54 protein-coding genes (1 of these 54 running past the window's edge) are annotated in these 57,056 nt (G+C 71.0%); 42 read left to right on the plus strand and 12 right to left on the minus strand.

Translation table 11 applies throughout. The features are described 5' to 3' along the window. Positions 1 to 66: 66 nt before the first annotated feature. From ACIRVK_RS18510 to ACIRVK_RS18575, 14 genes are all read left to right on the plus strand, one after another. A complete protein-coding gene (locus tag ACIRVK_RS18510) occupies positions 67 to 2,016 on the plus strand; it encodes a peptidoglycan D,D-transpeptidase FtsI family protein (protein WP_404248365.1) in 1,950 nt (649 codons plus the stop codon). Between the two features lie 161 nt (positions 2,017 to 2,177). Beyond that, complete coding sequence (locus ACIRVK_RS18515) at positions 2,178 to 3,698, plus strand: UDP-N-acetylmuramoyl-L-alanyl-D-glutamate--2,6-diaminopimelate ligase (RefSeq protein WP_404248193.1); 1,521 nt, start codon at positions 2,178 to 2,180, stop codon at positions 3,696 to 3,698. A gap of 4 nt (positions 3,699 to 3,702) precedes the next feature. Beyond that, entirely contained in the window at positions 3,703 to 5,118 is a 1,416-nt protein-coding gene (gene murF, locus ACIRVK_RS18520; RefSeq protein ID WP_404248195.1) for a UDP-N-acetylmuramoyl-tripeptide--D-alanyl-D-alanine ligase, read from the plus strand. Continuing rightward, a complete protein-coding gene (gene mraY, locus ACIRVK_RS18525) occupies positions 5,115 to 6,188 on the plus strand; it encodes a phospho-N-acetylmuramoyl-pentapeptide-transferase (protein ID WP_404248197.1) in 1,074 nt (357 codons plus the stop codon). The genes murF and mraY overlap by 4 nt, the downstream gene beginning before the upstream one ends. Then, positions 6,170 to 7,603, plus strand: coding sequence for a UDP-N-acetylmuramoyl-L-alanine--D-glutamate ligase (murD, locus tag ACIRVK_RS18530; RefSeq protein WP_404248199.1), 1,434 nt, complete (start codon positions 6,170 to 6,172; stop codon positions 7,601 to 7,603). Before mraY ends, murD begins: the two co-directional genes overlap by 19 nt. A gap of 21 nt (positions 7,604 to 7,624) precedes the next feature. Beyond that, complete coding sequence (gene ftsW, locus ACIRVK_RS18535; protein WP_404248201.1) at positions 7,625 to 8,983, plus strand: putative lipid II flippase FtsW; 1,359 nt, start codon at positions 7,625 to 7,627, stop codon at positions 8,981 to 8,983. Between the two features lie 6 nt (positions 8,984 to 8,989). Further along, positions 8,990 to 10,087, plus strand: coding sequence for an undecaprenyldiphospho-muramoylpentapeptide beta-N-acetylglucosaminyltransferase (murG, locus tag ACIRVK_RS18540; RefSeq protein WP_404248203.1), 1,098 nt, complete (start codon positions 8,990 to 8,992; stop codon positions 10,085 to 10,087). Positions 10,088 to 10,120: 33 nt separating this feature from the next. After that, entirely contained in the window at positions 10,121 to 10,924 is an 804-nt protein-coding gene (locus tag ACIRVK_RS18545; protein WP_404248205.1) for a cell division protein FtsQ/DivIB, read from the plus strand. A 278-nt stretch (positions 10,925 to 11,202) separates the two neighbouring features. Then, the gene (gene ftsZ, locus ACIRVK_RS18550) at positions 11,203 to 12,405 is read left to right on the plus strand and encodes a cell division protein FtsZ (RefSeq protein WP_404248207.1); all 1,203 of its coding nucleotides are present in this window, start codon (positions 11,203 to 11,205) and stop codon (positions 12,403 to 12,405) included. A gap of 10 nt (positions 12,406 to 12,415) precedes the next feature. Beyond that, entirely contained in the window at positions 12,416 to 13,144 is a 729-nt protein-coding gene (gene pgeF / locus ACIRVK_RS18555; RefSeq protein WP_404248209.1) for a peptidoglycan editing factor PgeF, read from the plus strand. 5 nt (positions 13,145 to 13,149) lie between these two features. Then, positions 13,150 to 13,869 carry a YggS family pyridoxal phosphate-dependent enzyme gene (locus tag ACIRVK_RS18560; RefSeq protein WP_404248211.1) on the plus strand — a complete coding sequence of 240 codons (720 nt, stop codon included), beginning with the start codon at positions 13,150 to 13,152 and terminating at the stop codon, positions 13,867 to 13,869. 129 nt (positions 13,870 to 13,998) lie between these two features. Further along, positions 13,999 to 14,640, plus strand: coding sequence for a cell division protein SepF (locus tag ACIRVK_RS18565; protein ID WP_133042841.1), 642 nt, complete (start codon positions 13,999 to 14,001; stop codon positions 14,638 to 14,640). Between the two features lie 71 nt (positions 14,641 to 14,711). Continuing rightward, a complete protein-coding gene (locus tag ACIRVK_RS18570) occupies positions 14,712 to 14,996 on the plus strand; it encodes a YggT family protein (protein WP_058925847.1) in 285 nt (94 codons plus the stop codon). A 53-nt stretch (positions 14,997 to 15,049) separates the two neighbouring features. Continuing rightward, positions 15,050 to 16,267, plus strand: a complete 1,218-nt coding sequence (locus tag ACIRVK_RS18575; RefSeq protein WP_404248213.1) for a DivIVA domain-containing protein — start codon at positions 15,050 to 15,052, stop codon at positions 16,265 to 16,267. 164 nt (positions 16,268 to 16,431) lie between these two features. On the opposite strand, the gene ileS is transcribed toward ACIRVK_RS18575, so the two are convergent. Then, complete coding sequence (ileS, locus tag ACIRVK_RS18580) at positions 16,432 to 19,569, minus strand: isoleucine--tRNA ligase (protein ID WP_404248215.1); 3,138 nt, start codon at positions 19,567 to 19,569, stop codon at positions 16,432 to 16,434. Between the two features lie 603 nt (positions 19,570 to 20,172). On the opposite strand from ileS, the gene ACIRVK_RS18585 reads away from it, so the two are divergent. The 6 genes from ACIRVK_RS18585 to ACIRVK_RS18610 all read left to right on the plus strand — a co-directional run bounded on the left by ACIRVK_RS18585 (position 20,173) and on the right by ACIRVK_RS18610 (position 25,934). Next, positions 20,173 to 21,351, plus strand: coding sequence for a TraR/DksA family transcriptional regulator (locus ACIRVK_RS18585; RefSeq protein WP_404248217.1), 1,179 nt, complete (start codon positions 20,173 to 20,175; stop codon positions 21,349 to 21,351). A 61-nt stretch (positions 21,352 to 21,412) separates the two neighbouring features. After that, positions 21,413 to 21,985 carry a signal peptidase II gene (gene lspA / locus ACIRVK_RS18590; protein ID WP_404248219.1) on the plus strand — a complete coding sequence of 191 codons (573 nt, stop codon included), beginning with the start codon at positions 21,413 to 21,415 and terminating at the stop codon, positions 21,983 to 21,985. Positions 21,986 to 22,060: 75 nt separating this feature from the next. After that, positions 22,061 to 23,005, plus strand: a complete 945-nt coding sequence (locus tag ACIRVK_RS18595; RefSeq protein WP_404248221.1) for an RluA family pseudouridine synthase — start codon at positions 22,061 to 22,063, stop codon at positions 23,003 to 23,005. After that, entirely contained in the window at positions 23,002 to 23,472 is a 471-nt protein-coding gene (locus ACIRVK_RS18600; protein WP_404248223.1) for a GNAT family N-acetyltransferase, read from the plus strand. Before ACIRVK_RS18595 ends, ACIRVK_RS18600 begins: the two co-directional genes overlap by 4 nt. A gap of 87 nt (positions 23,473 to 23,559) precedes the next feature. Continuing rightward, positions 23,560 to 25,146: a Na+/H+ antiporter gene (locus ACIRVK_RS18605; protein WP_404248225.1), complete on the plus strand. Its 1,587-nt coding sequence runs from the start codon at positions 23,560 to 23,562 to the stop codon at positions 25,144 to 25,146. 47 nt (positions 25,147 to 25,193) lie between these two features. Next, the gene (locus tag ACIRVK_RS18610; RefSeq protein WP_404248227.1) at positions 25,194 to 25,934 is read left to right on the plus strand and encodes an SDR family NAD(P)-dependent oxidoreductase; all 741 of its coding nucleotides are present in this window, start codon (positions 25,194 to 25,196) and stop codon (positions 25,932 to 25,934) included. Between the two features lie 26 nt (positions 25,935 to 25,960). Here the strand turns inward: ACIRVK_RS18610 and ACIRVK_RS18615 are convergent, their stop codons facing one another. Then, positions 25,961 to 27,091, minus strand: coding sequence for a mechanosensitive ion channel family protein (locus tag ACIRVK_RS18615; RefSeq protein ID WP_404248229.1), 1,131 nt, complete (start codon positions 27,089 to 27,091; stop codon positions 25,961 to 25,963). Positions 27,092 to 27,198: 107 nt separating this feature from the next. Between ACIRVK_RS18615 and ACIRVK_RS18620 the strand changes: the two genes are divergently transcribed. Continuing rightward, on the plus strand, positions 27,199 to 27,768 hold the full coding sequence (locus ACIRVK_RS18620) for a dienelactone hydrolase family protein (RefSeq protein ID WP_404248231.1): 570 nt from the start codon (positions 27,199 to 27,201) through the stop codon (positions 27,766 to 27,768). Here the strand turns inward: ACIRVK_RS18620 and ACIRVK_RS18625 are convergent, their stop codons facing one another. From ACIRVK_RS18625 to ACIRVK_RS18640, 4 genes are all read right to left on the minus strand, one after another. Further along, positions 27,769 to 29,439: an alkaline phosphatase D family protein gene (locus ACIRVK_RS18625; RefSeq protein ID WP_404248233.1), complete on the minus strand. Its 1,671-nt coding sequence runs from the start codon at positions 29,437 to 29,439 to the stop codon at positions 27,769 to 27,771. 94 nt (positions 29,440 to 29,533) lie between these two features. Then, positions 29,534 to 30,352 (minus strand): thioredoxin domain-containing protein, encoded by an 819-nt coding sequence (locus ACIRVK_RS18630; RefSeq protein ID WP_404248235.1) that lies wholly within the window; start codon positions 30,350 to 30,352, stop codon positions 29,534 to 29,536. 83 nt (positions 30,353 to 30,435) lie between these two features. Continuing rightward, a complete protein-coding gene (locus ACIRVK_RS18635) occupies positions 30,436 to 31,128 on the minus strand; it encodes a hypothetical protein (protein ID WP_404248237.1) in 693 nt (230 codons plus the stop codon). Positions 31,129 to 31,195: 67 nt separating this feature from the next. Further along, positions 31,196 to 32,521, minus strand: coding sequence for a DUF2252 domain-containing protein (locus ACIRVK_RS18640; protein WP_404248239.1), 1,326 nt, complete (start codon positions 32,519 to 32,521; stop codon positions 31,196 to 31,198). A gap of 207 nt (positions 32,522 to 32,728) precedes the next feature. Between ACIRVK_RS18640 and dnaE the strand changes: the two genes are divergently transcribed. Next, positions 32,729 to 36,268 (plus strand): DNA polymerase III subunit alpha, encoded by a 3,540-nt coding sequence (gene dnaE / locus ACIRVK_RS18645; protein ID WP_404248241.1) that lies wholly within the window; start codon positions 32,729 to 32,731, stop codon positions 36,266 to 36,268. A gap of 86 nt (positions 36,269 to 36,354) precedes the next feature. Here dnaE and ACIRVK_RS18650 read toward each other — a convergent pair whose 3' ends face one another. Continuing rightward, positions 36,355 to 36,519, minus strand: a complete 165-nt coding sequence (locus ACIRVK_RS18650) for a hypothetical protein (protein ID WP_404248243.1) — start codon at positions 36,517 to 36,519, stop codon at positions 36,355 to 36,357. 236 nt (positions 36,520 to 36,755) lie between these two features. On the opposite strand from ACIRVK_RS18650, the gene ACIRVK_RS18655 reads away from it, so the two are divergent. From ACIRVK_RS18655 to ACIRVK_RS18670, 4 genes are all read left to right on the plus strand, one after another. Further along, the gene (locus tag ACIRVK_RS18655; protein WP_404248245.1) at positions 36,756 to 37,967 is read left to right on the plus strand and encodes an NYN domain-containing protein; all 1,212 of its coding nucleotides are present in this window, start codon (positions 36,756 to 36,758) and stop codon (positions 37,965 to 37,967) included. 122 nt (positions 37,968 to 38,089) lie between these two features. Then, positions 38,090 to 39,064 carry an ABC transporter ATP-binding protein gene (locus ACIRVK_RS18660; protein WP_404248367.1) on the plus strand — a complete coding sequence of 325 codons (975 nt, stop codon included), beginning with the start codon at positions 38,090 to 38,092 and terminating at the stop codon, positions 39,062 to 39,064. A gap of 97 nt (positions 39,065 to 39,161) precedes the next feature. After that, positions 39,162 to 39,980: an ABC transporter permease gene (locus tag ACIRVK_RS18665; protein WP_404248247.1), complete on the plus strand. Its 819-nt coding sequence runs from the start codon at positions 39,162 to 39,164 to the stop codon at positions 39,978 to 39,980. Positions 39,981 to 40,014: 34 nt separating this feature from the next. After that, complete coding sequence (locus tag ACIRVK_RS18670; protein WP_404248249.1) at positions 40,015 to 40,710, plus strand: AAA family ATPase; 696 nt, start codon at positions 40,015 to 40,017, stop codon at positions 40,708 to 40,710. A 190-nt stretch (positions 40,711 to 40,900) separates the two neighbouring features. Here the strand turns inward: ACIRVK_RS18670 and ybaK are convergent, their stop codons facing one another. From ybaK to ACIRVK_RS18690, 4 genes are all read right to left on the minus strand, one after another. Beyond that, positions 40,901 to 41,404, minus strand: a complete 504-nt coding sequence (gene ybaK, locus ACIRVK_RS18675) for a Cys-tRNA(Pro) deacylase (protein ID WP_404248251.1) — start codon at positions 41,402 to 41,404, stop codon at positions 40,901 to 40,903. A 19-nt stretch (positions 41,405 to 41,423) separates the two neighbouring features. Further along, entirely contained in the window at positions 41,424 to 42,164 is a 741-nt protein-coding gene (locus ACIRVK_RS18680) for an LON peptidase substrate-binding domain-containing protein (RefSeq protein ID WP_404248253.1), read from the minus strand. A gap of 11 nt (positions 42,165 to 42,175) precedes the next feature. Next, complete coding sequence (locus ACIRVK_RS18685) at positions 42,176 to 43,234, minus strand: hypothetical protein (RefSeq protein WP_404248255.1); 1,059 nt, start codon at positions 43,232 to 43,234, stop codon at positions 42,176 to 42,178. 129 nt (positions 43,235 to 43,363) lie between these two features. Further along, positions 43,364 to 44,941: an oxidoreductase gene (locus tag ACIRVK_RS18690; protein WP_404248257.1), complete on the minus strand. Its 1,578-nt coding sequence runs from the start codon at positions 44,939 to 44,941 to the stop codon at positions 43,364 to 43,366. A gap of 175 nt (positions 44,942 to 45,116) precedes the next feature. On the opposite strand from ACIRVK_RS18690, the gene hisD reads away from it, so the two are divergent. From hisD to hisF, 8 genes are read left to right on the plus strand one after another with little or no spacing between them, the layout of a single operon-like run. Beyond that, positions 45,117 to 46,439, plus strand: coding sequence for a histidinol dehydrogenase (gene hisD / locus ACIRVK_RS18695; protein ID WP_404248259.1), 1,323 nt, complete (start codon positions 45,117 to 45,119; stop codon positions 46,437 to 46,439). Further along, entirely contained in the window at positions 46,436 to 47,545 is a 1,110-nt protein-coding gene (locus tag ACIRVK_RS18700) for a histidinol-phosphate transaminase (RefSeq protein WP_404248261.1), read from the plus strand. The genes hisD and ACIRVK_RS18700 overlap by 4 nt, the downstream gene beginning before the upstream one ends. Beyond that, positions 47,542 to 48,135 carry an imidazoleglycerol-phosphate dehydratase HisB gene (hisB, locus tag ACIRVK_RS18705; RefSeq protein WP_404248263.1) on the plus strand — a complete coding sequence of 198 codons (594 nt, stop codon included), beginning with the start codon at positions 47,542 to 47,544 and terminating at the stop codon, positions 48,133 to 48,135. The genes ACIRVK_RS18700 and hisB overlap by 4 nt, the downstream gene beginning before the upstream one ends. After that, entirely contained in the window at positions 48,132 to 48,296 is a 165-nt protein-coding gene (locus ACIRVK_RS18710; RefSeq protein ID WP_404248265.1) for a hypothetical protein, read from the plus strand. The genes hisB and ACIRVK_RS18710 overlap by 4 nt, the downstream gene beginning before the upstream one ends. Then, the gene (gene hisH, locus ACIRVK_RS18715) at positions 48,293 to 48,937 is read left to right on the plus strand and encodes an imidazole glycerol phosphate synthase subunit HisH (protein ID WP_404248267.1); all 645 of its coding nucleotides are present in this window, start codon (positions 48,293 to 48,295) and stop codon (positions 48,935 to 48,937) included. The genes ACIRVK_RS18710 and hisH overlap by 4 nt, the downstream gene beginning before the upstream one ends. Positions 48,938 to 48,941: 4 nt before the next feature. Continuing rightward, complete coding sequence (gene priA / locus ACIRVK_RS18720; protein ID WP_404248269.1) at positions 48,942 to 49,664, plus strand: bifunctional 1-(5-phosphoribosyl)-5-((5-phosphoribosylamino)methylideneamino)imidazole-4-carboxamide isomerase/phosphoribosylanthranilate isomerase PriA; 723 nt, start codon at positions 48,942 to 48,944, stop codon at positions 49,662 to 49,664. A 16-nt stretch (positions 49,665 to 49,680) separates the two neighbouring features. Next, positions 49,681 to 50,085 (plus strand): RidA family protein, encoded by a 405-nt coding sequence (locus ACIRVK_RS18725; RefSeq protein ID WP_404248271.1) that lies wholly within the window; start codon positions 49,681 to 49,683, stop codon positions 50,083 to 50,085. Next, entirely contained in the window at positions 50,082 to 50,837 is a 756-nt protein-coding gene (hisF, locus tag ACIRVK_RS18730) for an imidazole glycerol phosphate synthase subunit HisF (RefSeq protein WP_404248273.1), read from the plus strand. The genes ACIRVK_RS18725 and hisF overlap by 4 nt, the downstream gene beginning before the upstream one ends. Positions 50,838 to 50,858: 21 nt before the next feature. On the opposite strand, the gene ACIRVK_RS18735 is transcribed toward hisF, so the two are convergent. After that, positions 50,859 to 51,494, minus strand: coding sequence for a TIGR03085 family metal-binding protein (locus ACIRVK_RS18735; protein WP_404248275.1), 636 nt, complete (start codon positions 51,492 to 51,494; stop codon positions 50,859 to 50,861). Positions 51,495 to 51,635: 141 nt separating this feature from the next. Here ACIRVK_RS18735 and hisI point away from each other — a divergent pair, with 141 nt between their 5' ends. The 8 genes from hisI to trpB all read left to right on the plus strand — a co-directional run. Beyond that, positions 51,636 to 52,031, plus strand: a complete 396-nt coding sequence (gene hisI / locus ACIRVK_RS18740) for a phosphoribosyl-AMP cyclohydrolase (RefSeq protein WP_404248277.1) — start codon at positions 51,636 to 51,638, stop codon at positions 52,029 to 52,031. 11 nt (positions 52,032 to 52,042) lie between these two features. Then, complete coding sequence (locus tag ACIRVK_RS18745) at positions 52,043 to 53,530, plus strand: anthranilate synthase component I (protein WP_404248279.1); 1,488 nt, start codon at positions 52,043 to 52,045, stop codon at positions 53,528 to 53,530. 52 nt (positions 53,531 to 53,582) lie between these two features. Continuing rightward, positions 53,583 to 54,224, plus strand: coding sequence for a TIGR02234 family membrane protein (locus ACIRVK_RS18750; RefSeq protein WP_404248281.1), 642 nt, complete (start codon positions 53,583 to 53,585; stop codon positions 54,222 to 54,224). A 113-nt stretch (positions 54,225 to 54,337) separates the two neighbouring features. Continuing rightward, on the plus strand, positions 54,338 to 54,592 hold the full coding sequence (locus ACIRVK_RS18755) for an HGxxPAAW family protein (protein ID WP_404248283.1): 255 nt from the start codon (positions 54,338 to 54,340) through the stop codon (positions 54,590 to 54,592). A 50-nt stretch (positions 54,593 to 54,642) separates the two neighbouring features. Continuing rightward, positions 54,643 to 55,092, plus strand: coding sequence for a DUF2752 domain-containing protein (locus tag ACIRVK_RS18760; RefSeq protein WP_404248284.1), 450 nt, complete (start codon positions 54,643 to 54,645; stop codon positions 55,090 to 55,092). 149 nt (positions 55,093 to 55,241) lie between these two features. Beyond that, positions 55,242 to 56,051, plus strand: a complete 810-nt coding sequence (gene trpC, locus ACIRVK_RS18765) for an indole-3-glycerol phosphate synthase TrpC (protein WP_404248286.1) — start codon at positions 55,242 to 55,244, stop codon at positions 56,049 to 56,051. 21 nt (positions 56,052 to 56,072) lie between these two features. Then, positions 56,073 to 56,315: a tryptophan biosynthesis modulator TrpM gene (gene trpM, locus ACIRVK_RS18770; protein WP_404248288.1), complete on the plus strand. Its 243-nt coding sequence runs from the start codon at positions 56,073 to 56,075 to the stop codon at positions 56,313 to 56,315. Between the two features lie 59 nt (positions 56,316 to 56,374). Next, a protein-coding gene (gene trpB / locus ACIRVK_RS18775; protein WP_404248290.1) for a tryptophan synthase subunit beta crosses the window boundary here: on the plus strand, positions 56,375 to 57,056 show its 5' portion. Its footprint extends 602 nt past the window's final position; only the first 682 of its 1,284 coding nucleotides appear in the window; it begins with the start codon at positions 56,375 to 56,377; its stop codon lies beyond the right edge, outside the window.

Here is a 57,056-nt window from a genome sequence, read left to right on the forward strand (position 1 = left end):
CGCTACCCGCATGCCGGCGGCCACCGCAACCCCCGCCCCGACCACGACCCCCGGCAGGTGACGGAAGTGTCCGACAGGGAACCGCCGCGTCGTCGCGTGCCTGGACCCGCCCGTCCCGGTGTGGGGCGGCAGCGGCCCGGGGCTCGCCCGCCGGTCCGGCGGCCGGCGCCGGGTCGGCCCGTGGCGCCGAGCGTGCTCAGGCTCGGCAGTCCGCGGCCCCGGCTGCGGATGATCGCCCTCGCGCTCACCCTGGTGCTGATCGCCTTCGTCGTGCGGTTGCTGCAGGTGCAGGCCGTCGACGCGAGCACGTACGCGGCCAAGGCCGAGCAGAACCGGTATGTCGTGCACACCCTGGCCGCCGAGCGCGGCGGGATCACCGACCGCAACGGCGTGGCCCTCGCGGCCAGCGTGGACGCGTACGACCTGACGGCCGACCCGACGATGTTCACCCGCGCCCAGCTGAAGATCGACGACGGCCCCGAGCAGGCGGCCGCGCTGCTCGCGCCGATCCTCGGCCAGGACCAGGCCACGCTCGTCAAGAAGCTCCGGCCCGCGAACAAGAAGCTGCGCTACGTCCTGCTCGCCCGCCGCCGGACCCCGCAGGTCTGGACGCAGATCAAGGACCTGAGGGCCGCACTCGCGCAGAAGGCGCAGACCGACCACAAGACCGCCAACGTCCTCGCCGGGGTCTTCGCCGACCCCAGCAGCAAGCGCGTGTACCCCAACGGCGACCTCGCCGCCGGGATACTGGGCTGGGTCAACGACACCGGCCAGGGAGGCGGCGGCATCGAGCAGGAGCTCAACAAGGAGCTGACCGGCAAGGACGGCGAGATCCGCTACGCCCAGTCCGGCGGCCGGCTGATCCCCACCGCGGGCTCCACCGAGACGCCCGCGGTCTCCGGCAGCGACGTCGAGCTCACCATCGACCGGGACATCCAGTGGGCCGCCCAGAACGCGATCAGCGAGCAGGTCAAGAAGTCCGGGGCGGACCGCGGGTACGTGATAGTGCAGGACACCCGGACCGGCGAGATCCTCGCCATGGCCAACTCGCCCGGCTTCGACCCGAACGACCTGTCGAAGGCGGACCCGAAGGCGCTGCACAACTGGGCCGTCGAGGACGCCTACGAGCCCGGCTCCACCGCCAAGATCATGTCGATGGCCGCCGTTCTGCAGGAGAACGTCGCCACCCCGCTGACACACGTGGTGGTGCCCAACCGGCTGCACCGTGGCGACCGGCTCTTCAAGGACGACATCGACCACCCGACCTGGAACCTCACGCTCAACGGCGTGCTCGCCAAGTCCAGCAACCTCGGCACCATCCTGGCGACCGGCCAGCTCGGCAGCACCCAGGCGCAGGCCAACAAGGTCCTCTACTCCTACCTGCGCAAGTTCGGTATCGGCAGCTACAGCGGACTCGGCTTCCCCGGCGAGACCCGTGGCATCCTCGCCCCGCCCGACAAATGGTCGACCTCGCAGCAGTACACGATTCCTTTCGGCCAGGGGGTGTCGCTCAACGCGATGCAGGCGGCGTCCGTCTACTCGACGATCGCCAACGGCGGCGTCCGCATCGAACCCACGCTCGTACGCGGTTCCCGGGGGGCCGACGGACGCTTCACGCCGGCCGCACAGCCCCGCAGGACCAGGGTCGTCAGTGCGAAGACGGCGAGGACGCTCGCCCAGATGCTGGAGTCGGTCGTGGACGACCAGGAGGGCACCGGCACCAAGGCGCGCATCCCCGGCTACCGGGTCGCGGGCAAGACGGGTACGGCCAACCGCGTGGATCCGGCCACCGGCAACTACCGCGGGTACACGTCCTCGTTCGCCGGTTTCGCCCCCGCGGACAACCCGCGCGTGACCGTCTACTGCGCCATCCAGAACGCCACGAAGGGCAGTTACTTCGGCGGCCAGATCTGCGGACCCATCTTCAAGGAGGTGATGGAGTTCGCACTGAAGACCCTGCAGGTCCCGCCCACCGGTGCGCAGCCCGCGGCCCTGCCCGTCACCTTCACGCCCTGATCAGCGCAACCAGCCAGGAACGCTCCGTGACCATGATCACTCCCGACTCCGGCAAGCCGGGCACCCCCCGCCCCTCACTTCGCTCCCGGGCGGGTACGCCCGGTACGCTCACCGCCGTGCCACACGCTGATCAGTCCCAAACCACCCAGAAGGGCGCTTCCGTGACATATCCGGGGCCGCCGCGACCGGTTCAGGTCTCCGCCACACCCCTCGCGGAGCTCGCCGATCAGCTGGGTGCCAGAGGTCCCGAGAGCGCCGCCGAGGTCACGGGCATCACCCATGACTCGCGCGCCGTCCGCCCCGGCGACCTGTACGCCGCCCTCCCGGGCGCCCGCCTGCACGGCGCCGACTTCGTCACCCAGGCCGCCGGCCTCGGCGCGGTCGCCGTGCTGACCGACCCGACCGGCGCCGAGCGCGCCGCGGCGAGCGGCCTGCCGGTGCTGGTCGTCGACGACCCGCGCGGGCGGATGGGCGAGCTGGCGGCCACCATCTACGGCCACCCGGGCCGGGACCTGCTCCAGATCGGCATCACCGGCACCTCCGGCAAGACCACCACCGCCTATCTCGTCGAAGGCGGCCTGAAGACCAAGAGCAACACCGGCCTGATCGGCACGGTCGAGACGCGCATCGGCGACGAGCGCATCAAGTCCGAGCGCACCACCCCCGAAGCCACGGACCTGCAGGCCCTGTTCGCGGTCATGCGCGAGCGCGGGGTCGAGGCCGTCGCCATGGAGGTCTCCAGCCACGCGCTGGTCCTCGGCCGGGTCGACGGCTGCGTCTTCGACATCGGCGTCTTCACCAACCTCAGCCCGGAGCACATGGAGTTCCACTCCGGCATGGAGGACTACTTCCAGGCGAAGGCGCAGCTGTTCACGCCGCGCCGCAGCAGACTCGGCGTGGTCAACGTCGACGACGAGTACGGCCGCCGGCTCGCCAGGGAGGCGACCGTCCCGGTGGTCACCTACTCCGCCGAGGGCCACCCGGACGCCGACTGGCGGGCCGTCGACGTCGAGATCGGCCAGCTGGACTCCACGTTCACCGTGATCGGTCCCGAGGGCGAGCGCATCGAGGCCAAGGCGCCGCTGCCGGGCACCTTCAACGTGGCCAACACCCTCGCCGCGATCGTCGCCCTCGCCGCAGCCGGCCTCGACCCGCAGTCCGCCGCCGACGGCATCGCCGCCGTGCCGGGCGTGCCGGGACGCCTGGAGCGGGTGGACGCCGGGCAGCCGTACCTCGCGGTCGTGGACTACGCCCACAAGACCGACGCCGTCGAATCGGTGCTGCGCGCCCTGCGCAAGGTCACCGAGGGCAGGCTGCACGTGGTGCTCGGCTGCGGGGGCGACCGGGACAGGACCAAGCGCGGGCCGATGGGCGCCGCCGCGGCCCGCCTCGCCGACACCGCCGTACTGACCTCCGACAACCCCCGCTCGGAGGATCCCCTCGCGATCCTCGCAACCATGCTCGAGGGAGCCGCGTCCGTACCAGCACACGAACGCGGCGAGGTCCAGGTCTTCGAGGACCGGGCGGCCGCGATCGCAGCGGCCGTCGCCCGGGCACGGCCCGGGGACACCGTGCTCGTCGCGGGCAAGGGCCATGAGCAGGGCCAGGACATCGCCGGGGTGGTCCGTCCGTTCGACGACCGCCAGGTGCTTCGAGAAGCCATCCAGCAGACCCAGGGATGAACTTGTGATCGCCCTCTCTCTCGCCGAGATCGCAGAAGTCGTCGGCGGGCAGACGCACGACATACCGGATCCGTCCGTCCAGGTCACCGCACCGGTCGTCCGGGACTCGAGGGAGGTGCAGCCGGGCGGGCTCTTCGTCGCCTTCGTCGGCGAGCGCGTGGACGGCCACGACTTCGCCCGGCAGGTCGTCGCGGCGGGCGCGGTGGCCGTCCTGGGCTCGCGCCCCGTCGGCGTGCCCGCGATCGTCGTGGACGACGTCCAGGCAGCCCTCGGCGCCCTCGCCCGTCATGTCGTACGACGCCTCGGCGCGACCCTCGTGGCGCTCACCGGCTCCGCGGGCAAGACCAGCACCAAGGACCTCATCGCGCAGGTGCTGCGGCGCAAGGCGCCCACGGTGTTCACGCCGGGCTCGCTCAACAACGAGATCGGGCTGCCGCTGACGGCCCTGTCCGCCACCGAGGAGACCAGGTTCCTCGTCCTGGAGATGGGTGCGCGGGGCATCGGCCACATCCGCTACCTCGCCGAGCTGACCCCGCCGCGGATCGGCCTGGTGCTCAACGTCGGCACCGCCCACATCGGCGAGTTCGGCGGCCGCGAGCAGATCGCGCAGGCCAAGGGCGAACTCGTGGAGGCCCTTCCGTCGGCGCAGGACGGCGGCGCCGCGATCCTCAACGCGGACGACCCGCTCGTACGGGCCATGGCGTCCCGTACGAAGGCGAAGGTGGTCCTCTTCGGCGAGGCCGACGAAGCGGACGTACGCGCCGAGAACGTGCGACTCACGGACACCGGGCAGCCCGCCTTCAGGCTCCACACACCCTCCGGTGCAAGCGACGTGACCATGCGCCTGTACGGTGAGCACCACGTGTCGAACGCGCTCGCCGCGGCCGCCGTCGCCCATGAGCTGGGCATGTCCGCGGAAGAGATCGCCACCGCGCTCTCCGAGGCGGACTCCCTCTCCCGCTGGCGCATGGAGGTCACCGAGCGACCGGACGGCGTGACCATCGTCAACGACGCCTACAACGCGAACCCCGAGTCCATGCGAGCCGCCCTGCGCGCGCTCGTGGCCATGGGCCGGGGGCGGCGGACCTGGGCGGTGCTCGGCAAGATGGCCGAGCTCGGGGACGAGGCGCTCGCCGAGCACGACGCGGTCGGACGGCTCGCCGTCCGGCTCAACGTCAGCAAGCTCGTCGCGGTCGGGGGCAGGGAAGCGTCCTGGCTGCAACTGGGCGCATATAACGAGGGTTCGTGGGGTGAGGAGTCGGTGCACGTGTCCGACGCACAGGCGGCGGTCGACCTGTTGCGCAGCGAGTTGCGCCCGGGGGACGTGGTGCTCGTGAAGGCGTCCCGTTCGGTCGGCCTCGAGAGTGTCGCCCAGGCGCTGCTCGCGACCGGTGCCGAGGGTGAGGTCGCTGCCCGATGATGAAGCAGATCCTGTTCTCGGGAGTCATCGGTCTCTTCCTGACCCTGGTCGGCACCCCGCTGCTGATCAAGCTGCTGGCCCGCAAGGGCTACGGGCAGTACATCCGGGACGACGGCCCGCGCGAGCACGCCAGCAAGCGCGGCACCCCGACGATGGGCGGTATCGCCTTCATCCTGGCGACGGTCGCCGCCTACTTCCTGTCCAAGGTGATCACCGGTTACGCGCCCACCTACTCCGGTGTGCTGGTGCTCGGCCTGATGGTGGGCATGGGCCTGGTCGGCTTCCTCGACGACTACATCAAGATCGTCAAGCGGCGCTCGCTGGGCCTTCGGGCCAAGGCGAAGATGGCCGGCCAGCTGATCGTCGGCATCTCCTTCGCGGTGCTCGCCCTGCAGTTCCAGGACGCCCGAGGCAACACCCCGGCCTCCACGAAGCTGTCGTTCATCACCGACTTCGGCTGGTCGATCGGCCCGGTGCTGTTCGTGGTCTGGGCGCTGTTCATGATCCTCGCCATGTCGAACGGCGTGAACCTGACGGACGGTCTGGACGGCCTCGCCACCGGCGCCTCCGTCCTCGTCTTCGGCGCCTACACCTTCATCGGCGTCTGGCAGTTCCAGGAGTCCTGCGCCAACGCGCAGACCCTGACCAACCCCAACGCCTGCTACGAGGTGCGCGACCCGCTGGACCTCGCGGTCATCGCCTCCGCGCTGATGGGCGCCTGCCTCGGCTTCCTGTGGTGGAACACCTCGCCGGCCAAGATCTTCATGGGCGACACCGGCTCGCTCGCCCTCGGCGGTGTGCTGACGGGCCTGGCCATCCTCTCCCGCACGGAGCTGCTGGTGGCCCTCATGGGCGGTCTGTTCGTCCTCATCACCATGTCGGTGGTCATCCAGGTCGGCTCCTTCCGGCTCACCGGCAAGCGCGTCTTCCGGATGGCGCCACTCCAGCACCACTTCGAACTCAAGGGCTGGTCCGAGGTACTCGTGGTGGTCCGCTTCTGGATCATCCAGGGCATCTGTGTGATCGTCGGACTGGGCCTCTTCTATGCGGGATGGGCAGCGGACAAGTGACCGACCGGCAGGGGCCCTCCTTCGAGGGCAAGCACGTCACCGTCGCCGGGCTCGGCGTCTCCGGCATCCCGGCGGCCAAGGTGCTGCACGCGCGCGGGGCGATCGTCACGGTCGTCAACGACGGCGACGACGCACGCGCGCGTGAACAGGCCGCCGAACTGGAGGCACTGGGCGTCACCGTGCGCCTGGGCGACGGGGCGACCCTGCCCGACGGCACCGAACTCGTCGTCACCACGCCGGGCTGGAAGCCGGACAAGCCGCTGTTCGCGGCGGCCCGCGCGGCGGGCCTGGAGATCTGGGGCGACGTCGAACTCGCCTGGCGCCTGCGCGGCCCCGACGCGGCCCCCTGGCTCGCCGTCACCGGCACCAACGGCAAGACCACCACCGTCCAGATGCTCGCGTCGATCCTGAGGGCCGCCGGCCTGCGGACCGCCGCCGTCGGCAACATCGGCGTCTCGCTGCTGGACGTGGTGCTCGGCGAGGAGCGGTACGACGTACTGGCCGTCGAGTTGTCCAGCTACCAGCTCCACTGGGCGCCCTCCCTGCGCGCGCACTCGGCCGCGGTGCTCAACCTCGCCCCCGACCACCTCGACTGGCACGGCTCCATGGAGGCGTACGCCAGGGACAAGGGCCGTGTCTACGAGGGCAATCGGGTCGCCTGCGTCTACAACGTCGCCGACAAGGCCACCGAGGACCTGGTCCGCGAGGCCGACGTCGAGGAGGGCTGCCGGGCCATCGGGTTCACCCTCGGCACCCCGGGACCCTCCCAACTCGGCGTCGTGGACGGCATCCTGGTCGACCGCGCCTTCGTGGAGAACCGGCAGAAGAACGCCCAGGAGCTCGCAGAGGTCTCCGACGTCAACCCGCCGGCCCCGCACAACATCGCCAACGCCCTTGCCGCGGCGGCCCTCGCGCGCGCCTTCGGGGTGCCGGCCAAGGCCGTACGCGACGGGCTGCGCAGCTTCACGCCGGACGCGCACCGCATCGCGCACGTGGCCGACGTGGACGGCGTCGCCTACATCGACGACTCCAAGGCCACCAACACCCACGCCGCGGAAGCCTCCTTGGCGGCATATGAGTCGATCGTATGGATCGCGGGCGGACTCGCGAAGGGCGCAACCTTCGACGAACTGGTCGCCAAGTCGGCAAAGCGACTTCGCGGGGTCGTGCTCATCGGGCAGGACCGCGCCCTGATCCGCGAAGCCCTCGCGCGACACGCGCCGGAAGTACCGGTCGTCGACCTCGACCGGACCGACACTGGGGCGATGCTCGCGGCCGTCCGGGAGGCCCGGCGGCTCGCCGTCGCAGGCGACACGGTGCTGCTGGCGCCCGCCTGTGCCTCGATGGACATGTTCGCCAACTACAACAAGCGCGGTGACGCGTTCGCGGAGGCGGTTCGCGAACTCGGCTCCTGACCGACTGAGCGGAGGCGTCTGATGCCCAGCAGCCGTACCGGCCGGCCGCCCGTCCAGCGGGCCGCCGGACGTCCCGCCGCTCCACGCTCGCCCCGCGACACCCCGCTGCGCCGCGCCTACCTCAACGCCAGACGCGCCTGGGACCGGCCGCTGACCGCCTACTACCTGATCGCCGGCGGCAGTTTCCTGATCACCGTGCTGGGTCTGGTGATGGTCTACTCGGCCTCCCAGATCACCGCGCTGCAGCTGTCGCTGCCGGGGTCGTACTTCTTCCGCAAGCAGTTCCTCGCCGCGGTCATCGGCGGCGTCCTGCTGCTCACGGCCTCCCGGATGCCGGTGAAGCTGCACCGGGCGCTGGCGTACCCGATCCTTGCCGGTGCGGTCTTCCTGATGGTCCTGGTGCAGATCCCCGGCATAGGGCACGCGGTCAACGGGAACCAGAACTGGATCTCCCTCGGCGGCTCCTTCCAGATCCAGCCGAGCGAGTTCGGCAAGCTCGCCCTCGTGCTGTGGGGTGCGGACCTGATCGCGCGCAAGGAGGAGAAGAAGCTGCTGACCCAGTGGAAGCACATGCTGGTGCCGCTGGTGCCGGTCGCCTTCCTGCTGCTCGGGCTGATCATGCTCGGCGGCGACATGGGTACGACGATCATCCTGACGGCGATCCTGTTCGGGCTGCTGTGGCTCGCGGGGGCGCCGACCCGGCTGTTCTCCGGGGTGCTGGGCGTCGCCACCGTCCTCGCGATCCTCGCCATCCAGACCAGCCCGCACCGCCTCGCCCGCCTGCAGTGCATCGCCGCCACCGACCCCGGCCCGAAGGACCTGTGCTGGCAGGGCGCGCACGGCATCTACGCCCTCGCGTCCGGCGGGATCTTCGGCTCCGGGCTGGGTGCCAGTGTGGAAAAATGGGGCCAACTCCCGGAAGCGCACACCGACTTCATCTTCGCCGTCACCGGCGAGGAGCTGGGCCTGGCGGGCACGCTGTCGGTCGTGGCCCTCTTCGCGGCTCTAGGCTATGCGGGTATCCGCGTGGCCGGACGCACGGAGGACCCCTTCGTCAGGTATGCCGCGGGAGGCGTGACCACCTGGATCACCGCGCAGGCGGTGATCAACATGGGTGCGGTGCTCGGCCTGCTGCCGATCGCCGGCGTCCCCCTCCCGCTGTTCTCCTACGGAGGATCCGCCCTGCTGCCGACCATGTTCGCCATCGGGCTGCTGATCGCGTTCGCACGCGACGAGCCCGCTGCGCGGGCGGCGCTTTCCCTGCGGCAACCGCGCTTTGGTAGAAAGCGGGCGGGAGGGGCCGCGCGGGACCGGGGGCCTCGGAGATGGAACACGATGCGACGGCGAGCGCCCCAGGCGCGGCCGTCCGGAGAGCGGTGAATTTCGGTGCATGTCGTACTCGCCGGTGGGGGGACCGCCGGCCACATCGAGCCCGCGCTCGCCCTCGCGGACGCCCTGCGCAGGCAGGACCCCACCGTGAAGATCACGGCCCTGGGCACGGAGCGGGGCCTGGAGACCACGCTCGTTCCGCAGCGGGGCTACGAGCTCGCGCTCATCCCCGCCGTACCGCTGCCCCGTAAGCCCACGCCCGAGCTGATCACCGTACCGGGCCGGCTGCGCGGCACGATCAAGGCGACCGAGCAGATCCTGGAGCGCACCAAGGCCGACGCCGTCGTCGGCTTCGGCGGCTATGTGGCGCTGCCCGGCTACCTCGCCGCCAAGCGCCTCGGCGTGCCGATCGTCGTCCACGAGGCCAACGCCCGCCCCGGCCTGGCCAACAAGATCGGCTCCCGGTACGCCGCCCAGGTGGCCGTCGCCACCCCGGACAGCAAGCTGCGCAACTCCCGCTACATCGGGATCCCGCTGCGCCACTCCATCGCCACCCTGGACCGGGCGGCCGCCCGCCCAGAGGCCCGGCACCTGTTCGGCCTCGACCCCAACCTGCCCACGCTGCTGGTCTCCGGCGGCTCCCAGGGCGCCCGCCGCCTCAACGAGGTCGTCCAGCAGGTCGCGCCCTGGCTCCAGCAGGCCGGCATTCAGATCCTGCACGCGGTCGGCCCGAAGAACGAACTGCCGCAGGTGCAGCAGATGCCGGGAATGCCCCCCTATATCCCGGTAAGTTACCTGGACCGGATGGACCTCGCGTACGCCGCTGCCGACATGATGCTCTGCCGCGCGGGCGCGATGACCGTCGCCGAACTCTCCGCCGTCGGGCTCCCGGCCGCCTATGTCCCGCTGCCGATCGGCAACGGCGAACAGCGGCTGAACGCCCAGCCGGTGGTCAAGGCCGGCGGTGGACTGCTGGTCGACGACGCGGAACTCACGCCCGACTGGGTGCGGGAGAACGTCCTGCCCGTGCTCGCCGACCCGCACCGGCTGTACGAGATGTCCCGCGCCGCAAGCGAGTTTGGCCGCCGGGATGCCGACGACCTGCTCGTCGGCATGGTGCACGAGGCGATCGCCGCCCACCGTGCACACCAGTAGGACCGTGTTCCCGGGTAGCTGAAGGGCAGGGTAGTGGCCGGACCGACGACCGCCGAGCGCGGGGAACGCCAGCAGGAGTCGTCCGGCCCGCCCCTCGGCCGGAGGGTGAGACGGGTGGTGCGGCGACGACTTCGTACGATCATCATCCTTGCCATCGCCCTGGTCTTCCTCGGTACGGCCGGCCTCTGGACGTTGTACGGCTCCTCGTGGACGCGGGTGGAGCACGTGTCCGTCTCCGGTACCCGGGTGCTGACGCCCACGCAGGTGCTCGACGCGGCGGAAGTCCCCGTCGGGGCACCGTTGATCTCCGTCGACACCGACGCGATCGCGTCACGGCTACGCCGGAAACTGCCCCGAATCGACACGGTTGACGTGGTTCGTTCGTGGCCGCATGGAATCGGTCTGAAAGTGGTTGAGCGCACTCCGGTTCTGCTTGTCCAAAAGGGCGGAAACTTCGTCGAAGTGGACGAGGAAGGCGTCCGTTTCGCCACGGTTTCCCGGGCCCCGAAAGACGTTCCCGGGCTCGAATTGAACGTCTCCCGCTCGGGTTCCGCCGCCGCGAGCCTGCGCCGCTTCGGCGAGGACCGGTTGGTGCGCGAGGCCGTGACGGTCGCCCGCTCCCTTCCGGCCGCGGTCGCGCACGAGACAAGGAGCGTCAAGGTGCGTTCCTACGACGCCATCTCGCTGGAGTTGAACGACGGCCGCACGGTCGACTGGGGCAGCGGCGAGCGGGGTGCGCTGAAGGCCCGCGCCCTCACCGCTCTGATGAAAGCGGCGGCGAACGCGCGGCACTTCGACGTCTCGGTTCCCACCGCCCCCGCGTCATCGGGGAGTTGACGCACATCCGCGCAGGCCAGCACCCTGGTTGGGCACCGCTATGGCTGATCACATAGGGTGAAAAGAAAAACGGGAGGTTCGGCGTGTTCGTTGAACGTGCGCCACTTGTCGACTTAGTGTCCTGTTCGGAAGACTCCAGCGAACAGTCACACTGGTAACCCTAAACTTCAACGTTAGGGTTCGGGTCGGCGCTACGGACCGTCCCATTCGGCATCAGTCGCCGGATCGCACTCACCTGCGAAACGGCGACACGTAACTCGAGGCGAGAGGCCTTCGACGTGGCAGCACCGCAGAACTACCTCGCAGTCATCAAAGTCATCGGTGTCGGCGGCGGTGGTGTCAATGCCATCAACCGGATGATCGAGGTCGGTCTCAAGGGCGTCGAGTTCATCGCCATCAACACCGACGCGCAGGCGCTGTTGATGAGCGACGCCGACGTCAAGCTCGACGTCGGCCGCGAACTCACCCGCGGACTCGGCGCCGGAGCCAACCCGGCCGTCGGCCGCAAGGCCGCCGAGGATCACCGCGAGGAGATCGAGGAGGTCCTCAAGGGGGCCGACATGGTCTTCGTGACGGCCGGTGAAGGCGGCGGCACCGGCACCGGCGGCGCGCCCGTCGTGGCCAACATCGCCCGCTCCCTGGGCGCCCTCACCATCGGCGTGGTCACCCGCCCGTTCACCTTCGAGGGCCGGCGCCGCGCCAACCAGGCCGAGGACGGCATCGCCGAGCTCCGCGAGGAGGTCGACACCCTCATCGTCATCCCGAACGACCGGCTGCTGTCCATCTCGGACCGCCAGGTCTCGGTGCTCGACGCCTTCAAGTCCGCCGACCAGGTCCTGCTCTCCGGTGTCCAGGGCATCACCGACCTCATCACCACCCCCGGCCTCATCAACCTCGACTTCGCCGACGTCAAGTCCGTGATGTCCGAGGCGGGTTCCGCCCTCATGGGCATCGGCTCGGCCCGCGGCGACGACCGCGCGGTGGCCGCGGCCGAGATGGCGATCTCCTCGCCGCTCCTCGAGGCGTCCATCGACGGCGCCCGGGGCGTGCTGCTCTCCATCTCCGGCGGCTCCGACCTCGGCCTGTTCGAGATCAACGAGGCCGCCCAGCTGGTCAGCGAGGCCGCCCATCCCGAGGCCAACATCATCTTCGGTGCGGTCATCGACGACGCCCTCGGCGACGAGGTCCGGGTCACCGTGATCGCGGCCGGCTTCGACGGGGGCCAGCCGCCGGCCCGCCGGGACAACGTCCTCGGCTCGTCCTCGGCCTCCTCCTCGCGCCGCGAGGAGCCCACCCCGGTACGGCAGCAGCCCGAGTCCCGCCCGTCCTTCGGCTCGCTCGGCAGCGTCACGCCGCAGGAGGACCCGGAGCCCGCCCCCGAGCCGGTCGCCGACCTTCCGGTCTCCCCGCCGGTCCCGCCGTCCCGGTCCTACACGGACAGCGCGGCCGAGGAACTGGACGTACCGGACTTCCTCAAGTGATCCTTCTGACGTGATAAGCAAGCGCGACACCGTGAACGGCGCGCACTTCGCCTTCACCGACCGGTGGGGCGGAGTGAGCGCCGTTCCGTACGAGGAGCTCAACCTCGGCGGCGCGGTCGGCGACGACCCCGACGCCGTACGGACCAACCGGGAGCTGGCGGCCAGGTCGCTGGGGCTCGACCCGGCACTGGTCGTCTGGATGAACCAGGTGCACGGCGACGGCGTGGCCGTGGTCGACGGCCCCTGGGGGGAGCGTCCGGTGCCGGAGGTCGACGCGGTCGTCACCGCCCGCCGCGGACTGGCCCTCGCCGTGCTCACCGCCGACTGCACTCCCGTTCTGCTCGCCGACCCGGTCGCCGGGATCGCCGCCGCAGCGCACGCGGGCCGGCCCGGCATGGTCGCCGGGGTCGTCCCGGCCGCGCTACGCGCGATGACCGAACTCGGCGCCGACCCCGCCCGGATCGTCGTCCGCACCGGGCCCGCCGTGTGCGGGCGGTGCTACGAGGTGCCCGAGGCGATGCGCGCCGAGGTCGCCGCCGTCGAGCCGGCGGCGCACGCCGAGACCAGTTGGGGCACGCCGGCGGTCGACGTGACCGCCGGCGTGCACGCCCAGCTCGAACGGTTCGGGGTGCGCGACAGGCAGCGGTCGCCGGTGTGCACACGGGAGTCGGGCGATCACTTCTCGTACCGCCGCGATCGCACCACGGGGCGACTCGCGGGATATGTCTGGCTGGACTGAGGGACATGACGGACCGTAAGGACGAACTCGCCGAGAACCTGGCGAAAGTGGAGCGGCGTATCGCCGACGCCTGCGCGGCCGCCGGACGCGCGCGCGAGGAGGTGACCCTGATCGTGGTCACCAAGACGTACCCGGCGAGCGACGTGCGGATCCTCGCCGAACTCGGGGTGCGGGACGTCGCCGAGAACCGGGACCAGGACGCCGCGCCCAAGGCCGCCGCATGCTCGGACCTGCCGCTGACTTGGCACTTCGTTGGCCAGTTGCAGACCAACAAGGTTCGTTCCGTGGCCGGTTATGCCGATATCGTGCAGTCCGTCGATCGGGACCGGCTGGTCACGGCGCTGTCGAAGGAGGCGGTGCGGCAGGGGCGCGAACTCGGGTGCCTGATCCAGGTCGCGCTCGACGCGGACGAGAGCGGCCGGGGCGAGCGCGGGGGTGTCGGGCCCGGGGGAATCGAAGAGTTGGGCGAACTCGTCGCCCGTGCGCCGGGTCTGCGGCTGGCCGGTCTGATGACCGTCGCGCCGCTGACCGGGCCCTACGCGGGGCGCGAACGGGCGGCGTTCGAGCGGTTGATGGATTTGTCGACCGACCTGCGCCGAGCTCATCCGGCTGCGAACATGGTGTCAGCGGGAATGAGTGCGGACCTCGAGCAGGCCGTGACGGCCGGGGCGACACATGTACGCGTCGGTACGGCGGTACTCGGAGTCCGCGCACGGCTCGGGTAACGTCGCCAGGAAGTCGGACCACAGCAGAAAATATGGTCAATTCCGCCGCAAGGCGGGCACAACGGCCTCGTGGATCGCGGGCACTTGACGGTCGTCAGTCGATCCACCACAGAGCGGAGGACTCAGAGCATGGCCGGCGCGATGCGCAAGATGGCGGTCTACCTCGGCCTCGTGGAGGACGATGGGTACGACGGCCGGGGATTCGACCCCGATGACGACTTCGAGCCCGAGCTGGACCCCGAGCCGGAGCGGGACCACCGACGGCACGAGCCGTCCCACCAGTCGCACCTGGCACATCAGTCCCAACGGGACGAAGAGGTGCGAATCGTACAGCCGCCCGCGCCGCGTGAACCGGTCGCCCGTTCGGCTTCGCTACCCGCGGAATCCGGCCGTCCGGCGCGCATCGCGCCCGTGGCGTCCATCACACAAGAACGCGCAAGCCTGGAGAAGAACGCACCGGTGATCATGCCCAAGGTCGTGTCGGAACGAGAGCCTTACCGGATCACCACACTGCACCCGCGGACCTACAACGAGGCCCGTACCATCGGGGAACACTTCCGTGAGGGCACCCCGGTGATCATGAATCTGACTGAGATGGATGACACAGACGCGAAGCGACTTGTCGACTTTGCGGCCGGTTTGGTGTTTGGTCTTCACGGCAGCATCGAGCGGGTGACGCAGAAGGTGTTCCTGTTGTCGCCTGCTAACGTCGATGTCACGGCGGAGGACAAGGCCCGCATCGCAGAGGGCGGGTTCTTCAACCAGAGCTGAGACACACGACCGGAAACAGCAGTACAAGTAGTACCCAGCAGCACGGAACAGGGGAGAGGGAAGCACCAGCAATGAGCGTGGTCCTGCAGGTCATCTACATCGCGCTGATGTGCTTCCTGATCGTGCTCATCTTCCGGTTGGTCATGGACTACGTCTTCCAGTTCGCCCGCTCATGGCAACCCGGCAAGGCGATGGTGGTCGTTCTGGAGGCCACCTACACTGTCACTGATCCACCGCTCAAGCTTCTGCGGCGGTTCATCCCGCCGCTGCGTCTCGGGGGCGTGGCGCTCGACCTGTCCTTCTTCGTACTGATGATCATCGTCTACATCCTGATCTCGATCGTGAGCCGGCTGTGAGCGATGTGACCTACCGTCTTGCCGAATGCCGACGACTACGTTGAGGTGAAGAGATGCCGTTGACCCCCGAGGACGTGCGGAACAAGCAGTTCACGACCGTCCGCCTCCGAGAAGGCTATGACGAGGACGAGGTCGATGCCTTCCTCGACGAGGTGGAGGCCGAACTGACCCGCCTGCTCCGGGAGAACGAGGACCTGCGCGCCAAACTGGCCGCGGCCACGCGCGCTGCCGCCCAGAACCAGCAGAACATGCGCAAGCCCCCGGAGGGTCCCGGCGGTCCCCAGGACCAGCAGGGTGGCATGCCCCAACAGGGCGGTATGCCGCAGCAGGGCATGCGCGGACCGGGCGGCCCCGTTCCGGCCGGAATATCGGGCCCGCCGCAGCAGCAGATGGGTGGCCCCATGGGTGGTCCGCCCCAGCTGCCGAGCGGTGCGCCGCAGCTGCCCGCCGGTCCCGGTGGACAGGGCGGCCCGCAGGGTCCCGGCCCGATGGGTCAGGGCCCGATGGGTCAGGGCCCGATGGGCCAGGGCCCCATGCAGGGGCAGATGGGCCCGGGCCCCATGCAGGGCCAGATGGGCGGCCCCATGGGTCAGCCCCCCATGCAGCAGCAGATGGGCGGCCCGATGGGTGGCCCCATGGGCGGTCCGATGGGCGGCCCCGGTCAGGGCCCCGGTGGCGACAGCGCCGCCCGTGTCCTCTCGCTGGCCCAGCAGACCGCCGACCAGGCGATCGCCGAGGCTCGTTCCGAGGCCAACAAGATCGTCGGCGAGGCCCGCAGCCGCGCCGAGGGTCTCGAGCGTGACGCCCGTGCCAAGGCCGACGCCCTGGAGCGGGACGCGCAGGAGAAGCACCGCGTCGCGATGGGCTCCCTGGAGTCCGCCCGCGCCACGCTGGAGCGCAAGGTCGAGGACCTGCGCGGCTTCGAGCGCGAGTACCGCACGCGACTGAAGTCGTACCTCGAGTCCCAGCTGCGTCAGCTGGAGACCCAGGCCGACGACTCGCTGGCCCCGCCGCGCACCCCGGCCACCGCGAGCCTCCCGCCGTCCCCGGCGCCCTCCATGGCCCCGGCCGGCGCGAGCGCCCCGTCCTACGGCGGCAACGGGACCATGGGTGGCGGACCGAGCCCCGCTGCCCCGTCCTACGGCGGCCAGCAGCAGATGACCCCGGCCATGACCCAGCCGATGGCCCCGGTCCGTCCGCAGGGACCGTCCCCGATGGGCCAGGCCCCCTCGCCGATGCGCGGGTTCCTGATCGACGAGGACGACAACTGAAGGCCGCAGCACGGTGAGTAGTACGCCGTAGTCGTCGGCAGCGTTCAAAAGGGCGGGGCCCCGGATCCAGATCCGGGGCCCCGCCCTTTTTGTGCGCGTTGAGCGCAGGCGGCACGCCGAAGGCCCGACCCCTTTGCGGGGTCGGGCCTTCGGCGTGCGAGAGGCTACGCCTTGCGCAGGCGGAACGTCAGCGACAGGCCCTCGTCAGTGAACGGCGACCCGAAGGTACCGTCCGCCTCGCCCTGGGCGAAGTCCGTCGCCAGGACCTCGTCCGCGATCAGCGCCGCGTGCTCGCTGAGCGCCGCGATCACCGCGGAGTCCGTGGACGTCCAGCGCAGGGCGATCCGGTCGGCCACGTCCAGGCCGCTGTTCTTGCGCGCCTCCTGGATGAGCCGGATCGCGTCACGGGCCAGACCGGCCTGCCGCAGCTCCTCCGTGATCTCCAGATCCAGCGCCACCGTCGCACCGGAGTCGGACGCCACCGACCACCCCTCGCGCGGGGTCTCCGTGATGATCACCTCGTCCGGAGCGAGCGTGATCGTCTCGCCGTCGACCTCCACCGAGGCCGTACCCTCCCGCAGGGCCAGCGACAGCGCCGCCGCGTCCGCGTTCGCCACAGCCTTGGCGACGTCCTGCACCCGCTTGCCGAACCGCTTGCCCAGCGCCCGGAAGTTGGCCTTCGCGGTGGTGTCCACCAGGGAACCGCCGACCTCGGACAGCGACGCCAGCGAGGAGACGTTCAGCTCCTCGGTGATCTGGCTGTGCAGCTCCCGGTCGAGCGCGTCGAAGCCGGCCGCCGCGACCAGCGCCCGCGACAGCGGCTGACGGGTCTTGACGCCCGACTCCGCGCGCGTGGCACGGCCGAGCTCCACCAGCCGCCGCACCAGCACCATCTGCTTCGACAGCTCCGGGTCGATCGCGGACAGGTCCGCCTCCGGCCAGGACGCGAGGTGCACCGACTCCGGGGCGCCCGGAGTCACCGGCACCACCAGGTCCTGCCAGACCCGCTCGGTGATGAACGGCGTCAGCGGGGCCATCAGCTTGGTGACCGTCTCCACGACCTCGTGCAGGGTGCGCAGCGCCGCCTTGTCGCCCTGCCAGAAGCGGCGACGGGAGCGGCGGACGTACCAGTTGGACAGGTCGTCCACGAACGCGGAGAGCAGCTTGCCGGCGCGCTGGGTGTCGTACGCCTCCAGCGCCTGCGTCACCTGGTCGGTGAGCGCGTGCAGTTCGGACAGCAGCCAGCGGTCCAGGACCGGGCGGTCGGCGGGCGCCGGGTCGGCCTCGCTGGGCGCCCAGTCGGACGTACGGGCGTACAGCGCCTGGAAGGCGACCGTGTTCCAGTACGTCAGCAGGGTCTTGCGGACGACCTCCTGGATCGTGCCGTGTCCAACGCGGCGGGCCGCCCACGGCGAACCGCCGGCCGCCATGAACCACCGCACAGCGTCCGCCCCGTGCCGGTCCATCAGCGGGATCGGCTCCAGGGTGTTGCCCAGGTGCTTGGACATCTTGCGGCCGTCCTCGGCGAGGATGTGCCCGAGGCAGACGACGTTCTCGTAGGAGGACTTGTCGAAGACCAGCGTGCCGACCGCCATCAGCGTGTAGAACCAGCCGCGGGTCTGGTCGATGGCCTCGCAGATGAACTGCGCCGGGTAGCGGGCCTCGAACAGCTCCTTGTTCTTGTACGGGTAGCCCCACTGCGCGAACGGCATCGAACCCGAGTCGTACCAGGCGTCGATCACCTCCGACACGCGCGTGGCCGTCTTGGCGCACGTAGGGCACGCGAAGGTGACCTCGTCGATGAACGGGCGGTGCGGATCGAGGCCCGACTGGTCCGTGCCGGTCAGCTCGGTCAGCTCGGCGAGGGAGCCGACGCAGGTGAGGTGGTCGTCCTCGCAGCGCCAGATCGGCAGCGGGGTGCCCCAGTAGCGGTTGCGGGACAGCGCCCAGTCGATGTTGTTGTTCAGCCAGTCGCCGTAGCGGCCGTTCTTGACGGTCTCCGGGAACCAGTTGGTGTTCTCGTTCTCCTGGAGGAGGCGGTCCTTGACGGCCGTGGTGCGGATGTACCAGGACGGCTGCGCGTAGTAGAGGAGCGCGGTGTGGCAGCGCCAGCAGTGCGGGTAGCTGTGCTCGTACGGGATGTGCTTGAAGAGGAGGCCGCGCTGCTGGAGGTCCTCGGTGAGGCGTTCGTCCGCCTTCTTGAAGAAGACGCCACCGACGAGCGGGACGTCCTCCTCGAAGGTGCCGTCGGGCCGGACGGGGTTGACGACGGGCAGACCGTACGCGCGGCAGACCTTGAGGTCGTCCTCACCGAAGGCGGGGGACTGGTGCACCAGACCCGTACCGTCCTCGGTCGTCACGTACTCGGCGTTGACCACGTAGTGCGCGGGCTCCGGGAACTCCACCAGCTCGAACGGACGTTGATACGTCCAGCGCTCCATCTCGGCGCCGGTGAAGGACTGCCCCGTGGTCTCCCAGCCCTCACCCAGCGCCTTGCCGACCAGCGGCTCGGCGACGACGAGCTTCTCCTCGCCGTTCGTCGCGACGACGTAGGTGACCTCGGGGTGGGCGGCGACCGCGGTGTTGGAGACCAGCGTCCACGGGGTCGTCGTCCACACCAGGAGGGCGGCCTCGCCGGCCAGCGGACCGGAGGTGAGCGGGAAACGGACGTACACGGACGGGTCGACGACCGTCTCGTAGCCCTGCGCCAGCTCGTGGTCGGACAGGCCCGTGCCACAGCGGGGGCACCAGGGGGCGACCCGGTGGTCCTGGACCAGCAGGCCCTTGCCGAAGATCTCCTTCAGCGACCACCAGACCGACTCGATGTACTCGGGGTCCATCGTGCGGTAGGGGTCCTGGAGGTCGGTCCAGTACCCCATGCGGGTCGTGAGCGCCTCGAAGGCGTCCGTGTGCCGGGTCACCGACTCACGGCACTTGGCGTTGAACTCGGCGATCCCGTACTTCTCGATGTCCTGCTTGCCGCTGAAGCCGAGCTCCTTCTCGACCGCCAGCTCCACCGGGAGGCCGTGGCAGTCCCAGCCGGCCTTGCGGGCCACGTGGTAGCCGCGCATGGTGCGGAAGCGGGGGAAGACGTCCTTGAAGACGCGGGCCTCGATGTGGTGGGCGCCCGGCATGCCGTTGGCGGTGGGCGGGCCCTCGTAGAACACCCACTCGGGGCGGCCCTCGGACTGCTCCAGGGTCTTGGCGAAGATCTTCTGCTCGCGCCAGAAGTCGAGCACCGCGTGCTCGAGCGCGGGCAGGTCGACCTGGGCGGGCACCTGGCGGTACGTCGGCGTTGTCATCAGCGAGCTTCCTCCGGCGGACTTGCTGCCTTCCGTCCGGAGGGACGAGAGCCGTGTCCTTCTCTACGCCGGTTTCGGCGTGCTCCCGCGGTACCACCCTCCTTGGCCCTCCGGCGCGTGGTGCGCACCGGTGAGCCCCCTCATTGGGGTCGCGATGCCGGCTCTACTCGCCGCTGCTCGTGCCTGCGGCTTTCTTCCGGCGGCTCCGGGGTGATCTTCGCGTCGCGCTCGCCCCCGGGCTTCCACCGTCCCCGGGTCGCTCTGGGCTGCGTACGCCGCTACTCGTCCCCATCCACGCTTTTCGCTCCGCCCAGTGTACGGCGCCGCACGGACAGCGGCCGACCGGTTTTCGGGTACCCGGGGGCCACGGTGCCGTACGGCCCGGGATGCCCCGAATGGAGCGGTACGCGTGTTCGGATCCTGGGACGGAAGGCCCGGCGGATTACCCCGCGGGGAGCTGGGCACAACGCATGCAGGCTCGCGGAGCGGCGTGCGCGAGCCGGGCGAATCGGGCGGTGCGCCCCGTTGCCGCGGGACTCGAGTCGATTTATCGTCCCAGCACGATTCGCGTGCAAGATCACAATATGTGAAGGGGCCGCGGCCATGGTGGCGAAGAAGACCGCCGTACAGCAGTCGGCGTCCGGCAGGTCCACACAGGCCCCGGGCGGTGCGGCCAAGGATGTGAGCGGCAAGAAGAGGGTGAGGACGGTACGGGGGACCACCGCCTCAGCCGCGAGAAGCCCTGCCGAAGGGGAGGGACCGGAGAGACTCTCGGGTACGCGGAGAGCGGCGGTCGGCCGGAAGGCGACCGGCGGGCCGGCGGCGAAGAAGACGGTCGCGAAGAAGACGGCGGCGAAGAGGGCTGCGCCGGAGACGGCGGCGGCGAAGAAGACGGAGCCCCCGAAGAAGACGGCGTCGGCGAAGAAGGCGACGGCGAAGGAAACGGCCGCGGAGAGGAAAACCGCGGGGAAGAAGGCCGCTGCGAAGAAGCCCGCGGTGAAGGAGACGGCCACGGGGAAGAAGGCCGCTGCGAAGGAGGTCGCCGCGAAAAGGGCGGCACCGGCGAAGAAGGCCGCGGTGAAGACCACGGCGGCGCGGAAGAAGACGGCCGCAGGGAAGAAAGCCGCTGCGAAGAAGACGACGGCCGCGGTGAAGGAGACGGTCACGGAGCGGGCGGCAAGCGCGAAGACCGTCGCCAAGAAGGCTGTCGGCGTCAAGAAGGCCGCCGCGGCGAAGAAGAGCAAGAGCACGGCCAAGAAGGCGGGCGCGGCGCAGGCCGCGGAGCAGACGGGAGCCACGACAGTGGTTGCGAAGAAGACTCCTGGCACGGCCACGGCGGCACAGACCGCCGTACCCAAGGCACGCGTCGCCGCGGCGGTGGAGCCGGGCGAGCTCGCGGTGCGCCCCGGCGAGGACCCGTGGACCCCTCAGGAGGTCGACGAGGCGCGCGAGGAGCTGCTGTCCGAGGCACAGCGGCTGCGGGACGAGATCACGTCGTCCGAGGACGCCCTGCAGGGCCTGATGCGGGACTCCGGGGACGGCGCCGGGGACGACCAGGCGGACACCGGCACCAAGAACATCACACGCGAGCACGAGATGGCCCTCGCGGCCAACGCGCGCGAGATGCTCACCCAGACCGAGCGCGCCCTGCAGCGACTGGACGCGGGCACCTACGGACTGTGCGAGAACTGCGGCAACCCCATCGGCAAGGCCCGTATGCAGGCCTTCCCGCGGGCCACCCTGTGCGTGGAGTGCAAGCAGAAGCAGGAACGCCGGTACTGAGGGCGCACGCACGCGTGCCGTACCCTCGTGCTCAGTCAGGTACCTAGGTTGAGGGACTCACGTGGCAGAGGCGGAGCGCATCATCGGTACGCCGGATTCCCCACAGGCTGGGGCCGGGCCGGAGCAGGACGGGTCCGCGCGGCCCCAGGGCAGGCGCAAGATCGCCGTGCTGTTCTCGGTGGCCGCCTTCGCGTACACGCTCGACCTGGTCAGCAAGCTGCTCGTGGTCGCCAAGCTGGAGCACCACGCGCCGATCGACATCGCCGGTGAGTGGCTGAGGCTCGAGGCGATCCGCAACGCGGGCGCCGCCTTCGGCTTCGGCGCGGCCTTCACCGTGATCTTCACGGTGATCGCGGCGGCGGTGATCGTGGTGATCGCCCGGCTCGCCCGCAAGCTCTACAGCCTGCCCTGGGCGATCGCCCTCGGCCTGCTGCTCGGCGGCGCGCTCGGCAACCTGACCGACAGGATCTTCCGCTCGCCGGGCGTCTTCGAGGGCGCGGTGGTCGACTTCATCGCCCCCAAGGGCTTCGCCGTCTTCAACCTGGCCGACTCGGCGATCGTGTGCGGCGGCATCCTGATCGTGCTGCTGTCCTTCAGGGGCCTCGACCCGGACGGAACCGTCCACAAGGACTGAACCGTCCCCCGACCAAGTCGGCGGTTGTCCACAGGCGCGGTCGGGCCGGTCGGCGCTGTCCGGCATACTCGACGGGTGAGCACGATTCCCGAGATCCGTACCCTGCCCGTGCCCGACGGCCTGGAGGGCGAGCGCGTCGACGCCGCCATCTCCCGCATGTTCGGCTTCTCCCGCACGAAGGCCGCGGAGCTCGCCGCGGAGGGGAAGGTCACGGTCGACGGCTCGGTGGTCGGCAAGTCCGAGCGGGTGCACGGCGGCGCCTGGCTCGAGGTCGAGATGCCGCAGGCGCCCGCGCCCGTGCAGATCGTCGCGGAGCCGGTCGAGGGCATGGAGATCGTGCACGACGACGACGATGTGGTGGTGATCGTCAAGCCGGTCGGTGTCGCCGCCCACCCGAGCCCCGGCTGGACCGGCCCGACGGTCATCGGCGGCCTCGCCGCGGCCGGCTACCGCATCTCCACCTCCGGTGCCGCCGAGCGCCAGGGCATCGTGCACCGGCTGGACGTCGGCACCTCGGGTCTGATGGTGGTCGCCAAGTCGGAGCGCGCTTACACCTCGCTCAAGCGGCAGTTCAAGGAGCGCACGGTCGACAAGCGCTATCACACGCTCGTACAGGGCCACCCCGACCCGACCAGCGGCACCATCGACGCGCCCATCGGCCGCCACCCCCAGCACGACTACAAGTGGGCCGTCACGGCCGACGGCAAGCCGTCCGTGACGCACTACGACCTCATCGAGGCCTTCCGCGCGGCCTCCCTCCTCGACGTGAAGCTCGAGACCGGCCGCACCCACCAGATCCGCGTCCACATGGCCGCCCACCGCCACCCCTGCGTCGGCGACCTCACCTACGGCGCCGACCCGACCCTCGCCAAGCGGCTGCACCTGACCCGCCAGTGGCTGCACGCCGTCCGCCTCGGCTTCGAGCACCCGGGGGACGGGATGTGGGTCGAGTTCGAGAGCGACTACCCGGCCGACCTGCAGAAGGCGCTGGACCAGGTCCGCGAGGAGACGTACGGATGAGCACGCGCGCGTACGACGTCCGGATCGCCGAGGACCCGGCCGACCTGGAGGCGTGCTTCGCGGTACGCAAGGAGGTCTTCGTCGGCGAGCAGGGCGTGCCCGAGGGCATCGAGTACGACGCGTACGACGCCGCCGCCCTGCATGTGCTGGCCGTGCGGGACGACGGGGTGCCGCTCGGCACCGGGCGGCTGCTGCACGGTCCGGCGGCCGCGGCGAAGGTCGACGGCGACCTGTCGGTGGGCTCGCTCGGGCGGCTCGCCGTCACGCGGGAGGCGCGCGGACTGGGCGTGGGCGTCACGCTCGTCCGGGCCATCGAGGACGCGGCACGCGCGCGAGGCCTGACCGCCGTGGACCTGCACGCGCAGACGCACGCCCTCGGGTTCTACGAGCGGCTGGGGTACGAGGTGTACGGGCCGGAGTACCTCGAAGCGGGCATACCGCACCGCGCCATGCGGCGCGCTCTGTAACGGAGGGGGCCGAAAGGGCTGGTGGGGTCGGGGTCGTGGCAGGCTTGAAGTCCGCCTCCCGTTCTCGATCCTCCCGGAGCGCTGACCGTGGATCAGTTGGCCCTGTTGTTCGTGCTGTTGCTCGGGGCCGTGTTGAGTGTGCCGGTGGGGGACCGGTTCGGACTGCCGGCCCCGGTGCTCATGACCCTGCTCGGAGTCGTCCTCGCGGTGGCCGACTTCGTGCCCAACGTCAATGTCCCGCCCGAGCTGATCCTGCCCCTGCTGCTGCCGCCGTTGCTGTACGCGGCGGTGCGCCGCACGTCCTGGCGGCAGTTCGCGGCGAACCGGCGGCCGATCTTCCTGCTCGCGGTGGCGCTGGTCTTCGTCACCACCCTGTGCGTGGCGGTCATGGCCCACGCCATCGTGCCGGGGCTGCCCGTCGCCGCCGCCGTCGCGCTGGGCGCCCTGGTCGCGCCGCCCGACCCGGTCGCGGCGACCGCGGTCGCGGGCCAACTCGGGCTGCCCCGCCGCCTGGTGTCGATCCTGGAGGGCGAGGGCCTGTTCAACGACGTCACGGCGATCGTGCTGTACCACGTGGCCGTGGCCGCCGCGGTGAGCGGCGAGTTCCACGCGCGCCGCGCCGCCCTCGACCTGGTGCTGTCCGCCGTGGTCGCCGTCGCGATCGGCGTGGCCCTCGGCTGGGGCGCCAACCGGCTCCTCGACGTGCTCGGCGACGCCACCCTGCAGGTCGGTCTGACACTGCTCGTGCCGTACGCCTCCTACGTGCTGGCCGAGGAGCTGCACGGCTCCGGTGTGCTGGCCGTGCTCACCACCGCGCTGTTCCTCGCCGAGTACGCCTCCGACCCCGACGACGTGATGACCCGGCTGGCCGGGCACACCTTCTGGGACATCATCGACACGCTCGTCACCGGCGTCGCCTTCGGCCTGATCGGCCTGGAGCTGCACAACGCCCTCCGCACGGCCTCCGGACGGTGGGGCGAGATGCTCGGCTGGGCGGCGGCGGTGCTCGGCGTGGTGGTGCTGGTCCGGCTGGCGTGGCTGCTGCCGGCGACCTGGCTCACCAAACGGCTGCACGCCCGGCGGGACTACGACGAGGACATCCCGATGGGCTGGCGGGAGACCGTGGTGATGTGGTGGTCGGGGATGCGGGGCGTGGCCTCGGTGGCGCTGGCGCTGGCGATCCCGCTGACCACCGACGCCGGTTCCGCCTTTCCCGACCGGGACGAGATCGTCTTCATCGCCTTCGGTGTGATCATGGGCACGCTCGTGCTGCAGGGCCTGACGCTGCCCTTGCTGGTGCGCAAGCTCGGCGTGCAGGCCGACACCGAGCGCGAGAAGGCCTTCGAGAAGGAACTCGCCGTGCGGGCCGCCAAGGCGGCCAAGCGCAGGCTCCAGGAGATCGAGGAGGTCGAGGACCTGCCGGACGAGCTGTCCGAGCAGATGCTCAGGCGGGCCCTGGAGATCGGGGTGCGGATCAGCCCGGAGATGGGCGAGGAGGAGCGGCGGGAGGCGCACGAGATGCGGGTGCGCCGGCTCAAGCGGATGCGCCGCATCCAGGGCGAGCTGCTGAGCGCCGCGCGGCACGAGGTGCTGGCCGCGCGCAGCGAACCCGGTGCGGACCCCGAGATCGTGGACCGGGTGCTGCGCCATCTCGACGTACGCAGCCTGCGCTGACCCACATCGGTTGCGCGCGCCGGGCCCTGAGTACATAGGGTCGGATCATGGCTCGCAATGTGGTGATCAGTGGTGGAGGTACCGGCATCGGGCTCGCGGCGGCGCGGGTGTTCGCGGCGGAGGGAGACCGGGTGCTGCTGCTCGGGCGGCGGGAGGAGGTCCTGCGGAAGGCCGACGTGCCGGGGGCGTCGACCTACGCCGCCGATCTCGCCGACACCGCCGCCGTGCGCGGGGTCGCCCAGTTCGTGGCGGAGGAGTTCGGGACGGTGGACGTCCTGGTCCACAGCGCCGGCGGCACCGGACAGCTGGAGCGACCGGCCGAGAGCGCGGACCCGCTCGACCGGGTCGCGCACGACTGGACCGTCAACTTCCGCATCAACACCCTGACCGCCGCCCTGCTCACCGAGGCCCTCAAGGACCGGCTCGCCTCCCCGGGCGGCCGGGTGCTGTTCGTCAGTTCCATCGCCGCCTACCGGGGTTCCGGCAGCGGGGCGTACGGGGGCGCCAAGGCCGCCCTGCACCCGTACGCCCATGACCTGGCCCGGGAGCTCGGGCCGCGCGGGATCACCGCGAACGTGGTCGCGCCCGGCTACATCGAGGACACCGAGTTCTTCGGGCCGGCCATCGACCCGGCGCGGCGCGAGCGGCTCATCTCCGACACGCTGGACAAGCGCCCCGGCACCCCCGGTGACGTCGCCTCGACCCTGCACTGGCTGGCCTCGCCCGGAGCGGCACACGTCACCTCGCAGGTGATCCAGGTCAACGGGGGCGCCGAGCGCGGGCGCTGAGCCCGCACGGCGCACCCCGTCTCCGGCTACTCGCGCGCGCGTTGCGCCGCCGCGGCGTCGCGGTGGCCGTCGAGACGCCCGTTGAAGTGGCCGTCCAGATGGTCGTCGAGGGAGGGCCGGCTCGGCGGCAGCGTGGCGTCCGCCGTGTTGACGCGGGGCAGCGCGTACGGGTGCTCCGCGCACAGCCAGCTGATCATCTGCTCGCGCACCGCGACCCGTACCGTGAAGATGTCGTCCGCGTCCTTGGCGGTGACCAGGGCGCGGACCTGGATGGTGTTGGGCGTGGAGTCGGTGACCACGAGGTTGTGGGCACGGCCGTCCCAGGCGGGGCACTCGCGCAGGATGTCCCGCAGCCGCTCCCGCATCGCCTCGATCGGCGCCGAGTGGTCGAGGTGCCAGTACACGATGCCGGTCATCTGGTTGCTGCCGCGCGACCAGTTCTCGAACGGCTTCGAGGTGAAGTACGACACCGGCATGGTGATCCGGCGCTCGTCCCAGGTCCGCACGGTCAGGAACGTCAGCGTGATCTCCTCGACCGTGCCCCACTCGCCGTCCACCACCACCGTGTCGCCGAGCCGCACCATGTCGCCGAAGGCGATCTGCAGCCCCGCGAACATGTTGCCCAGCGTCGACTGGGCGGCGACACCGGCGACGATGCCGAGGATGCCGGCCGAGGCCAGCAGCGAGGCACCGGCCGCGCGCATCGCGGGGAACGTCAGCAGCATCGCGGCCACGGCCACCACACCGACGATCGCCGAGACCACGCGCATGATCAGCGACACCTGGGTGCGCACCCGGCGGACCCGGGCGGCGTCGTGGTGGGCGCGGGCGTAACGACTGTAGGAGGTCTCGACTATCGCCGCCGCGATCCGGATCACCAGCCAGGCCGCCGCCCCGATCAGCACCAGGGTCAGGAACTGGCCGATCGCGACCCGGTGTTCCCGCAGCAGCCGGGCCTGGTCGTAGGAGCCTCTGAGCATGGCCGCGCACAGCACGAGCTGGTAGGGGATGCGGCCACGGCGCAGCAGACCCCACAGCGGGGTCTCACTGTGCCGTCCGTCGGCCTTGCGCAGCAGCTGGTCCGAGGCCCAGCCGATGAGCAGCGTGAGCAGGACCGAGCCGCCGATCACGATCAGCGGGCGGAGTACGTTCTCCATGCCTCCGAACCTAACCGGCCCTCCGGGGTGATGAACATGTGAGTTCCGGCGTGAAGGGGGTACGGCCGCCGGACGGCGTTGTCGGTCCCGGCTGGCACCATGGCCTCATGAACATCGTGCTCTTTCACTCGGCCTACGGCCCGAGGCCCGCGGTGCGCGAGGCCGCGGACCGGTTGCGCGGCGCCGGACACGAGGTGTGGACCCCGGACCTCTTCGACGGGCGTACGTTCGAGACGGTCGAGGAGGGCATGGCCGCCAAGGACGAGATCGGCAAGGACGAGCTGCTCAAGAGAGCCGTGCTGGCCGCAGCCCCCTACTCGGAGCGCGGCCTGGTGTACGCCGGGTTCTCGCTCGGCGCGTCCATCGCGCAGACCCTCGCCCTCGGCGACGACAAGGCCCGGGGGCTGCTGCTCCTGCACGGCACGTCGGACATCGCGGCGAACGCGGCGGTGGACGAGCTGCCGGTGCAGCTGCACGTGGCCGAGCCGGACCCGTTCGAGACGGACGACTGGCTGAGCGCCTGGTACCTGCAGATGGGCAGAGCGGGCGCGGACGTGGAGATCTACCGCTACCCGGGCGCCGGCCACCTCTACACCGACCCCGGCCTGCCGGACTGGGACGAGGAGGCCGCCGAGGCCACCTGGCGGGTGGCGCTCGGCTTCCTCGAGACGCTCTGATCAGACGGGGTCGTAGGTCCGCTCGACCTTCTGCGTGCCGCTGCGGGTGCGGTACGAACGCTCCCAGGACGCGGTCGCGTTCGGGTCCGTGCGGTCGGACACGACGTAGTAGTCCATCTGCGCCCGGTCGGCGGTGATGTCGAGGACGCCGTAGCCGTGGCGGTCGGTGTCGACCCAGTGGACGTGCCGGTTGGCGGCCCTGATGACCGGGGCGGCGAGCGCCGAGACCGTGCCCTCGGGGACCTTCACGATGTCGTCGAGGTTGTCGGAGGTCACCGAGGTGACCACGAACTCCGTGGCGGCGGAGGCCGACAGCGGGTACGTGCCGGCGTCCACCGGCACGTCGTTGGCCCACGCCATGTGGATGTCGCCGGTCAGGAACACGGTGTTGCGGATGGCGTTCGAGGTCAGATGGGCCAGCAGTTCGCGCCGGTCGTCGGTGTAGCCGTCCCACTGGTCGGTGTTGACGGCGAGGCCCTCCTGCGGCAGGCCGAGCAGCTTGGCGAGGGGCCTCAGCAGATCGGCGGAGAGCGAGCCGATGACGAACGGCGCGATCATCACCGAGTTGCCCACCAGCCGCCAGGTGGTGTCCGAGGCCTTCAACCCGGCCTTCAGCCAGTCGAGTTGGGCGCGCCCGGTGATCGTGCGGTTCGGGTCGTCGACCGAGCCGGAACCGCTGGACGCCTGTTGGGAGCGGAAGGAGCGCAGGTCCAGCAGGGACAGGTCGGCGAGCCTGCCGAAGCGCAGCCGGCGATAAGTGGTGCCGGCGATCGCGGGACGCACCGGCATCCACTCGAAGTAGGCCTGCTTGGCCGCCGCCTTGCGGTCGGTCCAGGTGCCCTCGGCGCCCTCGGTGTGGTTGACCGCGCCGCCCGACCAGGCGTTGTCGGCGAACTCGTGGTCGTCCCAGATGGCGACGACCGGTGCCTTCGCGTGCAGCGCCTGCAGGTCCGGGTCGGTCTTGTACCTGCCGTGCCGGGTGCGGTAGTCGGCGAGCGTGATGATCTCGTTGGCGGGCGCGTGCGGGCGCACGACCGTGCCCCGGGCCGCGTACTCGCCGGACTTGTACTCGTAGATGTAGTCGCCGAGGTGGAGCCACGCGTCGAGGTCGCTCCGGGCCGCGAGATGGCGGTACGGGGAGAACCAGCCCGCCTCCCAGTTGGCGCAGGTCACCACGCCGAAGCGCAGGCCGGGAACGGCGGCGTCGGCGGCGGGCGCGGTGCGGGTGCGGGCCGCGGGGGAGTCCGTACCGCCCGCCGAGAAGCGGAACCAGTAGTCGGTGGCCGGCTCCAGGCCCCGTATGTCCGCCTTCACCGTGTGGTCGCAGGCGGCGGTCGCCGTGGTCGAGCCCTCGGCGACGATCGTCGTGAACGCCTTGTCCCGGGCGACCACCCAGCTGACCTCGGTGTCCGGACCGAGCCCGGAGCCCGGCACCGCCTCGGCGGTGGGGGTCACCCGGGTCCACAACAGGATGCCGTCGGGCAGCGGGTCGCCGGAGGCGACGCCGTGCAGGAACTGCGGGGTGTCGGCCGCGGCCCGGGCGGGCAGGGCGGCGGCGAGCGGGCCGGCCAGGACGGCCGTCGCGGCCGCGGCCTTGACGACCGTACGGCGGCGCGGGAAGCGGGAGTCGGGGGCCTGGGACGCCTCGGATGATCTGTGTCGACTGGTCACGGGCGAACAGGTTACTGATCGGTAAGCGAGAGAGCGGGCGAACCTGGGAAAGTTCGCCCGCTCTTCCTTGGGCGGTCGTCCGCCGGTCTCCGGCTCAGGCCTTGAGGGCCGCGTCCACCACCTGGTTGAACTGCGCCACGGTCATCGGCGGGTTGCCCTGGCTGTCCGCAGTGAGCATCTTGCCGTTCATCACGAAGCTCGGCGTGCCGGTGACGCCGTCCTTGTTGTCGTCGAAGGTCTTCGACATGGCCATCGCCCAGGCGTCGTACGTGCCCTTCTTGACGTCGTCCTGGAACTTGGTGTTGTCCTTCAGCGCCGGGACGGTCTGCGCGACCTTGATCAGGTAGTTGTCGTCCTTGAACTTGTCGGTCGTCTCGTCCGGGTGCCACTTTGCCGAGTACAGGGCGGTCTTGTAGGCGAGGAACGCGTCGTCGCTGACGTTCAGCGCGGCGCCCAGGGCGCTCAGCGCGTTCTTGGAGCCCTGGCCGTTGTCCTTGTTGTCGATGAACGTGCCGCCGATGTACTGGATCTTGAACTTCCCGTCGGCGATGTCCTTCGTCACGGTCGAACCGACGGTCTGCTCGAACTGGGCGCAGATCGGGCAGCGCGGGTCCTCGTAGACCTTGAGGGTCTTCGGGGCGGTGCTCTTGCCGATGACGACCGTGGTGCCCTTGGTGCCGGTGGTGTTGGCCGGGGCGACGACCTTGGCGTCCTTCAGGCCCGCCCAGTAGCTGGGCTTGTTGGCCTGGACGACCGCGTAGCCTATGCCGCCGGCAGCCGCGAGGACGGCGACGACCGAGCCGGCCACGATGGCCTGCCGCTTGGCCTTGGCCCGCTTGGCCTGCCGCTCGCGCTCCTCGCGCAGCCGCTCCCGGGCCGCCGTCTTCGACGCCTGGCTGTTCCGCTTGCTCATGTTGGTGATCTCCATGTGGGACGCGCACATGTCGTACGCGGGATACGTGTGGGGGACTACTCGTGCTCAGTGCTGTGGGTCGTTCAGACGAGAGCGGCCGAGCAGGGCGGTCCACGCCGTCCCAGGGAGTGCACCAGTAGCCGGTCGCGAACGGCGGCCGCGCGCGGCAGGGGGCGCCCGAGGCGCCGTACCGTGCCGGCCGGGCGCACGGCGACGGCGGCGACCGCGAGCAGCAGGGGCCGGAACGTCGTCGCGGCCATCGCCCGCAGCAGCTGCGCGAGCGCGCGCTCGCCGCGGCGCAGCCAGACGGCGGCGAGCAGGCCGACGCCGACGTGGGCGCCGAGCAGCAGCCAGGCGGTGGCCGGGTCGGCGTGCGCGAGCAGCGCCGCGAGGCGGTCGGTGTCGGTGCCGGTCACCCGGGCCAGCGGGGTGCCCACCTGGGTGTTGCTGCCGCACAGCACGTCCCAGCCGACCGAGCGCAGCGGGCCGGCGACGGGGCCTCCCGCGCGGCCGTAGCAGACGTGCTGGCCGGTGGTCAGGATCGTGTCGGCGGCCAGCTCCAGCGGGATGAGCAGGCCGGCGATCGGTCCGAAGCCGCGCTCCCGGCCGGCCAGCGCGTAGCAGACCGCGAACACGGTGACGGCGAGCGCGGCCACCGTGTTCAGCGGCAGCGGGACCCGCGACAGCAGCACGTGCGACGCGGTGCTGAGCGTCACGACGAGTGCCGTGAACAGCGCCGCGCGAAGCGCTCTGAGTCGGGTCCCGGATATGTCCATAGCGTGGAGAGTGTGTCACGTGTGCCCGTAAGGGACCCCTAAAAGGTCGCTGTGGGGGCACGGACCGTTAGAGACCCGGAATCCGCCCGTTGCGGAACAGGTCCACGAAGATCTGGTGGTCGCTGCGCGCGCGTGCCCCGTAGACGTGCGCGAAGTCGACCAGGAGGTCCGCGAAGCCGTCCTCGTCGGCCGCGATCGCCGCGTCGATGGCCCGCTCGGTGGAGAACGGCACCAGGGACTCCCCGGAGGTGTCGTCGGCGGCCGCGTGCATGGTCGCCGTCGCCCGGCCGAGATCCGCGACGACGGCCGCGATCTCCTCCGGGTCGTCGATGTCGCCCCACTCCAGGTCCACCGCGTACGGCGACACCTCGGCCACCAGCTGCCCCGCGCCGTCCAGCTCGGTCCAGCCCAGCCACGGGTCCGCGTGCGCCTGCAGGGCCCGCTGCGAGATCACCGTGCGGTGGCCCTCGTGCTGGAAGTAGTCGCGGATCGCCGGGTCGGTGACGTGCCGGGAGACGGCCGGGGTCTGCGCCTGCTTGATGTAGATCACCACGTCGTTCTCGAGGGCGTCGCTGTGGCCCTCGAGGAGGATGTTGTACGAGGGCAGCCCCGCCGAACCGATGCCGATGCCGCGCCGCCCCACCACGTCCTTGACCCGGTAGGAGTCCGGGCGGGCCAGCGAGGAGTCCGGCAGCGTCTCCAGATAGCCGTCGAAGGCTGCCAGCACCTTGTAGCGGGTGGCCGCGTCCAGCTCGATGGAGCCGCCGCCGGGGGCGAAGCGGCGCTCGAAGTCACGGATCTCCGTCATCGAGTCCAGCAGCTCGAAGCGGGTCAGCGAACGGGCCGCGCGCAGGGCGCCCAGCAGCGGGCCCTCCGCGGTGTCCAGGGTGAACGGCGGCACCTCGTCGCTCTTGGCGCCGGTCGCCAGCGCGTGGATCCGCTCGCGGTACGCGCCCGCGTACACCCGCACCAGCTCGGTGATCTGGTCGTCGCTCAGCGCCTTCGCGTACCCGATCAGCGCCACCGAGGCGGAGAAGCGCTTCAGGTCCCAGGTGAACGGGCCGACGTAGGCCTCGTCGAAGTCGTTGACGTTGAAGACCAGACGGCCGTTGGAGTCCATGTACGTGCCGAAGTTCTCCGCGTGCAGGTCGCCGTGGATCCACACCCGCGAGGTGCGCTCGTCCAGGTACGGGCCGCCCCGCCGGTCGGCGTCGAGGTCGTGGTAGAAGAGGGCCGCCGTGCCCCGGTAGAAGGCGAACGCCGAGGCCGCCATCTTGCGGAACTTCACCCGGAACGCGGCCGGGTCGGCGGCCAGGAGCCGGCCGAAGGCGGTGTCGAAGACGGTGAGGATCTCCTCACCGCGCTGCTCGTCGTTGAGCTGGGGTACCGACATCGCGGAGTGCCTCCTGGTGCAGGGATGTGTACGACGGCGTTTCTGTCTTTTTCCCAACGGTCGGGGGTGCGCGGAAGTGCCCGCGACCCCCGCTGTGAAGGTACGCGGGGCAGCCCTCGGATTGTCAGTCCCGAGGCATAGACTTCGACGCTGACCCCAAGACTGTCCGCCGTCCCGTCGTCGACTGTTTCCTCTGGAGGCTCCACCGTGTCAAAGCCGCCGTTCACGCACCTGCACGTCCACACCCAGTACTCGCTGCTGGACGGTGCCGCGCGGCTCAAGGACATGTTCGACGCGTGCAACGAGATGGGCATGACCCACATCGCCATGTCCGACCACGGCAACCTCCACGGGGCGTACGACTTCTTCCACTCCGCGCAGAAGGCCGGTATCACCCCGATCATCGGGATCGAGGCCTATGTCGCCCCGGAGTCCCGGCGCAACAAGCGGAAGATCCAGTGGGGTCAGCCGCACCAGAAGCGCGACGACGTCTCGGGTTCCGGCGGTTACACCCACAAGACGATGTGGGCGGTCAACTCGACGGGCCTGCACAACCTCTTCCGGCTCTCCTCGGACGCCTACGCCGAGGGCTGGCTGCAGAAGTGGCCCCGGATGGACAAGGAGACCATCTCCCAGTGGTCCGAGGGGATCGTCGCCTCCACCGGCTGCCCCTCCGGCGAACTCCAGACCCGGCTGCGCCTCGGCCAGTACGACGAGGCCCTGAAGGCCGCCGCCGACTACCAGGACATCTTCGGCAAGGACCGCTACTTCCTGGAGCTGATGGACCACGGCATCGACATCGAGCACCGGGTCCGTGACGGCCTCCTGGAGATCGGCAAGAAGCTCGGCATCCCCCCGCTGGTCACCAACGACTCGCACTACACGTACGCGCACGAGGCGAGCGCCCACGACGCCCTGCTGTGCATCCAGACCGGCAAGAACCTCTCCGACCCCGACCGCTTCAAGTTCGACGGCACCGGCTACTACCTCAAGTCCACCGACGAGATGTACGCCATCGACTCCTCGGAGGCCTGGCAGGAAGGCTGCCGCAACACCCTCCTGGTCGCCGAGATGGTCGACACCGCCGGCATGTTCGAGGCCAAGAACCTCATGCCGAAGTTCGACATCCCCGAGGGATACACCGAGGTCTCCTGGTTCAAGGAGGAGGTCCGCCGCGGCATGGAGCGCCGCTTCCCGGGCGGCATCCCCGAGGACCGCCGGCAGCAGGCCGACTACGAGATGGACGTCATCATCTCGATGGGCTTCCCCGGCTACTTCCTCGTCGTCGCCGACTTCATCATGTGGGCCAAGAACAACGGCATCGCCGTCGGCCCCGGCCGGGGCTCCGCGGCCGGTTCGATCGTCGCGTACGCCATGGGCATCACCGACCTCGACCCGATCCCGCACGGCCTGATCTTCGAGCGCTTCCTCAACCCCGAGCGCATCTCCATGCCCGACGTCGACATCGACTTCGACGAGCGTCGGCGCGTCGAGGTCATCAGGTACGTGACGGAGAAGTACGGCGCCGACAAGGTCGCCATGATCGGCACCTACGGCAAGATCAAGGCCAAGAACGCGATCAAGGACTCCGCGCGCGTGCTGGGCTACCCGTACGCGATGGGCGACCGCATCACCAAAGCCATGCCCGCCGACGTCCTCGGCAAGGGCATCGATCTCAACGGCATCACCGACCCCTCCCACCCCCGTTACTCGGAGGCGGGCGAGGTCCGGGCGATGTACGAGAACGAGCCGGACGTGAAGAAGGTCATCGACACCGCCAAGGGCGTCGAGGGCCTGGTGAGGCAGATGGGCGTGCACGCCGCCGGCGTGATCATGTCCAGCGAGACCATCACCGAGCACGTGCCCGTGTGGGTGAGGCACACCGACGGCGTGACCATCACGCAGTGGGACTACCCGAGTTGCGAATCGCTCGGCCTGCTGAAGATGGACTTCCTGGGCCTGCGCAACCTGACGATCATGGACGACGCCGTCAAGATGGTGAAGTCCAACAAGGGCGTCGACCTCGAGCTGCTGAGTCTCCCGCTGGACGACCCCAAGACCTTCGAACTGCTTCAGCGCGGCGAGACCCTCGGCGTCTTCCAGTTCGACGGCGGCCCCATGCGCTCGCTGCTGCGCCTGATGAAGCCCGACAACTTCGAGGACATCTCGGCCGTCTCCGCGCTCTACCGTCCCGGCCCCATGGGCATGGACTCGCACACCAACTACGCCCTGCGCAAGAACAAGCTCCAGGAGATCACCCCGATCCATCCGGAGCTGGAGGAGCCCCTCAGGGAGGTCCTGGACGTCACCTACGGCCTGATCGTCTATCAGGAGCAGGTGCAGAAGGCCGCCCAGATCATCGCCGGCTACTCGCTCGGCGAGGCCGACATCCTCCGCCGTGTGATGGGCAAGAAGAAGCCCGACGAACTCGCCAAGAACTTCACCATCTTCCAGGCCGGCGCGCAGAAGAACGGCTACAGCGACGAGGCCATCCAGGCCCTGTGGGACGTGCTGGTCCCCTTCGCCGGCTACGCCTTCAACAAGGCGCACTCGGCCGCGTACGGACTGGTCTCCTACTGGACGGCGTACCTCAAGGCCAACCACCCCGCCGAGTACATGGCCGCGCTGCTGACCTCCGTCAAGGACGACAAGGACAAGTCGGCGGTCTACCTCAACGAGTGCCGCCGCATGGGCATCAAGGTGCTCCCGCCGAACGTCAACGAGTCGGTGCACAACTTCGCCGCCCAGGGCGACGACGTGATCCTCTTCGGCCTGGAGGCGGTGCGCAACGTCGGCACCGGCGTGGTCGACTCGATCATCAGGGCGCGTAAGGCGAAGGGGAAGTTCGCCTCCTTCCCCGACTACCTGGACAAGATCGACGCCGCCGCCTGCAACAAGCGGACCACGGAATCGCTCATCAAGGCGGGCGCGTTCGACTCGCTCGGGCACACCCGCAAGGGGCTCACCGCGCAGTACGAGCCGATGATCGACAACGTGGTCGCGGTCAAGCGCAAGGAGGCCGAGGGCCAGTTCGACCTCTTCGGCGGCATGGGCGAACAGGAGAGCAGCGAGCCCGGCTTCGGCCTCGACGTGCAGTTCACCGAGGAGGAGTGGGACAAGACCTATCTGCTCGCCCAGGAGCGGGAGATGCTCGGCCTGTACGTTTCCGACCACCCGCTCTTCGGCCTGGAGCACGTGCTGTCCGACAAGGCGGACGCGGGCATCGCCCAGCTCACCGGCGGTGAGCACGCGGACGGCGCGGTCGTGACGATCGGCGGCATCATCTCGGGCCTGCAGCGCAAGATGACCAAGCAGGGCAACGCCTGGGCGATCGCCACCGTCGAGGACCTCGCCGGCTCCATCGAGTGCATGTTCTTCCCGGCGACGTACCAGTTGGTGTCGACCCAACTCGTCGAGGACGCCGTGGTGTTCGTCAAGGGCCGGCTCGACAAGCGCGAGGACGTGCCGCGGCTGGTGGCGATGGAGCTCCAGGTCCCCGACCTGTCGCACGCGGGCACCAACGCGCCCGTGGTCCTCACCATTCCGGCGACGAGGGTCACCCCGCCGATGGTCAACCGGCTCGGCGAGATCCTCAGTCACCACCGGGGCGACAGCGAGGTCCGCATCAAGCTCCAGGGACCGACCAAGACGACGGTGCTGCGACTGGACCGGCACCGGGTGAAGCCGGACCCGGCGCTCTTCGGTGACCTCAAGGTGCTGCTCGGCCCGTCCTGCCTGGCCGGCTGAGTGGCGCCTGCCCGCGCGAGGGGCGCGTCCCGCACGGAACGCGCCCCTCGGTGGTGCCTGGGTCTCAACAACCCGTTACCGATGCGTCAGTTGTGACCGAAGCTCTTCTGCTGTCCCTTGCGGGCCATGTCGCCCGGGGTGATGCCCGGGACACGCTGCTCGGCCGGCGCCTCCATCGAGGCGTGCTCCGCCTGCTGCGGACCACGGTCGGTCTGCGGCTGCTTACGGTTCTGCTTCTTGTTCTTGGCCATGGTGATCTGCCTCCTGGGGGTGATCTAGGGGCCAGGGCCGGGACCAGATTCACATATGCTGACAACAGGCGCATGTCGGATAATTACCGTCTGTGACATGGCTGGTCGGGGAGTGTGGACCGGGTCCGCACTCCGAAACGCCACGCCGAAGATCGAGTTCCGGCCGTTAACACCTGCGTAGTCGGGCAGACTCGAAGGAAGCCCGAAGCAAACCTCCCGGAAAGAGGGTGGATCGCGTGGACCGCTGCATCGTCCTGGTGGACGCCGGGTATCTGCTGGGGGCCGCCGCCAGTCTCCTCGCCGGGGAGCCCTCCCGCTCCCGCATCACCGTCGACCACACCGCCCTCATCCAGGGCCTGCGCGAACGTGCCGAGGCCGACACCGAACGGCCGCTGCTGCGCATCTACTGGTTCGACGGCGCCCCCGACCGCGTTCCACAGCCCGAGCACCGCCGGCTGCGCGTGATGCCCCGGGTCACCGTCCGCCTCGGCGCGCTGACCCGCAGCGACGGACGCTGGGCGCAGAAGGGCGTCGACGCGGCCATGCACGCCGAGCTCACCGAGCTGGCCCGCAACCGCGCCTGCTCCGACATCGTCCTGGTCACCGGCGACGGCGACCTGCTGCCGGGCATGATGGCGGCCAAGGAGCACGGCGTGGCCGTACACCTGTGGGCGGTGCAGGCGGCGGACGGGGACTACAACCAGTCCGAGGACCTGGTCGCCGAGGCCGACGAGCGGCGCGTGCTGGACCGTACCTGGATCACCAAGGCCGTACGGGCCAAGGAGCTCGGCGGGATCTGCGCGCCGCCGCCCGTGCCGCGGCCCGAGATCGCCGCGATCCTCTCCGCGCCGCTGCCGGAGTCCTCGCTCGGCGAGGCCCAGCGGTCCGGCGAGGAGAGTGAGCACGCCCCGGCCGCCGCCGCGTCGGAGAACGGCAGGCAGGAGCGGGTGCCCGCACCCAAGGGCGTGCCCACGCCGAAGGACCTCGCCGCCCTGCGCGCCCCCGGCGTGCAGCCCGCGCCGCAGCCGCCGAACGCGACGCTGCGCTGGTCCTCCGACAAGGGCTGGGTCGACCGGCCGGTCACGGAGGCACCGGATGCCGCCTCGATGCCGACGCTGGCGCAGCTGACCACGGCCGAGCAGCGGTGGGCCGACCGGGAGGAGGACATCACGACCGTCGGCGGCGACCCGTACGAGGTCGGACAGGTGTTCGCGCGGCGGTGGATGGAGCGATTGGGCGACCAGAGCCAGCTGCAGAGGCTCTCCGGCATGTACCCGCGCATCCCGCACCGCATCGACGGCGAGCTGCTGCGGTACGCGGCCCGCTTCGGGCTGCTGGCGCACAAGGACGACCAGATCGACGAGCACGACCGTTACGCCATTCGGGCCGGGTTCTGGCGGGAGATCGACGTCCGCACGGCGGCGGAGCACGCGACCGCGGGCGAGTAGTTCTTTACCCGTGGATGTGCCGCCCTGGACCAACCCGAGAGCGGGCCGGCGGCGGCGACCCCGTACCCTCGTCCTTTGTGAGTACGCGCGCGGCACAGGCACTTCGGCACGGTGGGGATGTCGTGTGCGCGGTGCGCGGGCTGACCAAGACCTATCCGGCGGTACGGGGACGGCGCGAGGCGCCGGGCACCCCGGCCGTGCGGGCCACGGACGACGTCCGCCTCGACATCCGGCGCGGTGAGATCTTCGGGCTGCTCGGGCCGAACGGGGCCGGCAAGTCCACCCTGGTCCGGCAGCTGACCGGGCTGATGCGGCCCGACGCCGGGCGGGTGGAGATCCTCGGGCACGACATCGTGCGGCACCCGGAGCGGGCCGCCCGGATCCTCGCCTACCTCGGCCAGGAGTCCAGCGCGCTCGACGAGCTCACCGTGTCGCTCGCCGCCGAGACGACCGGGCGGCTGCGGGGCCTGGAGGCGCGGCAGGCGCGGGCCGAGAAGGACGCCGTGCTCGAGGAGCTGGGGCTCACGGCCATCGCCGGGCGGCCTCTGAAGAAGCTGTCCGGCGGGCAGCGGCGGCTGGCCTGTTTCGCCGCCGCGCTGGTCGGGGAGCGGCCCCTGCTCGTGCTCGACGAGCCGACCACAGGGATGGACCCGGTGGCCCGGCGGGCCGTCTGGGCGGCCGTGGACCGGCGGCGGGCCGAGCGCGGCACCACCGTGCTGCTCGTCACCCACAACGTCATCGAGGCCGAGACCGTCCTCGACCGGGTCGCCGTCCTCGACCAGGGCAGGGTGATCGCCTGCGACACCCCGGCCGGCCTGAAGGAAAAGGTCGCCGGGGAGGTCCGGGTCGAACTGGTGTGGCGCGAGGCCGCGCCGCTGTCCGTCCCCGAGGTCGCCGCCCTGCGCGAACGGGCCGTCGAGGCCGGACGCCGCTGGACGCTGCGGCTCGCGCCGGAGGAGGCCCGTGCCGTCGTCGCCACCGTGACCGGCGGCAGCGCCTTCGCCGCGCTGGACGACTTCACGCTGGCGACGCCCAGCCTGGAGGACGTGTACCTGGCCCTCGGGGGCGCCGCGCAGCAGGGGTTGGTGAAGGCGTGAGCACGACGACCGCCGCGACCGTATGGTCCCTACGAGGACGGGCGACCGGGACGAGGGCGGCTGCCGTGCGCCCGAGCGAGAAGGGGAGCAGCGCGACGTGAGTGTCGTACCCGCCGATGTCCTGCCCGGTGCCCTGGGCGTGGAGGACGGTGCGCGCGGCGCGGCCGAGCTGGGGCCGCGGGCGCGGATGTGGCCGGCGCTGGTCGCCGTGTACCGGGCGCAGCTGTCCCGCGCGCGGGTCGCGCGGATCCCGCTGCTGTTCGTGGCGACCTTCCAGTCCGTCGGGATCATGATCCTGATGCGGGGGGTCGTGAGCGGCGGCGGCGAGGCCGAGTCGGTGGTGGCCGGTTCGTCGGTGCTCGTGGTGGCCTTCGTCGCGCTGAACCTGCTCGCCCAGTACTTCGGGCAGCTGCGGGCCAGCGGCGGGCTCGACCACTACGCGACGCTGCCGGTGCCGCCGGCCGCCGTGGTGCTCGGGGCGGCGGGCGCGTACGCCTCCTTCACCGTGCCGGGGACCGTGGTGACCGCGGCGTTCGGGTGCGTGCTGTTCGGGCTGCCGATGGGGCACCTGTGGGTGCTGGCCGCGGTGATTCCGCTGGCCGGGGCCGCCCTGTCCGGCCTGGGGGCGGCTCTCGGGCTGCTCGCGCCCCGGCCGGAGCTCGCCACCCTGCTGGGGCAGTTGGGCATGTCCGCCGCGCTGCTGCTGGGCGTGCTGCCGGCCGACCGCATGCCGGAGATCGTGCGCCTCGCGCGGGATCTGCTGCCGTCGACCTACGGCGTCGAGGCCTTCGCCCGGACCTTCGGCGGGCATCCCGACTGGGCCTTCGTGGTCGGTGACCTCGCCGTGTGCGCCGGCGTGGGCGTCGTCTCGCTGGCCGCGGCCACCTGGGCCTACCGTCGGGCGGCCGTCCGGTGACGCGCCGCACAGGTGGGCCTGGCACGATGGCGGGGTGACCGCACCGTTGACTCCGCCTCCGCACGAACCGTCCTCGCAGTCTGCCCAGGACTCACCAGCGCCGCAGCAGGCCTGGCAGGTACCTGCCGGGGGACACGGTGCGCCCCTGGGGCACGACGCCGCCTGGTACGGCGGCACGTACGGACAGGACGGGCCCGGCATGAAGACCGAAGTGCGGGAGGCCGCCGTGGTCACGGTCGCGGTGGCGCTCGGCGGGGTGCTGCTCGGGGTGCTGTGGTGGTGGCTCGCGCCGCACGTGCCGCTGGTCGGGGACGTGGTGAACAAGGCCTGGGTGGTCTATCTCGCCGACAGCGAGGGGGAGCAGGCGATCGGCGTCGACGGGACGTTCACGCTGCTCGCTCTGGCCTTCGGTGTGGTCAGCGCGCTCGTGGTGTTCTTGGCGCGGCGGCGCGGCGGTGTTCCCCTGGTGGTGGCGCTGGGTGTCGGCGGCCTGCTGGGGTCCTGGCTGGCCTGGCGGCTCGGGGTGTGGCTCGGGCCCGCCCAGGACGTGATCGCGCACGCCAAGCAGGTAGGCAAGGGCGTCACCTTCTCGGCGCCGCTGAAGCTGAACGCGAAGGGGGCGCTGCTGGCCTGGTCGCTGGCCGCGCTCCTGGTGCACCTCGGCCTGACCGCCCTGTTCGGCCCCCGCGACCCGGACCAGCCGGACCCGTACGGGGCTCCGCTGCCCTAGGGGGTGTCTGACGATTCCCGCCTGCTCCGCGACGCCCGGCACGCACTCCCCCAGAGGGGGCACCCCCAGCCGCGTTGCCGAACCGCCCACGTGGCTCCTCCCCCACGCTCGAACGACCTCGCGCGGGGCCCCATGACGCCGCGGAGCCCGCCCTGCGGGCGGACGACGGGACGTCGGACACGACCAGGCCTCACGCACGTCCGACGGGGGCCAGGATCGCTTCCGTGAGCCCTGCGAGGTCGTCCGGGGAGAGTTCGACCTCCAGGCCCCTGCGGCCCGCGGAGACGCAGATCGTGGGGTGCGTGGCGGCGGACGCGTCCAGGACCGTGGGGAGCCTCTTGCGCTGGCCGAGCGGGGAGATGCCGCCGCGGACGTAGCCCGTGGTGCGTTCGGCGAGGGCCGGGTCCGCCATCGCCGCCCGTTTGCCGCCCACCGCCGACGCCAGCGCCTTCAGGTCCAGGCTGCCCGCCACCGGCACGACGGCGACGGTCAGGGTGCCGTCCACGTCCGCCACCAGGGTCTTGAAGACACGGTCCGGCGAGACGCCCATGGCCTCGGCGGCCTCCTCGCCGTAGGAGGGGTGGGACGGGTCGTGGTCGTAGGCGTGGAGCGTGAAGGGGACGCCGGCCGAGGTCAGGGCGACCGTCGCCGGTGTGCCGCCCTGCTGCTGGTTCTTCCTGGACTTCTTCGCCATCGCGGCCTTCACCCGTTCGTCAGTTGAGGCTCGTCCGCCCGCGAGTCAGCTCCGACGCGGGCAACGACGGCAGGTTACGGATGATCGCGGTCTCGGTGCGCAGGAGTTTCAGTTCGTCACGCAGCCGGGACGCGGTGTCCGGCGCCTGGAGCAGGCGCTGCTTGGTGGGGGTGTCCAGCATCATCGCGGCCGCCACGAGGTAGGAGACGACCGCCGGTTCGTCGGGCAGGTCGGCCCCGGTCGACAGCGACCGCTCCCGCGCTCCCGCCAGCCGCTTCTGGTACTGGCGGAACGCCCGCAGGACCCCTTCGGCGAGGGTTCCCGGCCCGTCGCCCGGCTCCTCCAGCAGCTCCTCCAGCTCCGCCGTGAGGAAGGGCCCCGACGCGTCGACGGACAGCACCCGTACCCGGTTCGTCCCCGTGGCCAGCACCTCGAAGGTGCCGTCCGCCCGCTCCCGGATCGTCGCCGCGTCGGCGATGCAGCCCACCCCGTGGAAGGACTTCGCCGGGTCGGGGCCGAAGCCCGCGGCGGGGCCACGTTCGGGCACGGCCGTCGGATCGGGCATGCCGGGCGCGCTCGGCGCCACCTCGTGGCCGTCGCGGATCGCCACGACGGCGAAGCGGCGCGGCTCGTCCTCGGGAGTCTTCAGCAGCTCGCGCATCATGGCGCGATAGCGCTCCTCGAAGATGTTCAGCGGCAGCACCAGCCCCGGGAACAGCACCGAGTTCAGGGGGAAGAGCGGGAGGCGGACGGTGGTCACGACGCAGAAGCCTAGTGGTCGCGGAAGGGCGTGCGTTCGACGCGCCCGGTTCGTGGCTGTACGGACGCCTGCTCCGCCGCCCGGACACGGACCTCGGCACGCACGCTCAGGAAGAACGCCAGCGGGTCGTCGGACAGATGGACCCAGGGGAAGGACGTGGCGTACGGGCCGATGAGGCGAAGCTGGTCGAGCGCCTCCTGCCAGCGCTCCAGGCGGACCAGGACGTACGTCAGCTTGTTGCGGATCTCCGAGGGCCACGGGTCCGCCGCGGGGAAGCGGGCCGACAGCGCGATGGCCCGGTCGGCGGCCGCCTCCAGCCGCTCGTGCGGCACCTGGGCGCCGCAGTCGTCGGTGAGGTACGCGAAGGCCGCCCGGGACGGCAGTGCCTGGATCAGCGAGTCGAGGGGGGCGTCCTGCGCGGCCCGGTCGGCGAAGTCGAAGCACTCGAGGTGGGAGTGGCGCCAGGAGGCGGCCAGATAGCGCAGGGCGGCCGCGTGGCAGCCGTAGTGGTGCGGGGCGCGGCGCAGGGCCGCCTCCCACAGCTCGGAGAAGTACTTGTGGCCGGCGTTCGTGCCGTGCGCGTGGTCCAGGGCGAGCCGCCAGGGCACCGGGTCGCGGTCGTCGCCGCGCGCGGCGGCCGTGATCAGGGGGCTCACCTCGCGCAGCAGCTCCGACCGGGCCGGCGAGTCCCAGGCCCGGTCCACCGCGAGCTGTCCGGCGACCAGCAGCGCGTCCGGGTCGCGGGGATCGGCGGCGGACCATGCCGTGAGCCACTCGTCCCGCGAGCGCGCGAACGCGGCCAGCCGCCTCGTGTACCGGTCGCGGTACTCCCACCGGGCCAGCGTGCGCGTGGCGGCGAGCAGCTCGGACGCGGGCCCGTACTCGCCGCGCGCGGCGGCGACCAGCGCGGCGCCGAGGCGGTCGTCGGGCGCGTCGAGCAGCACCTCGTCGTCGGCCGGCAGGCCGGAGGCCTCCCCGGGCGACGCGGGTGCGACGGGGCGCGGCGGCACGGTCCGGGAGGTCCGGGCCGTGCGGCTGAAGGGGTGCAGCAGAGCCATGGTGTCGACCATTGAAAGGCCGCAGGTCAAGCGTGCGCCAGACGGACGGGGCAACTCATGGAAAGTTGTATGCCGAGCGGTCAAGACAGCGTAAAGGTCCGTTGTTCAACAACTGTCCGGGTTGTGTGCGTCCTGTGATGATCAGTTCCGTCGCAGCAGCCGGCTCGCCCCGGCGGCCACCGAGGTCGCCAGGATCCAGCCCAGCAGGATCATCGCCGTCGACAGCCACTGCCAGCCCCCGCGCAGCTGCCACAGGCCGGTCTGACCCAGGTCGATGACGGGAAGCAGCAGGTCGAGGACGTACAGGGCGGGGTTCCACGGAGGGTGCTCCCCGTGCTGCGCCGGCGGATGGCTCGCGTGCGCGAAGGCCAGCGAGCCCGCCGCCCACAGCACCGCCATCCACACCGCGGCCCGCCCCGGCCGGTAGCCGTACGCCACCGTCCAGTCCTGCGCGTACCCCCACAGCTTGGCGGCCGCCGGCAGGCCCTCCCGGCGCCGGCGCTGCTTGGCCAGCAGCACCTCGCGCGCTTCCACGTCCTCGCCGCTCGCCCGCAGCACGGCCGCCAGCCGCTCGTACGGCTCCGGGTTGTACTCGGCGGTCGCCGCGGCCACCCACTCCAGCCGCTCCTGCAGCGGGAACGGCCCCTGCGGTACGAGGTTCTCGTACTGGAAGCCGCCCATGTGCAGGTTGCCCGGCCCCGGCCAGGCGCTCGCCCGGTCGATCAGGTTGACCACCCGCGCCCCCGACAGCACCACCTTCCCGCGCTGCGGCCTCTCGCCGAGGAAACGCAGCTCGGGCGTCTGGACGCGGCGCAGGGACAGCTCCTGGTCGTCGGTGAAGGCGAACCGGGCCCGCTCCAGGTCGACGGCGTCCCCGAACCGCCCGTCGTCCAGCCGTATCCCGCCCTCGCACTCGAAGCGCTGGATCCGTGTCCCGCGCGCGGGCGTCGCCCCGCTCACCATGGCGGCGCCGACACCGGCCGGCGTCAGGTACAGGGTGCGTTCCACGGTCAGCTGCGGGGCGTTCAGCGCGAGCCGGCCGTACCGGTTGGACAGGCGGGCGCCGCGCAGGCTCAGCGAGACGCCGACCTTCGCGCTGCGCAGGCTGAGCTCGCCCTCCGACTCCAGCAGTTCGGCCTGCAGGTCCTGGCCGACCGTCATGCCGTCGGCGGCGATGGAGCGGCCGCTGCGGTCCCGGTGCACGATCGCCTGGTTGAGCAGCAGGTCGGTGCCGATGTGCGCGTCGGTCAGCCGTACACCACCCAGGAACCGGCAGCGCGGCAGATGCAGGTCGCCCTCCGTGTGCACCCGGGCCGCCTCCAGACGCGGCACCGAGCAGTCGATCATGCGCACGGTGGTGAACCGGGCCTCCGGCAGCAGCACCTCCCGCTCGAAACGGCAGCCGCGCAGCTCGACGTAAGGTCCCACGACCCCGCCGGCCAGGTCGAGCGTGCCGCTGATCTGCACGCCGCGCAGCTTCAGCGAGGACACCCGGCCCGCGAGCGCGGGCGGGCCGTCCAGCAGCAGCCAGCACACGATCCGCGCCCGCACGGTCCGCCCGGGCCCCCAGGGATGCCCGCCGTGCGGATCGTCGACGACCGTGTCCCCGCTGCTGAGGTCGTACACACTGCCGTTGCGGAAGGCCTGCCACATCCCGGCCTCGGCGGCGGTCAGATCGTCCGGCAGGTCTCCGGCGCGCAGGCCGGCCCCCTCGGTCACAACTCCTCCAGTCCTGTGTTCGCACAACTGTTCATGCCCGATGCGTAACACCCGAATCACTGGACGTGAAGGCGATCTTCCGGGTTCCAGGGCCGTCGTGTATCAGCCATTGATACGAGCGCACGACGGCCGACCCGGGTCTGAGAGAATTGACCCCGTGCTGCAATATCCCTTCTTGGCCCGAATCGATCTGCGCGGCGACGCCCTCCCGGAGGGGCCCGCCCTGCGTGACCTGCTGCCCCGAGCCGACTTCGACGTCCAGGCCGCCCTCGAGAAGGTGCGTCCGATCTGCGAAGCCGTCCATCATCGGGGTGACGCGGCGCTGATCGACTTCGCGGAGAAGTTCGACGGGGTCAGGCTCGACCAGGTACGGGTGCCCGCCGAGGCCCTGGCGAAGGCCCTCGAGGAGCTCGACCCGGCGGTCCGCGCGGCCCTGGAGGAGTCCATCCGGCGCGCCCGTCTGGTCCACCGCGAGCAGCGCCGTACGAACCACACCACCCAGGTCGTTCCCGGTGGTTCGGTCACCGAGAAGTGGGTGCCGGTCGAGCGCGTCGGGCTGTACGCGCCGGGCGGCCGGTCGGTCTACCCGTCCTCCGTGGTCATGAACGTCGTACCCGCGCAGGAGGCCGGCGTCGGGTCCATCGCGCTCGCCTCGCCCGCGCAGGCGGAGTTCGATGGCCTCCCGCACCCCACGATCCTCGCCGCCTGTGCCCTGCTCGGCGTCGACGAGGTGTACGCGGCCGGCGGCGCCACCGCCGTCGCGATGTTCGCCCACGGCACCGAGTCCTGCCCGCCCGCGAACATGGTCACCGGGCCCGGCAACATCTGGGTCGCCGCCGCCAAGCGCTACTTCACCGGCAAGATCGGCATCGACGCCGAGGCCGGCCCGACCGAGATCGCGGTCCTCGCCGACGACACGGCCGACCCGGTGCACGTCGCCTCCGACCTGATCAGCCAGGCCGAGCACGACCCGCTCGCCGCCGCCGTCCTGGTCACCGACTCCCTCGCGCTCGCGGACGCCGTCGAGAAGGAGCTGGAGCCGCAGGTCGCGGCCACCAAGCACATCGACGACCGGATCGTGCCCGCGCTCAAGGGCCGCCAGTCCGCGATCGTCCTCGTCGACGGCATCGAGGAGGGACTGCGGGTGGTCGACGCGTACGGCGCCGAGCATCTGGAGATCCAGACTGCGGACGCGGCCGCCGTGGCCGACCGGGTGAGGAATGCCGGCGCGATCTTCATCGGCCCCTGGGCGCCGGTCTCGCTCGGTGACTACGCGGCCGGCTCCAACCACGTCCTGCCCACCGGTGGGTGCGCCTGCCACTCCTCGGGCCTGTCCGTCCAGTCCTTCCTGCGCGGCATCCACATCGTCGACTACACGAAGGACGCGCTGGCCGAGGTCGCGCACCACGTGGTCACGCTGGCGGAGGCGGAGGACCTGCCGGCCCACGGCGCGGCGGTCAAGGCAAGGTTCGGGTGGAAGGTGCCGGCGAGCAAGTGAACTTCGGAATCGACGATCTCCCCGTACGGGACGAGCTGCGCGGCAAGTCCCCTTACGGCGCGCCCCAGTTGGACGTCCCCGTACGGCTGAACACCAACGAGAACCCCTACCCGCTGCCCGAGTCGCTGGTCGAGCGGATCGCCGAGCGCGTCCGCGAGGCGGCCCGGGACCTCAACCGCTACCCGGACCGCGACGCCGTCGAACTGCGCACGCGGCTCGCCCGGTACCTGACGGACACCTCCGGCCACGAGGTGGGCCTCGCCAACGTGTGGGCGGCGAACGGCTCCAACGAGGTCATCCAGCAGCTGCTGCAGACCTTCGGCGGACCGGGCCGCACGGCCATCGGCTTCGAGCCCTCGTACTCGATGCACGCGCTCATCGCCCGCGGTACCGGCACGGGCTGGATCTCCGGTCCGCGCAACGGGGACTTCACCATCGACCTCCCGGCGGCCCGGCGGTGGATCGCCGAGCACAAGCCGGACGTCGTCTTCGTCACGACCCCCAACAACCCGACGGGCAACGCCGTCCCGCCCGAGACGGTCCTCGCGCTGTACGAGGCCGCGCAGGCGGCGAAGCCGTCCATGGTCATCGTGGACGAGGCGTACGTCGAGTTCAGCCACGGCGACTCGCTGCTGCCCCTCATCGAGGGCCGCCCGCACCTCGTGGTCTCCCGGACGATGTCCAAGGCGTTCGGCGCGGCGGGGCTCAGGCTCGGGTACCTCGCCGCCCACCCGGCCGTAGTGGACGCGGTGCAGCTGGTACGGCTGCCCTACCACCTCTCGGCCGTCACCCAGGCGACCGCGCTGGCCGCCCTGGAGCACACCGACACCCTGCTGAAGTACGTCGAGCAGCTGAAGGCGGAGCGCGACCGGCTGGTCGCCGAGCTGCGCGCGGCCGGCTACGAGGTCGTCGAATCCGACGCCAACTTCGTGCAGTTCGGGCGGTTCGAGGACTCCCACACCGCCTGGCAGAAGATCCTCGACCGGGGCGTCCTGGTCCGCGACAACGGCATCCCGGGGTGGCTGCGGGTGTCCGCCGGAACCCCCGAAGAGAACGACGCGTTCCTCGACGCGGTACGCGAACTGAAGAAGGAGCTGGACGCATGAACCGCGTGGGACGCGTGGAGCGGGTCACCAAGGAGACCTCGGTGCTCGTCGAGATCGATCTCGACGGCAGCGGAAAGGTCGACGTGTCGACAGGTGTCGGCTTCTACGACCACATGCTCGACCAGCTCGGCCGGCACGGCCTGTTCGACCTCACCGTGAAGACCGAGGGCGACCTGCACATCGACTCGCACCACACCATCGAGGACACCGCCCTCGCCCTCGGCGCCGCCTTCAAGCGGGCGCTCGGCGACAAGGTGGGCATCTACCGCTTCGGCAACTGCACGGTCCCGCTGGACGAGTCCCTCGCCCAGGTCACCGTCGACCTGTCCGGCCGCCCCTACCTCGTGCACACCGAGCCCGAGAACATGGCGCCGATGATCGGCGAGTACGACACCACGATGACCCGGCACATCCTGGAGTCCTTCGTCGCCCAGGCCCAGATCGCGCTGCACGTGCACGTGCCGTACGGTCGAAACGCGCACCACATCGTGGAGTGCCAGTTCAAGGCCCTGGCGCGGGCCCTGCGCTACGCCTCGGAACGCGACCCGCGCGCGGCGGGCATCCTCCCCTCCACGAAGGGCGCGCTGTGACCGGCCTGTCGACCATCCTGATCGTCGTCGGCCTCTTCCTGGTCGGCGGCATCATCTCCTTCGTCAAACAGCAGATGCCGAAGCAGCTGATCGTGCTGCTGTCGATCGGCGCCGCGATGTGCCTGGTCGCGGGCATCATGAGGCTGGGGGTGTGGAGTTGAGCGCTCCGACCAGACGCGTGGTCGTCTTCGACTACGGCTTCGGGAACGTCCGGTCCGCCGAACGCGCCCTCGCGCGCGCCGGGGCCGATGTCGAGATAACGCGTGACTACGACAAGGCCATGAACGCCGACGGCCTGCTGGTGCCGGGCGTCGGCGCCTTCGCCGCCTGCATGCGCGGGCTCAAGGAGGCGCGCGGCGACTGGATCGTCGACCGGCGGCTGTCCGGCGGACGGCCCGTGATGGGCATCTGCGTCGGCATGCAGATCCTGTTCGCGCGGGGCATCGAGCACGGTGTGGAGACCGAGGGCCTCGACGAGTGGCCCGGCTCGGTCGAGCCGCTGCAGGCCGAGATCGTGCCCCACATGGGCTGGAACACCGTCGAGGCACCGGCCGACTCCGAGCTGTTCGCCGGCCTGGACGCGGACGCACGCTTCTACTTCGTGCACTCCTACGCCGTCCACGACTGGTCCCTCGAGGTGCACAACCCGACGATGCGCGCCCCCCGGGTGACCTGGGCGACGCACGGCAAGCCCTTCGTGGCCGCCGTCGAGAACGGCGCCTTGTGGGCCACCCAGTTCCACCCCGAGAAGTCCGGCGACGCCGGAGCGCAGCTGCTCACCAACTGGATCGGAACCCTGTAGAGACATGGCCAAGCTCGAACTCCTCCCCGCCGTCGACGTCCGCGACGGCCAGGCCGTCCGCCTGGTGCACGGCGAGTCCGGCACGGAGACCTCCTACGGCTCCCCGCTGGAGGCCGCCCTCGCCTGGCAGCGGTCGGGCGCCGAGTGGCTGCACCTGGTCGACCTGGACGCCGCGTTCGGCACCGGCGACAACCGCGCGCTGATCGCCGAGGTCGCGCGGGCGATGGACATCAAGGTGGAGCTGTCCGGCGGCATCCGCGACGACGCCTCGCTGGCCGCCGCCCTCGCCACGGGTTGCACGCGCGTGAACCTCGGCACGGCCGCCCTGGAGACCCCCGAGTGGGTCGCCAAGGTCATCGCCGAGCACGGCGACAAGATCGCGGTGGGCCTGGACGTACGGGGCACCACCCTGCGCGGCCGCGGCTGGACCCGGGACGGCGGCGACCTCTACGAGACGCTGGAGCGCCTCGACAAGGAGGGCTGCGCCCGCTATGTCGTCACCGACATCGCCAAGGACGGCACGCTCCAGGGTCCCAACCTGGAGCTGCTGAGGAACGTCTGCGCGGCGACGGACCGCCCGGTCGTGGCCTCCGGTGGCGTGTCGTCGCTCGACGACCTCCGCGCCATCGCCGAACTGGTACCTCTCGGTGTCGAGGGCGCGATCGTCGGGAAGGCGCTGTACGCGAAGGCGTTCACGCTCGAAGAGGCCCTCGAGGCCACGTCTTGAAAAGGGGCACAGTGTCATGACGTCCGATGCCGTACGGCGTGTGCAGAGCGGGACCCCCTGGGAAGAGACCTTCGGTTTCGCACGCGCCGTGGCGGCGGGCGACCGCGTGCTGGTGGCGGGCACGACGTCCTTCAAGGGCGACGTGCTGTACGGCGAGGGCGACCCGTACGAGCAGGCCAAGGTGGCCTTCACCAGCGCCATCGAGGCGATCGGCGAGTTCGGGCTCGGGGTGGAGTCCGTGGTCCGTACGCGGATGTACCTGACCCACGCGCGGGACGTGGACGACGTGGGCCGCGCGCACAAGGAGCTCTTCGACGCGGTGCGGCCGGTCGCGACCCTGCTGGTCGTGGAGGGCTTCGTCGACCCGCGCATCCTGGTCGAAGTGGAACTAGAGGCATGCAGAGGAGCCGTGGATTCATGACCCTGGCGGTCCGAGTCATCCCCTGCCTGGACGTGGACAACGGCCGGGTCGTCAAGGGCGTGAACTTCCAGAACCTGCGCGACGCGGGGGACCCCGTCGAGATGGCCAAGGTGTACGACGCCGAGGGCGCCGACGAGCTGACCTTCCTGGACATCACCGCGTCGTCCGGCAACCGCGAGACGACGTACGACGTGGTGCGCCGCACGGCCGAGCAGGTGTTCATCCCGCTGACGGTCGGCGGCGGCGTCCGCACGGCCGAGGACGTCGACAGACTGCTGCGGGCGGGCGCCGACAAGGTCGGGGTCAACACGGCCGCCATCGCCCGTCCGGAGCTGATCCGCGAGATCGCCGAGCGGTTCGGCCGCCAGGTCCTGGTCCTGTCGGTGGACGCCCGCCGTACCCCTGAGGGCACCTTCGAGGTCACCACCCACGGCGGCCGGCGCGGCACCGGCATCGACGCGGTCGAGTGGGCGCACCGGGCCGCGGAGCTGGGGGCCGGGGAGATCCTGCTGAACTCCATGGACGCGGACGGCACGAAGGACGGCTACGACCTGGAGATGATCTCCGCGGTCCGCAAGCACGTCACCGTGCCGGTCATCGCCTCGGGCGGCGCGGGCCGGCTCGCCCACTTCCCGCCGGCCATCGCGGCGGGCGCGGACGCGGTCCTGGCGGCGTCGGTGTTCCACTTCGGCGATCTGCGGATCGGCGAAGTGAAACAGACGCTCAGGGAAGCCGGCCACCCCGTCCGCTGACGCCCGCCGGCCGGCCGCCGCTCAGATGCCGAGCTGCTTGGCCTCGTGCAGCTTGGCGACGGCCTCCTTGTCGCCGTCCAGTTCCACCTGGGCGGCGCTCTGCCGGCCGTAGGAGAACAGCAGCAGCTCGGACGGTTCACCGGTCACCGTGACGACGGGTGTGCCGCGGTGCGCGACCGCCGTCTGGCCGTCGGGGCGGCGCAGCACCAGGCCGGTGGGCACGCCGCGGCCCATCAGCCGGGCCGAGCGCTCCAGGCGGGACCACAGGGCGTCCTGGAAGACGTGGTCCAGCTCGCGCGGCGTCCAGTCCGGCCGGGCCCGGCGGACGTCCTCCGTGTGGACGTAGAACTCGACCGTGTTCGACAGCTCGTCCACCTGCTTGAGCTGGAACGGTGAGAAGCGCGGCGGGCCGGTGCGGATGAGCTGGATCAGCTCCTCGTACGGCTTCGCGGTGAACTCCGCCATCACCCGGTCCAGGCGCGGCGCGAGTTGCTTGATCAGGAGGCCGCCGGCGGCGTCGGGACGGCGCTCGCGCACCACCACGTGCGCGGCGAGGTCACGGGTGAGCCAGCCCTCGCAGAGGGTCGGGGCCTCCGGGCCCTCGGCCTCCAACAGGTCGGCCAGGAGAAGTCGTTCACGCTTGGCGAAAGTCGACATGCCAGCCAGCCTACGGCCACCCGTGCGGTCCGCCCACCCGTCTCCCGACCACCACCCCTCACCGAGGCGCTGTCGCGCCGCTTTTTCCAATCAGTGGACACCGCGCCGTCACTGTCAGTGGCGCGCGGCACAATGGCACCCATGACCAGCTCGCCCCAGCCCAGCAGCCTCGACCCGGAGATCGCCGCGCGCCTCAAGCGCAGCGCCGACGGACTCCTGCCCGCCATCGCCCAGCAGTACGACACCGGTGAGGTGCTGATGCTCGGCTGGATGGACGACGAGGCGCTGCACCGCACGCTGACCACCGGCCGCTGCACCTACTGGTCGCGCAGCCGCCAGGAGTACTGGGTCAAGGGCGACACCTCCGGCCACTTCCAGTGGGTCAGGTCCGTCGCACTGGACTGCGACGCCGACACCGTACTGGTCAAGGTCGACCAGGTCGGCGCCGCCTGCCACACCGGCGCGCGCACCTGCTTCGACGCGGACGTGCTGCTCAAGGACGGCGCCGGTTCCGGCACCCCCGGCTCGGATCAGTAAGGTCAGCCGTCATGGACCTCGAGACCTTCCGCAAGCTCGCCACCGACCGGCGCGTCATCCCGGTCACGCGCAAGCTCCTCGCCGACGGCGACACCCCGGTCGCGCTCTACCGCAAGCTCGCCGCCGAGCGCCCCGGCACCTTCCTGCTGGAGTCCGCCGAGAACGGCCGCACAGCTTTTCGATGGTCTCGATACTCCTTCGTCGGCGTCCGCAGCGCGGCGACCCTCACCTCCCGCGACGGCCAGGCGCACTGGCTCGGCACCCCGCCCGTGGGCGTCCCCGTGGACGGCGATCCGCTCGCCGCCCTGCGCGCCACCATCGAGGCCCTGCACACCCCGCACCAGGAGGGCCTGCCGCCCTTCACCGGCGGCATGGTCGGCTACCTCGGCTACGACATCGTGCGCCGCCTGGAGAAGATCGGCCCGGGCGAGCGGGACGACCTGCGGCTGCCCGAGCTGACCATGCTGCTCACCAGCGACCTCGCCGTCATGGACCACTGGGAGGGCTCGGTCCTGCTGATCGCCAACGCGATCAACCACAACGACCTGGACACCGGCGTCGACGACGCGTACGCGGACGCGGTGGCCCGCCTCGACGCCATGGAGGCCGACCTCAGCCGTGCGGTGGCCCAGCCGCCCGCGGTCCTGCCGCCCTCGGAACTCCCCGAGTACACCGCCCTGTGGGGCGGCCCCGACTTCCAGGCCGCCGTCGAGGACGTCAAGGAGCGCATCCGGGCCGGGGAGGCCTTCCAGGTCGTCCCCTCCCAGCGCTTCGAAACGCCGTGCACGGCGAGCGCGTTGGACGTCTACCGGGTCCTGCGGGCCACCAACCCCTCCCCGTACATGTACCTGTTCCGCTTCGACGGCTTCGACGTCGTCGGCTCGTCCCCCGAGGCGCTGGTCAAGGTCGAGGACGGGCGGGCCATGGTCCACCCGATCGCCGGAACCCGGCACCGCGGGGCGAGTCCGCAGGAGGACCAGGCCCTCGCCGAGGAACTGCTCGCGGACCCCAAGGAGCGCGCCGAGCACCTGATGCTCGTCGACCTCGGGCGCAACGACCTCGGACGGGTCTGCGAGCCCGGCTCCGTCGAGGTCGTCGACTTCATGTCCGTCGAGCGGTACTCGCACGTCATGCACATCGTCTCGACGGTCACCGGCAAGGTCGCCGAGGGCCGCACCGCCTTCGACGTCCTCACCGCCTGCTTCCCGGCCGGCACCCTGTCCGGCGCGCCCAAGCCGCGCGCCATGCAGATCATCGACGAACTCGAGCCGTCCCGGCGCGGGTTGTACGGCGGCTGCGTCGGCTACCTCGACTTCGCGGGCGACTCCGACACCGCCATCGCCATCCGCACCGCCCTGCTGCGCGGCGGCACCGCGTACGTCCAGGCGGGCGCCGGCATCGTCGCCGACTCCGACCCGGTCGCCGAGGACCAGGAGTGCCGCAACAAGGCGGCGGCGGTCCTGCGGGCGGTCCACACGGCCAACCGGCTCGGCCGGTAGGACGGCTCTGACGTGAACCCCGGGTGACGGTTCACCCGGGGTCCGGGCGATAGTGGAGTACGTGACTGCCGTACCTCACCCCCGTTCCGAAGCCGCAGGACCCGCCCGGGCCGGCCGCCTCTCCCTCGCCGTCGCCCTGCTGGCCGGCGCGCTCGGCGCGGCCGTCGCGCTGCTGTCGACCCGGCAGCGCTGGTCGCAGGGCACCACGACGGTGGCCGGCGGCGCCTTCTCCCTGACCGCCAAGGGCAGCGACGTGACGGGCGTGCCCGCCGCGCTGGCCATAGTGGGACTCGCCGCGCTGGTCGCCGTCTTCGCCGTCCGCCGGGCCGGGCGCCTGCTGGTCGCGGCGCTGCTCGCGCTCTCCGGCGTCGGCACGATCGCCGCGGCACTGCTGGGCGCGTCCGACAGTTCGGCGCTCGACGACAAGGCCGCGCAGGCGGCCGGCGACACCTCGGCCACGGTCCACGCCCTCAGCCACACGGCCTGGCCGTACGTGGCCGCGGTGGGCGGCGCGCTGATCCTGCTGGCCGGGCTGCTCGCGCTGCGCTACGGGCGGCACTGGCCGGCGATGTCCGGCCGTTACGAGCGCGACGGGGCGCCGAAGCCGCGCCGCAGGGCCGCCACCGTCGACCCCGACCGCCCCGAGGACCTGTGGAAGGCCCTCGACCGCGGGGAGGACCCGACGAGCGCGTAACCGACGGCGCCGACGCGCGAAGGGCCACCCCCGAGCAGCGCACGGCCGCACGTGCGGGACAATGTCGGGTGAGCGTCCGGCTCAGACACGTAATCAGCAACGAGGAGCAAGTCATGGCGGGCAGCAGCCACGGTCACACCCCGGCCGCCTGGACCGGTGTCATCATCGCCTTCATCGGTTTCTGCGTCTCGGGCGCCTTCATGGTGATGGCCCAGCCCGTGGGCTTCTGGGCCGGCATGGCGATCGTGGTCATCGGCGGCATCGTCGGCTGGGTCATGAGCGCGATGGGCATGGGACAGCCCAAGGACGCGCACGACAGCTTCCAGTCGGAGCTGGCCAAGAGCCAGGCCGCGCACGCCAAGAGCTGAGGGGCGCCCGCAGCCTCCGCACGCGCGCGTGGCGGCCGTCCGGGGGGAGAATGCGTGACGTGAACACCGAGAGCCAGCCCGTCACGCAGCCCCGCGCCGAACCCACGGCGGCGGCGCGGCTCGCCGTCCCCGCCGGCATCATGGCGGCCGTGGTCGGTGCCTTCGCCTACGTGGGCACGGTGGACCCCGGCCGGCCCGGCCACTACCCCGTCTGCCCCCTGTACCGCTTCACGGGCCTGTACTGCCCCGGCTGCGGCGGCCTGCGCAGCGCGCACGCCTTCATCCACGGCGACTTCCTCCGGGCACTCCACGACAACGCCCCGGCCACCGTCGGCTACCCGCTCTTCGCCGTGCTGTGGACCGTATGGGTGGTGCGCGCGGCGCGCGGACGGCCGCTCAGCCTGACGCTCGGGTCGACGCAGCTGTGGGCGCTGGGGGCGTTGCTGCTGGTCTTCACGGTTGTCCGGAACCTGCCGTTCGGTGGCTGGCTACACCCTTGATCAACCGGTGAACGTCCAGGTACTGGGACCGGCGTCAACCGGATGCGAGGGCTACGCCCTCCTGCGGATACCATCGCAGTGACCACCGGTTTTCTCCCGACGGTCAAAAAGCTTCAACAGTCCACCGTCTCTGGAAGGGGGCCGCTCGCGTGAGTGTGCTCGACGAGATCATCGACGGAGTCCGTGCCGACCTCGCGGAGCGGCAGGCGCGCGTCAGCCTCGACGAGCTCAAGGAGCGCGCGGCGAAGGCACCCGCGGCCAAGGACGGGCTCGCCGCGCTCAAGGGCGACGGCGTCAAGGTCATCTGCGAGGTCAAGCGCTCCAGCCCGTCCAAGGGCGCGCTGGCCGCGATCGCCGACCCGGCCGGACTCGCCGCGGACTACGAGGCGGGCGGCGCGGCCGTCATCTCCGTCCTCACCGAGCAGCGCCGCTTCGGCGGCTCGCTGGCCGACCTGGAGGCCGTCCGCGCCCGCGTGGACATCCCCGTCCTGCGCAAGGACTTCATCGTCACGTCGTACCAGCTCTGGGAGGCCCGCGCGTACGGCGCCGACCTCGCCCTGCTGATCGTGGCCGCCCTGGAGCAGCCCGCCCTGGAGTCCCTCATCGAGCGCGCCGTCTCCATCGGTCTCACCCCGCTCGTCGAGGTGCACGACGAGGACGAGGTCGAGCGGGCCGTGGACGCCGGCGCCAAGGTCATCGGCGTCAACGCGCGCAACCTCAAGACCCTCGAGGTCGACCGCTCCACCTTCGAGCGCGTCGCCCCGGAGATCCCCGACCACCTCGTCAAGATCGCCGAGTCCGGCGTCCGCGGCCCCCACGACCTCATCGCCTACGCCAACGCCGGCGCCGACGCGGTCCTGGTCGGCGAGTCCCTGGTGACGGGGAAGGACCCGAAGACGGCCGTCTCCGACCTGGTGGCGGCAGGGGAGCACCCCGCTCTTCGGCACGGACGCAGTTGATCTTTCGGTAGGCTGACCCCGATGACTCTCACCGCGACGACCCTGGACCGGCACGCCCGCCTCGCCCGCGGCTGCCGCCCCCGGGGCTGCCGCGCCCCCGCCCGCCGGGTCCACGGCCGCCGCGTGCGCTACGTCATCGGAGACGAACCCGGCCAGGTGAACGGCCGTCGATGGCAGCGCCCCTCCAGGGGCGCGGGGCTGTATTTGATCTGCGGCTGCCGCCGCGTGGGCGCGACAAGCCCCCACGGGCTCGCAGCCGTCTGACGACCCCCCGCCCCACGGCGCTTAGTGTCATAAACACGCACTCACCGTGAGGTTCAGCCATGCCCAGCGACTTCTTCATCCCCGACCCGGAGGGTCAAGTACCGAGCCCCGAAGGCTACTTCGGCACCTTCGGCGGCAAGTTCATCCCGGAGGCCCTAGTAGCCGCCGTCGACGAGGTGGCCGTCGAGTACGACAAGGCCAAGCACGACCCGGAGTTCGCCCGCGAACTCGACGACCTCCTGGTCAACTACACAGGGCGCCCCTCGGCGCTCACCGAAGTTCCCCGTTTCGCCGCGGAAGCGGGTGGCGCCCGCGTCTTCCTGAAGCGCGAGGACCTCAACCACACCGGATCCCACAAGATCAACAACGTCCTTGGTCAGGCCCTGCTCACCCGGCGCATGGGCAAGACCAGGGTCATCGCGGAGACCGGCGCCGGTCAGCACGGCGTGGCGACCGCCACCGCCTGCGCCCTCTTCGGTCTCGAGTGCACCATCTACATGGGCGAGATCGACACCGAGCGCCAGGCCCTCAACGTGGCCCGCATGCGCATGCTCGGCGCCGAGGTCATCGCCGTGAAGTCCGGCAGCCGCACGCTCAAGGACGCCATCAACGAGGCCTTCCGGGACTGGGTCGCCAACGTCGACCACACCCACTACCTGTTCGGTACGGTCGCAGGTCCCCACCCCTTCCCCGCGATGGTGCGCGACTTCCACCGCGTCATCGGCGTGGAGACCAGGCGCC

This window comes from Streptomyces sp. NPDC101152 (assembly GCF_044768275.1).
Classification (GTDB): domain Bacteria; phylum Actinomycetota; class Actinomycetes; order Streptomycetales; family Streptomycetaceae; genus Streptomyces.

What these genes read in the sequence shown, in the direction of transcription:
- mraY (WP_404248197.1), top strand. Translation starts at nt 5,115, where the DNA reads ATGATGAAGCAGATCCTGTTCTCGGGAGTCATCGGTCTCTTCCTGACC.
- murD (WP_404248199.1), top strand. Translation starts at nt 6,170, where the DNA reads ATGGGCAGCGGACAAGTGACCGACCGGCAGGGGCCCTCCTTCGAGGGC.
- ftsW (WP_404248201.1), top strand. Translation starts at nt 7,625, where the DNA reads ATGCCCAGCAGCCGTACCGGCCGGCCGCCCGTCCAGCGGGCCGCCGGA.
- ACIRVK_RS18560 (WP_404248211.1), top strand. Translation starts at nt 13,150, where the DNA reads ATGACGGACCGTAAGGACGAACTCGCCGAGAACCTGGCGAAAGTGGAG.
- ACIRVK_RS18565 (WP_133042841.1), top strand. Translation starts at nt 13,999, where the DNA reads ATGGCCGGCGCGATGCGCAAGATGGCGGTCTACCTCGGCCTCGTGGAG.
- ACIRVK_RS18570 (WP_058925847.1), top strand. Translation starts at nt 14,712, where the DNA reads ATGAGCGTGGTCCTGCAGGTCATCTACATCGCGCTGATGTGCTTCCTG.
- ACIRVK_RS18575 (WP_404248213.1), top strand. Translation starts at nt 15,050, where the DNA reads ATGCCGTTGACCCCCGAGGACGTGCGGAACAAGCAGTTCACGACCGTC.
- ileS (WP_404248215.1), bottom strand. Translation starts at nt 19,569, where the DNA reads ATGACAACGCCGACGTACCGCCAGGTGCCCGCCCAGGTCGACCTGCCC.
- ACIRVK_RS18585 (WP_404248217.1), top strand. Translation starts at nt 20,173, where the DNA reads ATGGTGGCGAAGAAGACCGCCGTACAGCAGTCGGCGTCCGGCAGGTCC.
- ACIRVK_RS18600 (WP_404248223.1), top strand. Translation starts at nt 23,002, where the DNA reads ATGAGCACGCGCGCGTACGACGTCCGGATCGCCGAGGACCCGGCCGAC.
- ACIRVK_RS18610 (WP_404248227.1), top strand. Translation starts at nt 25,194, where the DNA reads ATGGCTCGCAATGTGGTGATCAGTGGTGGAGGTACCGGCATCGGGCTC.
- ACIRVK_RS18615 (WP_404248229.1), bottom strand. Translation starts at nt 27,091, where the DNA reads ATGGAGAACGTACTCCGCCCGCTGATCGTGATCGGCGGCTCGGTCCTG.
- ACIRVK_RS18620 (WP_404248231.1), top strand. Translation starts at nt 27,199, where the DNA reads ATGAACATCGTGCTCTTTCACTCGGCCTACGGCCCGAGGCCCGCGGTG.
- ACIRVK_RS18630 (WP_404248235.1), bottom strand. Translation starts at nt 30,352, where the DNA reads ATGAGCAAGCGGAACAGCCAGGCGTCGAAGACGGCGGCCCGGGAGCGG.
- ACIRVK_RS18635 (WP_404248237.1), bottom strand. Translation starts at nt 31,128, where the DNA reads ATGGACATATCCGGGACCCGACTCAGAGCGCTTCGCGCGGCGCTGTTC.
- ACIRVK_RS18640 (WP_404248239.1), bottom strand. Translation starts at nt 32,521, where the DNA reads ATGTCGGTACCCCAGCTCAACGACGAGCAGCGCGGTGAGGAGATCCTC.
- ACIRVK_RS18650 (WP_404248243.1), bottom strand. Translation starts at nt 36,519, where the DNA reads ATGGCCAAGAACAAGAAGCAGAACCGTAAGCAGCCGCAGACCGACCGT.
- ybaK (WP_404248251.1), bottom strand. Translation starts at nt 41,404, where the DNA reads ATGGCGAAGAAGTCCAGGAAGAACCAGCAGCAGGGCGGCACACCGGCG.
- ACIRVK_RS18685 (WP_404248255.1), bottom strand. Translation starts at nt 43,234, where the DNA reads ATGGTCGACACCATGGCTCTGCTGCACCCCTTCAGCCGCACGGCCCGG.
- hisB (WP_404248263.1), top strand. Translation starts at nt 47,542, where the DNA reads ATGAACCGCGTGGGACGCGTGGAGCGGGTCACCAAGGAGACCTCGGTG.
- priA (WP_404248269.1), top strand. Translation starts at nt 48,942, where the DNA reads ATGGCCAAGCTCGAACTCCTCCCCGCCGTCGACGTCCGCGACGGCCAG.
- ACIRVK_RS18725 (WP_404248271.1), top strand. Translation starts at nt 49,681, where the DNA reads ATGACGTCCGATGCCGTACGGCGTGTGCAGAGCGGGACCCCCTGGGAA.
- hisF (WP_404248273.1), top strand. Translation starts at nt 50,082, where the DNA reads ATGACCCTGGCGGTCCGAGTCATCCCCTGCCTGGACGTGGACAACGGC.
- ACIRVK_RS18735 (WP_404248275.1), bottom strand. Translation starts at nt 51,494, where the DNA reads ATGTCGACTTTCGCCAAGCGTGAACGACTTCTCCTGGCCGACCTGTTG.
- hisI (WP_404248277.1), top strand. Translation starts at nt 51,636, where the DNA reads ATGACCAGCTCGCCCCAGCCCAGCAGCCTCGACCCGGAGATCGCCGCG.
- ACIRVK_RS18745 (WP_404248279.1), top strand. Translation starts at nt 52,043, where the DNA reads ATGGACCTCGAGACCTTCCGCAAGCTCGCCACCGACCGGCGCGTCATC.
- ACIRVK_RS18755 (WP_404248283.1), top strand. Translation starts at nt 54,338, where the DNA reads ATGGCGGGCAGCAGCCACGGTCACACCCCGGCCGCCTGGACCGGTGTC.
- ACIRVK_RS18760 (WP_404248284.1), top strand. Translation starts at nt 54,643, where the DNA reads ATGCGTGACGTGAACACCGAGAGCCAGCCCGTCACGCAGCCCCGCGCC.
- trpM (WP_404248288.1), top strand. Translation starts at nt 56,073, where the DNA reads ATGACTCTCACCGCGACGACCCTGGACCGGCACGCCCGCCTCGCCCGC.